Source organism: Lactiplantibacillus brownii (genome assembly GCF_031085375.1).
Lineage (GTDB): Bacteria > Bacillota > Bacilli > Lactobacillales > Lactobacillaceae > Lactiplantibacillus > Lactiplantibacillus brownii.
Genome location: NZ_JAVCWF010000003.1, coordinates 1 through 51,509, shown reverse-complemented (window position 1 = coordinate 51,509; position 51,509 = coordinate 1). Strand labels below are relative to the sequence as shown.

Annotated in this window: 52 protein-coding genes and 10 pseudogenes; 24 read left to right on the top strand and 38 right to left on the bottom strand. The window is 39.9% G+C overall.

The features are described 5' to 3' along the window. Positions 1-613: 613 nt before the first annotated feature. Positions 614-856 carry a hypothetical protein gene (locus RA086_RS14645; protein ID WP_003590746.1) on the bottom strand — a complete coding sequence of 81 codons (243 nt, stop codon included), beginning with the start codon at positions 854-856 and terminating at the stop codon, positions 614-616. Positions 857-859: 3 nt separating this feature from the next. Beyond that, positions 860-1,669 (bottom strand): ParA family protein, encoded by an 810-nt coding sequence (locus RA086_RS14640; RefSeq protein ID WP_308704545.1) that lies wholly within the window; start codon positions 1,667-1,669, stop codon positions 860-862. Positions 1,670-1,992: 323 nt separating this feature from the next. On the opposite strand from RA086_RS14640, the gene RA086_RS14635 reads away from it, so the two are divergent. Beyond that, positions 1,993-2,955 (top strand): hypothetical protein, encoded by a 963-nt coding sequence (locus tag RA086_RS14635; RefSeq protein ID WP_082617786.1) that lies wholly within the window; start codon positions 1,993-1,995, stop codon positions 2,953-2,955. A 299-nt stretch (positions 2,956-3,254) separates the two neighbouring features. On the opposite strand, the pseudogene RA086_RS14630 reads toward RA086_RS14635, so the two are convergent. Together RA086_RS14630 and RA086_RS14625 are read right to left on the bottom strand one after the other, a co-directional pair. Further along, positions 3,255-3,374: pseudogene (locus RA086_RS14630) on the bottom strand (type II toxin-antitoxin system YafQ family toxin); the annotation flags it as partial. Positions 3,375-3,844: 470 nt separating this feature from the next. Then, positions 3,845-4,177, bottom strand: coding sequence for a hypothetical protein (locus RA086_RS14625; RefSeq protein ID WP_308704544.1), 333 nt, complete (start codon positions 4,175-4,177; stop codon positions 3,845-3,847). 709 nt (positions 4,178-4,886) lie between these two features. On the opposite strand from RA086_RS14625, the gene RA086_RS14620 reads away from it, so the two are divergent. Beyond that, positions 4,887-5,675, top strand: coding sequence for a ParA family protein (locus RA086_RS14620; protein WP_063490540.1), 789 nt, complete (start codon positions 4,887-4,889; stop codon positions 5,673-5,675). After that, on the top strand, positions 5,668-5,901 hold the full coding sequence (locus tag RA086_RS14615) for a hypothetical protein (RefSeq protein WP_259692313.1): 234 nt from the start codon (positions 5,668-5,670) through the stop codon (positions 5,899-5,901). Before RA086_RS14620 ends, RA086_RS14615 begins: the two co-directional genes overlap by 8 nt. A gap of 375 nt (positions 5,902-6,276) precedes the next feature. Here RA086_RS14615 and RA086_RS14610 read toward each other — a convergent pair whose 3' ends face one another. The 6 genes and pseudogenes from RA086_RS14610 to RA086_RS14585 all read right to left on the bottom strand — a co-directional run bounded on the left by RA086_RS14610 (position 6,277) and on the right by RA086_RS14585 (position 10,377). After that, positions 6,277-7,077 carry a hypothetical protein gene (locus RA086_RS14610; RefSeq protein WP_259692315.1) on the bottom strand — a complete coding sequence of 267 codons (801 nt, stop codon included), beginning with the start codon at positions 7,075-7,077 and terminating at the stop codon, positions 6,277-6,279. A 4-nt stretch (positions 7,078-7,081) separates the two neighbouring features. Continuing rightward, the gene (locus RA086_RS14605) at positions 7,082-7,378 is read right to left on the bottom strand and encodes a hypothetical protein (protein ID WP_308704543.1); all 297 of its coding nucleotides are present in this window, start codon (positions 7,376-7,378) and stop codon (positions 7,082-7,084) included. A gap of 615 nt (positions 7,379-7,993) precedes the next feature. Then, entirely contained in the window at positions 7,994-8,680 is a 687-nt protein-coding gene (locus tag RA086_RS14600; RefSeq protein ID WP_259692317.1) for an IS6 family transposase, read from the bottom strand. Positions 8,681-8,749: 69 nt separating this feature from the next. Next, positions 8,750-8,963: pseudogene (locus RA086_RS14595) on the bottom strand (DNA adenine methylase); the annotation flags it as partial. A gap of 148 nt (positions 8,964-9,111) precedes the next feature. Continuing rightward, on the bottom strand, positions 9,112-9,693 hold the full coding sequence (locus RA086_RS14590) for a recombinase family protein (RefSeq protein WP_003685528.1): 582 nt from the start codon (positions 9,691-9,693) through the stop codon (positions 9,112-9,114). A gap of 111 nt (positions 9,694-9,804) precedes the next feature. Continuing rightward, positions 9,805-10,377, bottom strand: coding sequence for a hypothetical protein (locus RA086_RS14585; RefSeq protein ID WP_265256369.1), 573 nt, complete (start codon positions 10,375-10,377; stop codon positions 9,805-9,807). A 182-nt stretch (positions 10,378-10,559) separates the two neighbouring features. On the opposite strand from RA086_RS14585, the gene RA086_RS14580 reads away from it, so the two are divergent. Then, positions 10,560-10,637 (top strand): putative holin-like toxin, encoded by a 78-nt coding sequence (locus tag RA086_RS14580; RefSeq protein ID WP_076661461.1) that lies wholly within the window; start codon positions 10,560-10,562, stop codon positions 10,635-10,637. Between the two features lie 303 nt (positions 10,638-10,940). Here the strand turns inward: RA086_RS14580 and RA086_RS14575 are convergent, their stop codons facing one another. Then, the gene (locus RA086_RS14575; protein ID WP_308704541.1) at positions 10,941-11,276 is read right to left on the bottom strand and encodes a hypothetical protein; all 336 of its coding nucleotides are present in this window, start codon (positions 11,274-11,276) and stop codon (positions 10,941-10,943) included. 134 nt (positions 11,277-11,410) lie between these two features. Between RA086_RS14575 and RA086_RS14570 the strand changes: the two genes are divergently transcribed. The 4 genes from RA086_RS14570 (at position 11,411) to RA086_RS14555 (ending at position 14,031) form a co-directional block, all read left to right on the top strand. Continuing rightward, entirely contained in the window at positions 11,411-12,127 is a 717-nt protein-coding gene (locus tag RA086_RS14570) for a S41 family peptidase (RefSeq protein ID WP_308704540.1), read from the top strand. Next, on the top strand, positions 12,102-12,374 hold the full coding sequence (locus RA086_RS14565; RefSeq protein ID WP_308704539.1) for a S41 family peptidase: 273 nt from the start codon (positions 12,102-12,104) through the stop codon (positions 12,372-12,374). The genes RA086_RS14570 and RA086_RS14565 overlap by 26 nt, the downstream gene beginning before the upstream one ends. Before the next feature lie 181 nt (positions 12,375-12,555). Further along, positions 12,556-12,645 carry a putative holin-like toxin gene (locus RA086_RS14560; RefSeq protein ID WP_072672334.1) on the top strand — a complete coding sequence of 30 codons (90 nt, stop codon included), beginning with the start codon at positions 12,556-12,558 and terminating at the stop codon, positions 12,643-12,645. Positions 12,646-12,789: 144 nt separating this feature from the next. Next, positions 12,790-14,031 (top strand): ISL3 family transposase, encoded by a 1,242-nt coding sequence (locus RA086_RS14555; RefSeq protein ID WP_063697918.1) that lies wholly within the window; start codon positions 12,790-12,792, stop codon positions 14,029-14,031. 145 nt (positions 14,032-14,176) lie between these two features. On the opposite strand, the gene fabI is transcribed toward RA086_RS14555, so the two are convergent. From fabI to fabZ (RA086_RS14490), 13 genes are all read right to left on the bottom strand, one after another. Next, positions 14,177-14,935 carry an enoyl-ACP reductase FabI gene (gene fabI / locus RA086_RS14550; RefSeq protein WP_056973839.1) on the bottom strand — a complete coding sequence of 253 codons (759 nt, stop codon included), beginning with the start codon at positions 14,933-14,935 and terminating at the stop codon, positions 14,177-14,179. A gap of 28 nt (positions 14,936-14,963) precedes the next feature. Continuing rightward, a complete protein-coding gene (accA, locus tag RA086_RS14545; protein WP_125584106.1) occupies positions 14,964-15,734 on the bottom strand; it encodes a carboxyltransferase subunit alpha in 771 nt (256 codons plus the stop codon). Beyond that, positions 15,727-16,569, bottom strand: coding sequence for an acetyl-CoA carboxylase carboxyltransferase subunit beta (locus RA086_RS14540; protein WP_056973843.1), 843 nt, complete (start codon positions 16,567-16,569; stop codon positions 15,727-15,729). The genes accA and RA086_RS14540 overlap by 8 nt, the downstream gene beginning before the upstream one ends. After that, entirely contained in the window at positions 16,550-17,929 is a 1,380-nt protein-coding gene (locus RA086_RS14535; protein WP_125584107.1) for an acetyl-CoA carboxylase biotin carboxylase subunit, read from the bottom strand. Before RA086_RS14535 ends, RA086_RS14540 begins: the two co-directional genes overlap by 20 nt. 72 nt (positions 17,930-18,001) lie before the next feature. Further along, positions 18,002-18,418, bottom strand: a complete 417-nt coding sequence (locus RA086_RS14530; protein ID WP_056973850.1) for a 3-hydroxyacyl-ACP dehydratase FabZ family protein — start codon at positions 18,416-18,418, stop codon at positions 18,002-18,004. A 6-nt stretch (positions 18,419-18,424) separates the two neighbouring features. Continuing rightward, on the bottom strand, positions 18,425-18,901 hold the full coding sequence (gene accB, locus RA086_RS14525; protein WP_056973865.1) for an acetyl-CoA carboxylase biotin carboxyl carrier protein: 477 nt from the start codon (positions 18,899-18,901) through the stop codon (positions 18,425-18,427). Between the two features lie 4 nt (positions 18,902-18,905). After that, the gene (gene fabF, locus RA086_RS14520; RefSeq protein WP_057877457.1) at positions 18,906-20,135 is read right to left on the bottom strand and encodes a beta-ketoacyl-ACP synthase II; all 1,230 of its coding nucleotides are present in this window, start codon (positions 20,133-20,135) and stop codon (positions 18,906-18,908) included. 20 nt (positions 20,136-20,155) lie between these two features. Next, complete coding sequence (fabG, locus tag RA086_RS14515) at positions 20,156-20,887, bottom strand: 3-oxoacyl-[acyl-carrier-protein] reductase (RefSeq protein WP_056973854.1); 732 nt, start codon at positions 20,885-20,887, stop codon at positions 20,156-20,158. Further along, positions 20,887-21,801, bottom strand: coding sequence for an ACP S-malonyltransferase (locus RA086_RS14510; protein ID WP_056986344.1), 915 nt, complete (start codon positions 21,799-21,801; stop codon positions 20,887-20,889). Before RA086_RS14510 ends, fabG begins: the two co-directional genes overlap by 1 nt. Positions 21,802-21,810: 9 nt before the next feature. Then, positions 21,811-22,050 (bottom strand): acyl carrier protein, encoded by a 240-nt coding sequence (acpP, locus tag RA086_RS14505; protein ID WP_308704547.1) that lies wholly within the window; start codon positions 22,048-22,050, stop codon positions 21,811-21,813. 67 nt (positions 22,051-22,117) lie between these two features. Further along, positions 22,118-23,101, bottom strand: a complete 984-nt coding sequence (locus RA086_RS14500; RefSeq protein WP_056973858.1) for a beta-ketoacyl-ACP synthase III — start codon at positions 23,099-23,101, stop codon at positions 22,118-22,120. Further along, positions 23,098-23,565 (bottom strand): MarR family winged helix-turn-helix transcriptional regulator, encoded by a 468-nt coding sequence (locus RA086_RS14495; protein ID WP_308704538.1) that lies wholly within the window; start codon positions 23,563-23,565, stop codon positions 23,098-23,100. The genes RA086_RS14500 and RA086_RS14495 overlap by 4 nt, the downstream gene beginning before the upstream one ends. A 28-nt stretch (positions 23,566-23,593) precedes the next feature. Further along, positions 23,594-24,040, bottom strand: a complete 447-nt coding sequence (gene fabZ, locus RA086_RS14490) for a 3-hydroxyacyl-ACP dehydratase FabZ (protein ID WP_056973862.1) — start codon at positions 24,038-24,040, stop codon at positions 23,594-23,596. Positions 24,041-24,368: 328 nt separating this feature from the next. Here fabZ (RA086_RS14490) and RA086_RS14485 point away from each other — a divergent pair. The 7 genes and pseudogenes from RA086_RS14485 to RA086_RS14455 all read left to right on the top strand — a co-directional run. Beyond that, a pseudogene (locus RA086_RS14485) lies at positions 24,369-25,484 on the top strand (IS4 family transposase); the annotation flags it as partial. A gap of 447 nt (positions 25,485-25,931) precedes the next feature. After that, positions 25,932-26,861 (top strand): IS30-like element ISLpl1 family transposase, encoded by a 930-nt coding sequence (locus RA086_RS14480; RefSeq protein WP_003561810.1) that lies wholly within the window; start codon positions 25,932-25,934, stop codon positions 26,859-26,861. A gap of 364 nt (positions 26,862-27,225) precedes the next feature. Beyond that, positions 27,226-27,669: a 3-hydroxyacyl-ACP dehydratase FabZ gene (fabZ, locus tag RA086_RS14475; protein WP_003640408.1), complete on the top strand. Its 444-nt coding sequence runs from the start codon at positions 27,226-27,228 to the stop codon at positions 27,667-27,669. Positions 27,670-27,743: 74 nt separating this feature from the next. Further along, positions 27,744-28,730, top strand: coding sequence for a beta-ketoacyl-ACP synthase III (locus tag RA086_RS14470; protein ID WP_054398127.1), 987 nt, complete (start codon positions 27,744-27,746; stop codon positions 28,728-28,730). Positions 28,731-28,786: 56 nt separating this feature from the next. Continuing rightward, on the top strand, positions 28,787-29,035 hold the full coding sequence (gene acpP / locus RA086_RS14465; protein WP_011101500.1) for an acyl carrier protein: 249 nt from the start codon (positions 28,787-28,789) through the stop codon (positions 29,033-29,035). A gap of 3 nt (positions 29,036-29,038) precedes the next feature. Continuing rightward, a complete protein-coding gene (locus tag RA086_RS14460; protein ID WP_308704537.1) occupies positions 29,039-30,214 on the top strand; it encodes an SDR family oxidoreductase in 1,176 nt (391 codons plus the stop codon). Beyond that, positions 30,214-30,765 carry a 4'-phosphopantetheinyl transferase family protein gene (locus RA086_RS14455; protein ID WP_003645116.1) on the top strand — a complete coding sequence of 184 codons (552 nt, stop codon included), beginning with the start codon at positions 30,214-30,216 and terminating at the stop codon, positions 30,763-30,765. The genes RA086_RS14460 and RA086_RS14455 overlap by 1 nt, the downstream gene beginning before the upstream one ends. A gap of 194 nt (positions 30,766-30,959) precedes the next feature. Here the strand turns inward: RA086_RS14455 and RA086_RS14450 are convergent. Continuing rightward, positions 30,960-31,684, bottom strand: a pseudogene (locus RA086_RS14450) (DUF554 domain-containing protein). Between the two features lie 126 nt (positions 31,685-31,810). On the opposite strand from RA086_RS14450, the gene RA086_RS14445 reads away from it, so the two are divergent. The 3 genes and pseudogenes from RA086_RS14445 (at position 31,811) to RA086_RS14435 (ending at position 34,477) form a co-directional block, all read left to right on the top strand. Beyond that, positions 31,811-32,698 (top strand): LysR family transcriptional regulator, encoded by an 888-nt coding sequence (locus tag RA086_RS14445; RefSeq protein WP_308704536.1) that lies wholly within the window; start codon positions 31,811-31,813, stop codon positions 32,696-32,698. A gap of 206 nt (positions 32,699-32,904) precedes the next feature. After that, on the top strand, positions 32,905-33,405 hold the full coding sequence (locus RA086_RS14440; RefSeq protein ID WP_003645113.1) for an acyl-CoA thioesterase: 501 nt from the start codon (positions 32,905-32,907) through the stop codon (positions 33,403-33,405). Between the two features lie 142 nt (positions 33,406-33,547). Continuing rightward, positions 33,548-34,477, top strand: a pseudogene (locus RA086_RS14435) (IS30-like element ISLpl1 family transposase). 14 nt (positions 34,478-34,491) lie between these two features. Here RA086_RS14435 and RA086_RS14430 read toward each other — a convergent pair. Next, a pseudogene (locus RA086_RS14430) lies at positions 34,492-35,575 on the bottom strand (IS256 family transposase); the annotation flags it as partial. A gap of 475 nt (positions 35,576-36,050) precedes the next feature. Between RA086_RS14430 and RA086_RS14425 the strand changes: the two are divergent. The 3 genes from RA086_RS14425 to RA086_RS14415 all read left to right on the top strand — a co-directional run bounded on the left by RA086_RS14425 (position 36,051) and on the right by RA086_RS14415 (position 38,661). Beyond that, the gene (locus tag RA086_RS14425; RefSeq protein WP_010010280.1) at positions 36,051-36,899 is read left to right on the top strand and encodes a DegV family protein; all 849 of its coding nucleotides are present in this window, start codon (positions 36,051-36,053) and stop codon (positions 36,897-36,899) included. A 27-nt stretch (positions 36,900-36,926) separates the two neighbouring features. After that, entirely contained in the window at positions 36,927-37,418 is a 492-nt protein-coding gene (locus tag RA086_RS14420) for a DUF1836 domain-containing protein (protein ID WP_010010281.1), read from the top strand. Between the two features lie 70 nt (positions 37,419-37,488). Next, a complete protein-coding gene (locus RA086_RS14415) occupies positions 37,489-38,661 on the top strand; it encodes an SAM-dependent methyltransferase (RefSeq protein ID WP_010010282.1) in 1,173 nt (390 codons plus the stop codon). Positions 38,662-38,888: 227 nt separating this feature from the next. Here the strand turns inward: RA086_RS14415 and RA086_RS14410 are convergent, their stop codons facing one another. Next, a complete protein-coding gene (locus RA086_RS14410; RefSeq protein ID WP_007124647.1) occupies positions 38,889-39,893 on the bottom strand; it encodes a biotin--[acetyl-CoA-carboxylase] ligase in 1,005 nt (334 codons plus the stop codon). Between the two features lie 36 nt (positions 39,894-39,929). Then, positions 39,930-40,445 carry a biotin transporter BioY gene (locus RA086_RS14405; RefSeq protein ID WP_181074504.1) on the bottom strand — a complete coding sequence of 172 codons (516 nt, stop codon included), beginning with the start codon at positions 40,443-40,445 and terminating at the stop codon, positions 39,930-39,932. A gap of 156 nt (positions 40,446-40,601) precedes the next feature. Between RA086_RS14405 and RA086_RS14400 the strand changes: the two genes are divergently transcribed. Next, complete coding sequence (locus RA086_RS14400) at positions 40,602-41,159, top strand: YiiX/YebB-like N1pC/P60 family cysteine hydrolase (RefSeq protein WP_225363477.1); 558 nt, start codon at positions 40,602-40,604, stop codon at positions 41,157-41,159. 185 nt (positions 41,160-41,344) lie between these two features. Here the strand turns inward: RA086_RS14400 and RA086_RS14395 are convergent. Next, positions 41,345-42,962, bottom strand: a pseudogene (locus RA086_RS14395) (DNA topoisomerase). Next, the gene (gene mobQ / locus RA086_RS14390; RefSeq protein ID WP_308704535.1) at positions 42,937-45,000 is read right to left on the bottom strand and encodes a MobQ family relaxase; all 2,064 of its coding nucleotides are present in this window, start codon (positions 44,998-45,000) and stop codon (positions 42,937-42,939) included. The pseudogene RA086_RS14395 and the gene mobQ overlap by 26 nt, the downstream one beginning before the upstream one ends. 271 nt (positions 45,001-45,271) lie before the next feature. Between mobQ and RA086_RS14385 the strand changes: the two genes are divergently transcribed. Further along, positions 45,272-45,529 carry a hypothetical protein gene (locus RA086_RS14385; RefSeq protein ID WP_407659103.1) on the top strand — a complete coding sequence of 86 codons (258 nt, stop codon included), beginning with the start codon at positions 45,272-45,274 and terminating at the stop codon, positions 45,527-45,529. On the opposite strand, the pseudogene RA086_RS14380 reads toward RA086_RS14385, so the two are convergent. The 4 genes and pseudogenes from RA086_RS14380 to RA086_RS14365 form a co-directional block, all read right to left on the bottom strand. Continuing rightward, positions 45,519-45,893: pseudogene (locus RA086_RS14380) on the bottom strand (zeta toxin family protein); the annotation flags it as partial. The gene RA086_RS14385 and the pseudogene RA086_RS14380 sit on opposite strands and share 11 nt — an antisense overlap. Positions 45,894-45,903: 10 nt before the next feature. Beyond that, a pseudogene (locus RA086_RS14375) lies at positions 45,904-46,204 on the bottom strand (IS982 family transposase); the annotation flags it as partial. A 419-nt stretch (positions 46,205-46,623) separates the two neighbouring features. Next, positions 46,624-47,400 (bottom strand): ABC transporter permease, encoded by a 777-nt coding sequence (locus tag RA086_RS14370; protein WP_308704534.1) that lies wholly within the window; start codon positions 47,398-47,400, stop codon positions 46,624-46,626. A gap of 1 nt (position 47,401) precedes the next feature. Then, positions 47,402-48,289 (bottom strand): ABC transporter ATP-binding protein, encoded by an 888-nt coding sequence (locus RA086_RS14365; RefSeq protein ID WP_003557398.1) that lies wholly within the window; start codon positions 48,287-48,289, stop codon positions 47,402-47,404. Positions 48,290-48,417: 128 nt separating this feature from the next. Between RA086_RS14365 and RA086_RS14360 the strand changes: the two genes are divergently transcribed. Then, positions 48,418-49,299 (top strand): IS982-like element ISLpl4 family transposase, encoded by an 882-nt coding sequence (locus RA086_RS14360; RefSeq protein ID WP_308704533.1) that lies wholly within the window; start codon positions 48,418-48,420, stop codon positions 49,297-49,299. Positions 49,300-49,307: 8 nt separating this feature from the next. On the opposite strand, the pseudogene RA086_RS14355 reads toward RA086_RS14360, so the two are convergent. From RA086_RS14355 to RA086_RS14340, 4 genes and pseudogenes are all read right to left on the bottom strand, one after another. After that, a pseudogene (locus tag RA086_RS14355) lies at positions 49,308-49,625 on the bottom strand (zeta toxin family protein); the annotation flags it as partial. Further along, the gene (locus RA086_RS14350; RefSeq protein ID WP_010620892.1) at positions 49,622-49,807 is read right to left on the bottom strand and encodes a hypothetical protein; all 186 of its coding nucleotides are present in this window, start codon (positions 49,805-49,807) and stop codon (positions 49,622-49,624) included. The pseudogene RA086_RS14355 and the gene RA086_RS14350, both read right to left, overlap by 4 nt. Before the next feature lie 46 nt (positions 49,808-49,853). Next, entirely contained in the window at positions 49,854-50,135 is a 282-nt protein-coding gene (locus tag RA086_RS14345) for a type II toxin-antitoxin system RelB/DinJ family antitoxin (RefSeq protein WP_010014831.1), read from the bottom strand. Between the two features lie 228 nt (positions 50,136-50,363). Next, on the bottom strand, positions 50,364-51,509 hold a 1,146-nt coding region (locus tag RA086_RS14340), incomplete at its 5' end, for a replication initiator protein A (protein ID WP_308704532.1).

Below are 51,509 nucleotides of genomic sequence, written 5' to 3'. Positions count from 1 at the left end.
AATAAAAACTCCCTTTCTTGACTGACACACGCTGTCTCAAAAGAGAGTTGCTAAAACATTTGATTTGCTTTAAAATACAAATCTGATATGCTTTAACTGAATTACAAAGCCTCACGGATAAATGAATGCTTTGTAATTTACCAGCATGTGTCTGTTTGTGAGTTTCCCAGTCGGCAACTTTTTTATTTCTAACAACAAAAAATGGACTAAATAGCTTCAGTTAGCTACTTAGTCCATTGACTTTAATTTGTTTTTAACTATCCTTAACTTGTCCTTTGGGACTGGTTTGCGGTATAATTGACCTACAAATTAAGAACAATGTTCAGTCGATTTAGACCGGCAAGTTAAAATCGACTGAATCTAAGTAGCTGCCTGTTAGCTACTTGCTAAACCAAAGGTCCCTGATTCCTCGTGAATTGGGGACTTTTTGGTTTAGCTTGATCTTCTATTCGGTTGTTAAATTAGTCTTAGTCTAGCATAGTGCTTACCTACCGGCAACTTTATTCTGTCTTGTATACTTTACCAGCCCCCATCGGTCCGTTGATCAGATACAAGGTCTTCGTATCAATTATTGCTATCAACTATTTGTGATTTCATCATTTTCCCCACTCAATTATTCTTGAAAGTCTCTATAAGCATTTTCTATTATGGTATCTAATAAGGTTGATCTCGATTTTGCGTTCAACTGATTAACCATTTCATCTAAACGATCAATATTCTTTTGTTGAATTGAGAAGCTTGTCTTTACTTTTCGTTCCCAATTCAATTTTTCGTTAAGTGCATCTTTTTGCTGAATGTCTCTAGCCACTTGGTAATCGTTGTTGGTACTTGAAAACTTTTCAAATTTGTTTGCCATAAGTTAATCATTCCCCTGTTTTTGGATTTCTGAAAACACGTCACTTAATAGTTTGAGAAATGGCTCTTGTTCATGCAACTTGTCATTCTGGGTTGCATATTCTAGTATGCCCTCCTTTGCAAGCATACTAGCGTTAACTAATTCCTTTTCTGGGATAACCCCAATGACATTATCTATATGTTTGAGTGCTGATAAAAATTCGTGAGAAGAATTAGTATTGTGTTTGATTCGATTGCCTAAAAAGAATACTTTGGCAGTAATATATGATTTACCACTAACTGGATCAACAACTTCATCTTGTAAAGTTCCCACACTTTGCAATACTTTTGTATGACTTTCATACCCAAATCGACTTGGTTCCATTGGAGAAATGATTTTATCGGCTACAGCTACACCATTTTTGCTTAACAGGTTCCAAGCTGGTGGCAAGTCGATAATTATGTAGTCATATTTTTGATTCAGTTCTTGCGCATTTTTAACAAACCACATAAATAATAGCAATTCTCTATTTGGTTTTGAGGCTAAACGATCTGCTACTTCTTCCAGGTTGCTAGTTGATGGAATTATCGCGATATTATCCTGAACTTGTGTCTCAATTAACCCGGAGCTTGGTTTTTCTAGGACATCTGCAATGGTGGGCTTTCCACTGAAATTAAAATGTTCATTTTCAAAAGTGCCCGTCAAACTCTTCTGTGCGTCCAAATCGATCATCAAAACTTTTTGATCTTGTGTTTGTAAAAATTTGGCGAACTGAAATGCCATTGTGGTTTTACCAACGCCACCTTTGATAGCCATAAAACTGATTACTTGCATAACACACTTTCCTCCTAACATATAAAGATAAAGGTAATACTTAACAAATACCTTGTTCTCCTACATAATACGACTTTAAGAACACAAAATCAAGATAAAAGTAGTACTAATGGAATACATAAAACGCATAAAGGTATTTATTTGGTGGTATAAATAGGCTTCAACAATTAGTCATACCTATTATCTGTTAACATTAAATTTCTTTCGATACCTTATAAAGATTGTCCGTTTAATTCCTGTATTACGGGCGTGCTCTTGTTGCTAGTTTTACAATGTGATACATTAATTATTGTGTTTAGTTATCACAATTGGAGGAACTTGGAATGAAAAAAGGGCATTATGCATTGGGCATAGTTACAATTGTTTTGGGAGGACTGGGTCTTTTAGGGTCATTAATTCCTATAGTCAATAATATTTCTTTTGTGTTTGGAATAATTGCTTTAATTCTAGGGATAATCACACTAATTATTTCAAAGAAAGCTAAGGGTAAAATTACATTAGGACTGATAGGAACAATTTTGTCTGTTGTGACAATAATCTTGGTTCTTGTGTCACAGTCCTTCTACTCAAAAAGTATTGAAAATGCTACGAAGGATGCAAGTGAAACATCGTCAATTTCTTCAAATGGAGTAAAAAAAGCTGACACAACTTCGTCCAAGAAAGACAGTAAGAAAGAAAGTTCACTTGAATTATTGAATAAGCTAGCCGCAAATGGAAAATCAACCGGAGATTTAATGGTAACAGGAACTATCACTGTTGGTAAAAGTTCCGAGGTTGTACCGGGAATTTATGATTTAGAAATTCTGGGTGGGAGCGGTAATATTACAGGTGAAAGAAAAAGCGTTGACAGCTTATTTATTAATTATCTTGGTGCTGTTAGTGGCAGTGATAATGGCTATCCAAGTAAGATTCGTATAATTTTATTTGATGGCGATACTCTTAAATTGGATAGTATATCGAAAATTAAGCTTACAGCAGTATCAAAGAATACCACTGCAGGAGATCAATTAGGCCAGGGCGAATGGGTAGTTGGCCGTGATATTAAAGCTGGAACCTATAAGTTATCAACCAATGGTGTATTGGATGAGGAATATGACAATCTTGGATGGAAAATTTCTCAATATGATGACACAACTGGTGATAGCCGAGATGTTCAATTAAATCCAAGCTCGAAGGATGTTGTTATGGAATTAAAAGATGGTCAGGTGTTATCAACAAGTTATGATAATACGTCTGATACTGTTAATGCTGACAGTGTTAAATTAATTTTTACCACCCAGAAATAGTGTGTTAAATCGACGGTTTTTAGATACACATCAATCTCTATTATTTGAATGAAAAAAATAGCCGGATTTAAAATTGAAGTGCAACACCTAAATGACTAGACCAAAAAGGCCATGAAGACCTATTCTTATAGTTACCACAACAAATAAGAAAAGAGATGTCTTCATGACCTTTAACCAGAATACCATGATTAGTCATTACCAACAAAATCGCCCCTAAAAAACATTGTTAAAATAGCCCCCAATATCTATAATGTAGATGTTGGGGGCTATTTGTTTTTATATGGTATAAATGACTTCTTTTATTCGTCATTTTTTCGATACCTTTTGGAACGATTTTGACCAGGAAATAAACGATCATGCGATCCTACTCGAATTCCAATTAAGACTAGTTCATCTGTATCAATCGTAAGATCAAGGAGCTCAAACGTGCTTGTTATGGCTTCTCCAATCAGGCCAATATGTTCACACGCGTCTACCAGCTGATTGCCTAGATTATCTACCACAATAACGTCACGATGGTAGGCTTATTTGTTATGCCTTCAAGTACGATATTCAGACAACACACCAGATTAAACGCCGCAACTAATAAAACAACAAAAAAGATCTCCCACACGAGGAGATCTCCAAAGGATAGAAACTATCCTTCAACACCATTTGACAAACTTCCGAATAAAGTAAAAAGGTCTATCCTCAATTGGGTAGGCCTTTTTATTGTGCAATTTTAAGCTAGTTAACATAAGGCGGCTTATCCCAAGTAACCCACATTCACCGCGGCACTTCCACATTCCGTTATTTTTTGATTGTGAACTTGTCCAAAAAAGAAGTGGTATAGGTCGCAGATTGGCTTTAATTGGGGAAAGAAAGTTTGTGAAAATTACTGGTATTACTCCTAGACCATTCCCTTAAATTCAACTGTCTCATTCTTTGTATTAACCAAAAACTTACCGACACTCCCCTGATACTTCACGGATACTTTAAAGGAATACTTGTAATTTACCCGAGTATATCGAATACTACTAATTCTTCCCTGATACCCTTGACTACGCAAAACTCTCTTCACTTGGTTCCTTTGTCGATCAGTAATTCTTGCAGAACTCCGATAGATTGTCTTCTTAACGATCACATCTGGATTCAATGGAACAATGTAATCCTTACATTCCAACAATTCCACCAACTTTCTTTTTTTCTTTGGAATTTGTCTTGACGGGTTACGGTTTTCCATTCAGTTTAGAGGGAGTGACGTTTTGAGCGCAGAATTGTTCCCTGGAAACAGTTATTTGGAATAACTGAACCAGAGTACAATTCTACTACTAAAAGTTTCCCCTTAGTTCGTCGGTCGTTAACGCCCGTCGCTTGTCTGTACAATTGCGGTATTGCTACCACCACTCATTATAAACCTACGTTTTCGGTTTAACCTACTAAAAAACGCCCTAGTAGGCGTTGGCAATACGTATTTATGTTTGTTCGATCACCAACTAATCAGTGGCACCAAGCCGAAGCTTCGTTTTACCACCCGCGCCGTTAATGGTCGCGCTCACCATTCACCACCCAGCCGTACAGATGACCTTGTTGTGGTATAGCCAGACTTATTGAAGTCGCCCTGGCAAACGTGTCCCCTTAGATTTAGACCCCAGCTTGTCCCCTAGGGCTTTAAAAATTGCACCGGCCATGATATAATAGTCAGTAACTTATATGACTTTTATGGCGCTCACCGATTACCGTCGGTGGGTGTTTTTTTATATGCAGTTTTTTATTGTTGCTTTAGTTGATAATGACTAGGACTGTCAACACCAATGATTATAGCCCTTTCATAGAATGGCTGTCAACTCTAAACAAAATTATAAATAATAAATTATTTATTTTAAATTACATATTATTTATTTTAAATTATCTTATTATTGTGTTATCATTGCGTCATTGGAGGATATACTATGAGAGCTAAAACATTGCTACATTTTAACTTTAAAGGTGGCGTAGGCAAGACTACGCTAAGCGTCATGAACACATATTTATTGGGTGCCAACAAAAACAAAGTTTTGCTTATTGACCTCGACCCGCAGGCAAACGCTACCGAAATTATGAAATCCACATTTAGCAAAGAAATTGAACCGGCTGTGTCTCTTTACAACGGACTACTAAATTTAGATCTAAGCAAATCAGTAGTTACTCTAACCGATAATATCTCAATAATTCCAGCTGATTGGGAACTAAGTTTATGGCCTGGTAAAGCCGAAAAAATTAAGTCTCATGACCGCATGCTTATATTAAGCGAGCTGATCAAGAGCTTTAAAGAACAATTTGACTACATTATTATTGATGTTCCACCAACACTCTCCATTTTTACCAATAATGCAATCTTAGCTAGTGACTATATATCGTTAGTATTGCAAACTCAAAAGCAAGCTTACACATCTGTCCTTAAAACTGCGCAGTATATGTTTCAACTAAAAAGTGATTATCAAGCATCTTTTAACGTTGCTGGTGTAATTCTTTATCTTGTTAAAAAAGATGCCAAAGTTGATAAAGAAATAACACAAGCTGCCATAGATTCATTTGGAGATGCTGTATTTTCCAACAGAATTTGGCAGCAAGAGCGAGTTAAGCTATTTTCAAACGAAGGCATTAAAAATGAAGACCACTGGGATAAACGAGCAATTGGAATGTACGATATGGTGCTAAAAGAACAACTAAAACGGATTGGAGAAATGGAAAATGGCTAATGATTTTTTAGACAAATTAGCAAAACAAGCTAACCAACAACTAGGCGACAATGAAAGCCCATTTAAACAAAAAAAAGAAGTCACTAGGCCCGTACAAGTACGTGAAGGTACGTATAAAATGATTAAAGATATAGCCTATCATAAGGAAGCTAAGATAGTTGATGTCATTGACTCTATGCTTAAATACGCTATCAATTCAGGCGAGTTTGGAGAAAATAATAAATAATTTAAAATAAAAAATAAATTATTTATTTTAAATTACAAAATCTTGAGGTGCTTTGCTGAATAAAAAACGAGCAACTATTATATTTGATGAAGATATCTCAGATCAAATACAGACTTTGGAAACCGGCGATGCTAACAAAGTAAAAAATAAATAATATCGCGCTCTCAGACAACACGTTCAACTTTTAGACGTATACTTGTCCGTTTAAATGAAGCAGAATGCACACAAAAAAGCCACCCACCTCGTAATGAGATGAGTGGCCTTTTGGGTTGTGCCAATTTTGAAGGATTAACTTAATCCTAAGGTAGATTGTAAAATAAAAGGGACTAACTCACTTATCTATCATTGAGCTAATCCCTTTTTGTATACTACAAATTATTCTTTTGGTTTCTCTTCTTGCTTCTTCTTTTTGCATAGATCTCCAACAGCATTAACTGAGTATGAATCACCCATACTTTGAGTGGTGTACCTCATGTTAAAAATACATTCATCTGGCCCAACAAATTCACTAAAATTACTCATTATTTTGTCCATAGCACGAACAAAATCACCAGTATTATCTATCCAATTAATATTCTGAGCTTGAACATACACCATATTTTCATATTCATAATCATCTGTCTTAGGCCCAACAAATATAAAACCACCAGAATCAGTATCATAATTAGACTCATCATTGGTAGTATTTTCTACTGGTGCAGGTATTGGTGTGGCTACTTTTTTTGTACTAACCAGTTTTCTATTTATATCTAAAATTTGATCATCCACATGTTTCCCCGCGGTCACAAATTTTTGATCTGCTTCATCACTAGATTTAAATATATACCAACCATTATCTGCTTGAATTTCAATGGATGCTTTCTTGTAAACAACATTTTTTATTGAATCCATAAACGTGTGTAAGTTTACATTAAAGTTATTAGCTGTAAAATCTTCAACTTTTGCAACACTAAATATCCGGTAATTGGTAACAACAATAATATCATCAGACATAAAAGAGGAAGCGTGATTATAAAAAAATATATAAATAACCTCAGTGGAATATGAATCATCAACCTCATCTACTTTAGAGTCATATGGATACTGTTCTTGAAGTTTCTCCAGAAAATATTTAGCATTCTGCAAAAATGATTCTTCAACATTCATCAATGCACTATTTGAAACTGCAATTTGCATATTCTCATTCTCCTTCATTGCTGAATTCATACAATTTCCTGAGTATTCTGGCTTGCTTTGTTCCCGGGACTTGTTCAACTAGACAATATTGTATGCCCCGCTTATATGGTTTTATGTAATTGATTGTCTTAAAACTTGAAGCCCCAAACATTTCAGTTCCTGAATCATGCCTATCCTGCTCATCATAATCTGCTAACGTGGGACAACCAGTAAACCTAACTCTAGTGGTTCCTGTCTGCACGTTTCTAACCAAGTAGTAAACACCGCTATTAATTGCTCTTTCAAGTTCAAACAACATCATAATAACCTCCAAACTCAGCTATATCCTAAGTTCAGTTTACCATAACCGAACATATGTCTGTACCTGTTTTATGTATTTTTCTTGTATTTATTGTTGACTTTTGCACTGAGCTGATCTGGGATTGAGTGAGGTGAAGGTAGAATTGAACAGAGTCTTCCCATGAAAAGTTTGGATAGAAAAAACTCTGTAAGGCTTCATCTGGGCATATCGTTCAGCTCGGTTAGCTCTCACCTCTCTTAGTCATGCTAGGTTCAGCATCATGTGAATAGCTTTCTAACAGAGCACCGCCTCACCTATCTCAGCACTCTCAGGGTTTCCCCATCTCCACACGTTCCCATATCTTTCAGTTATCCTTCACATTGTCCAACCCGCCTATTAATAGAAAATATTAGCGCCATTGCTAACAGGGTCTACTTAGTACAGGCTAGTCTGCTAGAGCTCCCTAAGTCGTCTTCTGCGTGCTTGCAACAGTAGCAAGTTTAGCTTTGAACTCAATAATTATGGTTGTTGAGTTCCCCGGGCATCTATTTTTCGACTCCTTCACCCGGTGAGGGGGTTCTGGTGCAAAGTTGAAATTAAGCGTAGATCAAAGTGACTGTGTTTAGTGGTTGTAGCCTATGCCGCTAACAATTGGTCGACTTCTTGATACGCTGAAAAGCCGAAGAGGCCTAGCTTCTTTCGGCTTTCTTTGTGTATCGCATGCATGGTTTCAATGCCGTATAATGTCCTAGCTGCTGTCCGAGTGATCTGATAACTTGCGGAACGAACTTGTTGCCGCTTAATAAAACGGTGATCTTGCTCAATCAGATTATTGCGATATTTGGAGCACTGATGCACACCTTTGTGCAGATAACCTTCCCTAGTAAGCTTTTTAATTGCCTTTAGGGTCGCTCCGTACTGATCAGTCACTAATCGATGTGGAAGACCATAGGTCTTTAAAAGGCGTTTGAGAAAATGATAGGCCGAGTTAAAGTCACGCTTCTTGCGCAGTTGAAAATCAAGCGTAAGACCTTGATCATCAATGGCACGGTAGAGGTAATTCCATTGACCTTTGATCTTGATATAGGTCTCATCCATACGCCAACTTTTGGAAGTGCGCCGATGGCGCTTACGCCATAGAGCCCGCATAATCGGTGAGTAATGTTGTACCCAACGCATGAGGGTTGTGTGATGCACGAAAATACCACGGTCGCGCATCATTTCAACTAGATCTCGATAACTGATGTTGTAACGCAAGTAGTAGCCTACGGCAAAAGTAATCACTGATTGATTGAATTGTCGTCCTTTAAAATGATCAGTCATCTGAAAACCTCCAGTTTCAATTCATGATACAGGATGCACTCTCCCTGAGTAAACTTTGCACCAGAACCCTACTAGATAGGTATTGATTAATTCATCATTAAAGTCGTTAATTATGGGGTGTGGACATTGTATATCTAAAAAAAACAGCGCCCCCTCCCACGAATGGTTCGTAATAATTTTTAATTTTTGACGGCAAATAACGTTTTATCTCTGGTAATAATTGTCGCTTTCCCCCAGCCCATTTGACAAAGGGCTTAACTAAAGGATTCTTGTGTATTGTCATTATATAAGTTCTCCTTTAGATTCTAATTTTTAATTTAAATACTAATTAAAGATGCGACCAACTTCCAGTAGCATCATTTTTAAGCATTTGTTATTTTACGCCTGTTTCAGGGCTTCTAATCTATTCTGATTATCTCATGTAAACCGGTTCAATGCACATCGAATTTCTTTCGGTATCTGATAAAGGTTGTCCGTTTAATCCCGGTATTACGGGCAACATCTACATCACTCATGCCCGTCTGGTAAAGTTTAAAAGCATGTAGTAAACGGGGATCATCTTCGGCATATTGAGGTTTCCGACCATGATATTTACCCTGCTGTTTAGCGAGGGCAATCCCTTGTTGCTGCCGTTCAATGATCCGCTTACGTTCGCTTTCAGCTTGATATTTATACAGTTCAATAATGAGATTCGTCATGAGCTGGCGTAAATTAGGATCCGCAATCCCTGTCATGGACGGCAAGTTTAACACATCTAGGGTGGCCCCCTTATTTTGAATGGTGTTCATGATCTTAGTTAAGTCCTGGTTGTTTCGACCTAAGCGATCTAATTCAGTGACCAGGACAATATCACCCTCGCGAACATAGGCGAGCATTTTTTGCAGTTCTGGTCGATTGGTGTTGGCCCCACTCAATTTATCTGTGAATAGCTTATCAACGCCCTTTAAAACCGCTAGCTGCCGATCTAAATGTTGCTCCTTGGAACTCACACGCGCATAACCGATTTTAGCCATTTCCAATTCTCCTTTTGGACAGTTCTAATGAACACTTGTAATTCCTAGTATAGCACAGAAATAAAAAAGACCACTAGGGTATACTCTATTGGCCGTTGGAAAATAAACAGATTAAAATTTCAAACCTAATGCATCCTCTAGAGACTCAAGCTCTGTTTCATTGACTGGATTTAGTTGTGGAGAAATATGATCTGGTTTAAATTCATATAAATATTTTTCGTCGTCTTTGGAAATGCTTTTTATTTTAGGGATAATTTGAACTACTTTTTTTAAGCCTTGGTCGTCACCACTTAAATTGTTTAACTCAGGAATGGAAATTATTACTGGGCTATCTGCTAATGACACTTGATCTATTTTAAAACCCACCATACAAGGAGCACACGGTACTTTTACAGAAAGATGTTTGGTTGAGAAATCCAGTAAAGACCATGTTTTAATTTTACAAAAAAATGTAACCACATGGAAGTCTCCGTTTTGATTGTTGTAAATATATTCCCCATGTTGGTTAGTTATTTTGTTAATAAATTTCATGCTACCAACAACAGGGAAGGCATATTGATCCTTCTTTAGATCGTATAACAGATCACAAGATAGACAACTCCATAGTTGACATACATCGTACTTTTGAATACTTGTTTTATTAAATGCTGATTCTAACTTTTGATTTATTTCCGTGTAGTCCATATTTTTCTTCCTTTTTTTGTTTTTGCAGAAAGTCAAAGCTCCTGTATAATTAAAGCTTGTAGAGAAGTTAAGGCGGTGGCTATTTCCGATCGGAGGTGGTGCTTATGGTGTTGAACCTTTAAAGCCCATAAATCCTAACGAAAGGAGTAGCCTAAGTGTCCGTTGCGGACGCTTTACAATTAATGCTGGCTTTCGGTACGTTTATCGTAGCCTTAATTGCATTAATTGTTGAGCTGATCAAAAGTCAGCAAAAAAAATAACCGCCTTAGCTTGGCAGAGCTAGCGGTTATTTAATCGTATTAAGTTATGCCACCGTCTTTAACGGCTCTACATGGGAAGTCCTGTTCCAGCGGGGCTTCCTTTTTCTATCTATATTATAGCATGACTATAACTGGCTTTCGACTATTTTTAATCAGCTTCTTTAGCAGTTTTAATGTGACTGATCAACACTAATTTTCTTAATTGAACGGCCACCACGGAAATCGTTTAGTAATCCGTCGTTCTGCATGAGTATCGTAACCCACATAATGATTCCCAGTTTGTTCACGCATCATTAGGGGCATCTACGCACGAGAGACCAGACGAATATTTGAAATATAGGATCCTTTATGAGCAACAAGTGTCCAATGCTGTTTAGAACTATATTGTCCGGTATAAAACTTTAGCCAACTACCACTACCAAAAGGATCATCAGCTACAAACGCATCAACTCGCTGCGGGGTTTTAACAGCAGCAACATGTTTATTTTTTCCATCACTATCAATGATAGTTGTCTTTTCTCTCTTCTCTGGGACCTGATTAGGGAGTACCGCATAACCATATTGAACGAAAGAACACTGATTCCATCTGGCAATGGCACTGCCAGAAAACCACGTCTGATTTTTTTTGGTGAGCTTCATTGGAGTAGCGATTACGTAAGATAGCGACCTTTCTTGAAGCTAACTCATTTACAAATATCCCATGATGGTTAGGCATATCTCCTAATGTGTTAAAATTATGTTGTGAGTATCTTAAGGATTAAGGAGTGAGTTATTTGAAAAAGCATAAAAAATTAATTATCTCGCTAATAGTAACTATGCTAGTGATTATTTCTGGAGGAATATACATAGGATATCAGTATGGACCTAACTTTGACTTCTACTTAGTCCCACCAACCCCTAAAAGAGACGCCATGCTGGCTTTTAATAAAATATCGTCCACAGGGATCTATACAGAAAATCAAACGCAGAAAAATAGGATGATAGAGATTCGCAATGACATTTCAAATAAGCATACCTACAAAGAAATTTATCCACTGTTAAAACAAGCCTTGGCAATTAAGGGTGGTAAGCACTCTTCTTTGATAACTCCATCAGAAGTAAAAAAAGAAGTTTCACAATACAAAGCACCAACTAGCAGCGTTAAAAATAACATCTTATACGTCCACTTACCAGAATTCAATGGATCATCATCACAAGGGAAAAGATACGCAAACACAATTTATTATAAGCTGACTAGTAAAACATATAAGGGTATTATCATTGATCTTAGGAATAACCCAGGTGGTGACATTGGCCCAATGTTAGCTGGAATTTCGCCAGTTATCCCTAATGGAAAATTATTTGAAGTAGTTAACGCGGCAAAAAAGACTACGAGTGTAACCTTCCAAGGGAGTGTTACTAACAACATGGGAACTAAGATAGACCTCGGTAAGGTAAAAAAAAATCACAGGAATTCCTGTTGCGGTGATACTCAATCGATGGACTGCTAGTTCAGGCGAGTTAACGGCTTTAGCACTTGAAACCAATCCCAACGTTAAAACTTTTGGTGGTAATTCTGCTGGGTATACTAGTATCAACGATACGTACACTATGTATAATGGTGCCCAAGTAAACATAACTGCTGAAAAAATCAAGAAAAACAATGGGCAAGTACTCTTCAATAATAAAATTAAACCTGAAGTGCAAACTAACAGGCCAATTGTTCAAGCAAACAATTGGCTATTAACTCAAAACTAGTTTTTGGTTAGAGTCGGTTGATCGCTAGCTTCCGCTGTATAATGGATTAAGCAAGCAAGTTTTTTCTACGTAAAGTCAAGTATATTAGGACTCTAAAGTTTTAGGGGCGGTGGCTGTCTTTTCCCTTGCGAGGTGAGTCCCATGGGAACATGGAATAATCTTCAGGAAGGTTTCACAGTCAATGAGCGTCTTCCAGACACTCTCGTTGATGTTGCTGTTTGCAATGTTTATTTTAGCGTTGCTAACATACATCGACAAAAGGAACAAATAAAAAAGGGGTCTACACTTTCTGGTATTGGTGAATAACTAATACCGGTTTTTTGTCTGTTTTGAAAATCAGAAAAATAAAAAAGGACATCTGTCCTCTTTGTGCTACGATTTAATCGCCAAAACAAATCGAAAAGAGGAAATTCAGATGTCCCTAACTAATTCTATCTTATGCTTATTCGAAATAACAGACCCAAACTTAATTGTCACTGGTATTTCTAAAGAACGGTGTTCCACAAACCAACGTATTCATGTCGTCCATGCAACTTTGTCTTATCAACTTTTAAAGTGCCCACATTGTGGCCATAAAAGCTTAATTAAAAACGGAACTCACATGAGTCACCTGCGTTTAGGAACCTTATCCGGTGGTCGTTACGAAATGCATTTAAAACGTCAAAGATACCAATGTAAAGATTGTTCAAAAACCTGTGGTGCTAAAACTAAGTTGGTTAATCGTAACGAAACTTTCACACATAATATCAAACATCAAGTGATCGTTTTGGCACGCGATATGTTGACGAGTAAAGAAATTGCTAAACTTTGTGGAATTTCGCCAAGCAGTGTTCAACGAATCCTAAATGCCAATATTCACTTAGCCTATCGTGTTAAACATCTCCCAGAGAATCTTTGCTTTGATGAATTTCGTTCCTGTAATCACTGGATGTCCTTTAATTGTTGCGATGCCGTTAGTCATCGCCGAATTGTTACTTTAAAAGATCGGCTAAGTAAAGATATCATTGACTACTTTGAAGCTCGTTTTTCGGTTCAAGAACGTGCCCAAGTTCAATCAGTGACGATTGACATGAATGCTGAATATGGCAGCTTCATTCATCGCTTATTTCCCAATGCGGCCACGATTATCGATCGTTTCCATATTATTCAACTGGCTGGGCGTGCCTTAGATAATGAACGCACGCAAACCATTCGTACTATCCAAGATAAGCATTCACGAATTTATCATATTTTAAAATCTCAATGGCGTTTATTTCATCTTGATGAAATAAAAGTTAATGATTCTAAGGCTGTTTATTTACGCGGAATTAACGAGTATATGACGCAACAAAACGCCATTGATTTAGCTCTAGACGCTTTTCCCAGATTTAGATCTGTGTATCAAACCTATCAAGGTATCTTAAGTGCCATACACCAAAAGGATGCTAATGCGTTCCAATCCTTACTTACTAACTACCAACCCACTAGTAATCAAATGGACATAACGATCAACACGTTTATCAAAAATGGTTCAGCCCTTCTAAACAGTTGTCGTTATCCATTTTCCAACGGTCCAATTGAAGGACTTAATCGTAAAATCAAGGCATTAAAGCGTAACTGTTTTGGTTTTCGAAATATTGACAACTTCTTTATCCGGATTAGTTTAATTCATGAGTAAACAAAAAGCACATTCACCGAAGTGAATGTGCCGTTCAAAATCTCCACCAATACGATTTGACAGAGACCCATCTAATATTCAAAACCAGAATATTAGATGGGCTGGCTTATATTCTGGGATCTAACCGCTGATTTGATCACTCTCTTTAAATAAGATGCACACCCTTATCAACGTAAACCACGTCGCCGGTCATTCCAGTTGCCAGATCACTCATCAAAAAGGCAGCCACATTTCCGATTTCGGTTGTTGTAACGCTCTTTTGATCAACGGTTCTCGACTCCGATTCCTTTAACAATTCACCATGATGCTTAATGCCGGTAACTGCTAATGTCTTAACCGCACCCGCAGAAATTGCGTTTACTCGAATCCCATTCACCCCTAAATCTGAAGCTAAATAGCGAACGTTGGCTTCCAAGGCCGCTTTGGCAACACCCATCATATTGTAATTTGGAATGGCCCGAGTTGAACCAAAATAAGTCAAAGTTACAATACTTGAAGGGTCATTTAGGATTGGTTGTGCATAACGACTCACTGCAATCAATGAGTAGGCACTAATGTTTTGAGCCAAATCGTATCCTTCACGAGTAGTATGTACCAGCCCAGACGTCAATGTCTCACGGTCAGCATAAGCGATTGCATGAATCACACCATCAATTTTGCCATACTTATTACCAATCTCTTCGAATGCATTTTTAATGTTGTCATCATCAGCAACGTCACATTCTACTAATTCTGAATCTTCAGGAACAAATCGTTGTAAGCTCTTCTTAATTCGATCATTTTGATAAGTTAAAATAACCTTAGCGCCTTGATCAATAATTGCCTGGGTACATCCCCAAGCAATACTGCGTTTATTTGCGACCCCCATGATCACAATTGTTTTTCCATCTAAAAAGCCACTCATTTAATTCGGCCTCCAAATAATTTTTCTTTTAAAAATTCCGGTAACGTTGCTCACGTTGGCGTAATAACTCGTCAATCGGTAAATTAGCCAGTTCATTAAACTGATTTGCCAGAAAGTCACGTAGTGGGCCTAAATTCTCACCAGAGTGGTATTCATGAATAATCTGATCAATAATACCATTTTCTTGTAACCATTCTGATGTTAAATTTAAGGCTTCAGCTGCTTGCTGGACCTTTGATGAATCCTTCCACATGATGCTGGCATAGCCTTCAGGTGACAAAACGGAATAAATACTATCTTCAAACATAAATACTTTGTCGCCACAGGCAAGCGCAATCGCGCCACCACTACCACCCTCACCAACAATGATACTAATGTACGGTACCTTTAGTTGCATGCCCACTTGTAAGCACTTGGCAATTGCAGAACCAATACCGTGATATTCAGCATCCACATCCGGCCAAGCGCCAGGCGTATTCACCAGCGCCAAAATCGGTCGATGGAATTTTTCCGCCTGTTGCATTAATCGAAGCGCTTTACGATAGCCTTCCGGTTCAGGGCTACCGAAATGACGCTTGATATTTTCTTCCGTATCAGCACCCTTACGAATCCCAACCACCGTAATCGGTACATCCTTTAACAATCCAATGCCACCGATTACTGCTTGATCATCGCCATCAGACCGATCTCCATGGAGTTCAAAAAAATCAGTTGTCAAACCACGAATGAGTTCATCCGTTGAAATTTTATGACTGTCACGGGCTGCCTGAACACGTTGATAAGCTGTTTTTTTAGCCATGACTAGCCTCCCTCTGATGCAGTCGCAAAAATTGAGAGATTGTCTGCTTTAAATTGGTCCGCGGAACAATCGCATCGATAAAGCCGTGATCCAAAACAGTTTCAGCCCTTTGAAAATTCTTGGGTGGCTGCTTCATAATTGTTTGTTCAATGACTCGGCGACCAGCAAATCCAACCAAAGCATGAGATTCGGCTAAAATAATGTCGCCCTGCATTGCAAAACTGGCAGTAACGCCACCAGTCGTTGGATCACAAAGAACCACCAGATAAAACAGTCCGGCTTTGCTGTGAGCCTCAACAGCCTGGGACACCTTTGCCATTTGCATCAGTGACTTGATCCCTTCCTGCATCCTCGCACCACCAGAAGCCGTAAACATGACAACCGGCAACTTTTCAGTGGTTGCTTTTTCGAACAATCGAACAATTTTTTCACCAGTGGCACTGCCAAGACTACCCATGATAAAGAATGGGTCCATAATTCCGGCCGCCACTTTTTGATGATCCAGTGACCCGATTCCAGTCAAGACACTTTCCTTAATTCCGGTTACCTTTTTTGCTTTTGCAATTTTACCCCGATACTTCTTATCGTCATATTGGTCGGGAACCGTTACGTCTGCATCCATTTCGTCAAAGGTATCAAACGTAATCTTAGCCCGCCTGCGAGCCGTAATTCGAAAACCAAATCCACAATTAGGGCAGGTTCGCTGCTTGCCCATTCTCATCGAAAAAAACGTTGTATGGCAAATTGGGCATTCTTTCATTAAGTTATCGGGGATTTTATCCATTCGCTTTTTTAATTCATCACGACTGGGCATTTTAAACCGACTTTGCAGCATTTAATCCCCTCCTACCAGCAAGAACATCATTTTCAATAAAACTAGTTGAGTAGGTTCCCTGTTTAAATCGATCAGATGTAACTAACTCATATAAAAAGGCTTGATTGGTTATGACACCCGTAATTTCAAGCTCACTTAACACCCGTTTCATCTTCGCAATGACCGCATTCCGGTCATTTAAATGAACGATTAATTTAGCGATCATTGAATCATAAAAAGGTGAAATAAAACTGCCGTTGGTCACACCAGCATCAATTCGGACACTCAATGACCCATCAGGGAAAAATAAATGGGTAATTTTCCCGGGTTGAGGAGCAAAGTTGTTTTCGGGGTCTTCGGCATTTAATCGACACTCCAAAGCATGTCCCTTAACAGTCGCATCTGCTTGAACAAAGGGTAATACTTCATTAGCAGCAACGGCTAACTGACCCTTTACCAGCTCAATGCCGGTAACTTCTTCGGTAATCGTATGTTCAACCTGAAGACGAGTATTCATTTCCATAAAGTAAAAATGGTGATCGTGATCCATCAAAAATTCGTAGGTCCCAGTATTTGTATAACCAAGTTTAAGCGTTGCCTTGGCAACAATTTCACCTAATTCCTGACGTTCTTCAGGAGAAATCAAAATACATGGACTTTCTTCAATTACCTTTTGATGATTTCGTTGCAGAGAACAGTCACGTTCCGGTAAATAGACAACGTGGCCAAAATTATCCGCAATCACCTGCATTTCAACATGTTTGGCATCTCGGATTAGTTTTTCAACATACATACTATCATCACCAAATGATGCCTTGGCCTCACGTTGGCACTGCTCGAATGAATCACGAAGCTCTTCTGGCCGATCAACCTCACGGATACCTTTACCACCACCACCGGCAGCGGATTTCAATAAAACTGGGAAACCAATTTTTTCAGCAATCCGTTCAGCTTGATCAACTGAAGTGACATCACCCTCGCTACCAGGGATCACCGGAACGCCCGCGGACTTCATTGCCTCTCTGGCGTTAGCCTTGTCACCCATCAGTGAAATCAATTGATGGCTAGGACCAATGAATTGAATATGACAAGACTCACACATTTCCGCAAACTCAGCATTCTCAGAGAGAAAACCGTACCCGGGATGAATGGCTTCACAACCAGTTAAAGTTGCGGCACTCATAATTTGGGCCATATTTAAATAAGAATCACTCGGCTGGGCACCGCCAATACAGATCGCCTCATCAGCTAAATGAACAAACAAGCTCTCCTTATCAGCACTGGAATAAACAGCAACTGCTTCAATATTCATGTCATGAAGTGCTCTGATAATTTGCACAGCAATTTCGCCACGATTTGCCACTAATACTTTTTTAAACATATGCTCACCTTCTTGTACTTAAAAACGTTTTGGAACGCCATTTGGATTCATTCCCGAAATGAGCCAGGTTTCTCATTCCACCGCAAATATCAGGTCGGCCTCACAAATCACTTGACCGTCTCGAATAATCGATCCGTGACCTAATCCAATGTTCATTTTGAGCTTTTTCATTTCCACTTCAAAGATTAACCGGTCGCCTGGTCGAAAATCATCTTGAAAAGTGGCGTTTTTTATGCCGCCAAAAAACACATTTTTCCCTTGATATTTTGGTAATGACAGAATGGCAGCAACCCCAGTCTGAGCCATTGCCTCAATCATAATTGGCCGTGGGACAACTAACCGGTTAACCGGCTGGTTGGCAAAGAACCATTCATTAATGGAAATCAGTTTCACCGATCTTGCCTTAACACCTGCTTGAACATCCAAAAAGCGGTCAATCATTTCAAAAGGATAGCGTTGGGGAATCACATCATTTACGTTGGGTGTCATTATTATCTATCCCTTCTTAACTTGAAACAGTGGTTGATCATACTCAACCATACTGCCATCCTCAACCAAGATATTTGAAATTGTTCCTGAAACATCACTCTTAACTTCATTGATCATCTTCATTGCTTCAATAACGCAGACAACGTCCCCTTTTTCAACTTTATCGCCCTGCTTTTTAAAGGCAGGCTTATCGGGACTTGGCGCGAAATAGATAACACCTACCAGCGGTGCTTTAATTTCGGCGACATCAGCTGCCGAATTAACAGCTGGCGTTGTTGATTCATTCTGTGATTGTTTTGACGTCGGTTTAGGTGCGCTAACAGTGTCATTAGGTGTTGTTAATGTTGGCTCACCTACAACAACTTGGTCACCAGCCTCACGTTTACTCAATGCCAATTTAAAATCATCCTGCGTTAACTCAAAGTTTTTGAGTGATGATTTATCAAACTTATCTAATAACCGTTCAATTTCCTTCTCGTCCATAACTTTAATCACATCCCTTAAATGCAATTACAGCGTTGTGTCCTCCAAATCCAAATGAGTTACTGATTGCATAGTTAACAGTTGTTTTCTTATTGGTGTCATCAACTAAATCAACATCACATTCTTCATCTTGGTTAACAACACCCACATTTACCGGCATTTGGTTTCTTTGAATTGCGCCGATTGTTGCAACAGCCTCAATCGCACCGGCTGCGCCCAATGCGTGGCCAGTCATCCCTTTGGTACTGCTTACCTTAACATGATCATTCTTTGAGAAGACCACATTGATTGCCTTGGATTCAGCGCTGTCATTGGCATGAGTACTTGTTCCGTGCGCGTTAATATAGTCAACATCAGTGGCATCAATTTCAGCCTCGTCAATGGCCATTTGCATTGCCCGTTTAGCGCCGGTTCCCTCTGGATCAGGCGCTGTCATATGGTAAGCATCACTAGTCGTTCCATAACCAACAATCTCAGCAAGGATCTTAGCGCCACGTGCTTTGGCATGGTCATAACTTTCCAAGACCAGGGTTCCAGAACCTTCACCCATTACAAAACCATTTCGGTCTTTATCAAACGGAATTGACGCTTTCATTGGATCTTCGGTCTTCGATAATGCCGTAATTGCAGCAAATCCTGAAATACCAATTTCATTTACTGAAGCTTCAGTTCCGCCTGCAATCATTGCCTCAGCTTTTCCTTCTTTAATATATTCAAAGGCATTGCCAATTGCATTAGTCCCTGACGAACAGGCAGTCACAATAGCTTGACTGGTGTTACGGGCCTTGAAGGCAATTGAAATATCACCGGCAGCCATATTAACAATGGAATTAGGCACAAAGAGAGGTGATACCCGCTTAGGTCCTTTGTCGTGCATCTTGATGACTTGCTCTTGAATGGTCGTCAAACCACCAATTCCTGAACCATAAATGACGCCTAGTTCCTCTGGTTTGATATTGTCTTCATTCAAGCCAGCCATTTCCATCGCTTCGTGAGCACTATATAGCGCGTAATTGACAAACAGATCATTTCGCTTTGCGGTTTTTCGGTCCAAGCGCTTCATTGCGTCAAAGTCCTTGACTTCACCGGCAACAGAAATTCCAGTTGCTTCTGCATCAAATTTGGTAATCTTATTAATGCCAACCTTCGAATTTAATAAGTTGGTCAGAAAACTATCAACATCATTTCCGAGTGGGGTAACGGCACCCATTCCAGTAACAACGACTCTGTTCATGAATTTATCTCCTTTAGCAATTAAATTGTTAATCCACCATCAATTGTGATGACTTGACCTGTTAAATAATCATTATGCACCAAGAACGAAACTGCGTCGGCAATTTCTTCCGGTCGGCCAAATCGTTTCAACGGAATTTGATCAGTGAATTCTTTTTGACGACGTTCGCTCATTTTTCCAGTCATATCGGTTTCAATCATTCCCGGAGCAACAGCATTACAACGAATATTACGTAAAGCCCCTTCACGAGCGGCTGTTTTTGTCAAACCGACTAGTCCAGCTTTACTAGCGGAATAATTAGCCTGCCCAATATTACCATGCAAGCCTGAAATACTGGAAATGTTGACAATGACACCAGAACGACTCTTTTGCATTGACTTCATTGCAAACTTGGTCATGTTAAACGCGCCAATTAAATTTGTGTCAATAACTGCTTTAAAATCCGACAGCTTAGTGCGGCTCAATAATTTGTCGCGGTTAATGCCCGCATTGTTTACTAAAACATCAATTTGACCATATTTTTCCAGCAAACTGTCAATCATTGCTTGGGCATCATCTTCGTTGGCCACGTCGCCAACCAAATTATCAAAAGTAACTCCCTGATCACTTAATTGCTGCTTCACATCATCATCTAAAGCATGGTGCGTATTTAAAACAACTGTCATACCATCTTTTGAAAGCCTTTTGGCAATCGCTAATCCGATCCCCTTTGCGGCACCGGTTACTAATGCAATTTGTTTTGCTTCACTCATTATTTCACCAACTTTACATTTGATCTGACATCATTCAATGTCTTAACACTATCAATATGTAGTGTGTCAACAGTTGATAACGATTTTGCAAACTTCATCAACGTATCACCCGGACCGATTTCAATCATCGTATCACTGCCCAAATTGACTAAGGCTTTGAGGCAATCAATGAAATGGGTCGGATTAACCAACTGATCAACCAGCGTCTGTTTCATATTGGCAACATCAAATTGGGTCATTGTTGTATTACTAATAACAGGAAACTTAAACTCATGAAAGTCAACAGTTTGAATTCGATCAGCTAATAAATCACTTGCTTCTTGCATAAACGGAGTATGAGAAGCAACCGTCATTTTTAACGGAACAACCCGCTTAATCCCATGTTCATGAAGATAAGTGGTTGCTGCGTCCAAACCGGCCTGTGTACCCCCGATAACAATCTGCGAATCGGTATTAAAATTAGCTGGGTAAATATCACCTGCTTGAGCACCAACCCGGCAGGCTTCACGGACTAAATCAGCGTTTGCCTTAAGAACAGCTGCCATTTTACCCGGATGATCTTTTCCTGCTTTATCCATATAGCGAGAACGATCACGAACCAGCTTTAGCGCATCAGCAAACTGAACACCACGAGCAGCTATAATTGCACTATATTCGCCAAGGCTCAATCCAGCAGCGCCCACTGGTGATCCGAATTCTTTTTCAAGAATCCGAAAAATACCGGTACTCATTGCGACAATGGCGACCTGGACATTATTGGGATCATCCATAACCTCTGATTTACTCAAATCCATATTAAGTGCAGCAGAAGCTTCCTCAATGGTTTGACGATAAATTACCTCTTGTTGGTAAAGGTCCTGCCCCATCTCGGGAAATTGTTTTCCCTGACCGCTAAATAAATAACTTAATCTCAAAGTATCAACCTACTTAGTTTGTTGTTTAAAAACGTAATCTACCAAATCACCAACAGTTTCCATACCTTTGTCAGTTTCAATTTCGATATCATATTCGTCTTCGATCTTATCGATCACTTCAAAAACGTCCAGACTATCAAGTGCTAAGTCTTCGGTAAAGTTCGTTGTCATCGTAATTTTGTCTGCATCAACATCCAATTGGTCCACGATAATATCCTTTACCTTGTTAAATACTTCTTCTTTAGTCATCATTAATTTCCTCCAATATAGTTGTTTGTTTTTAATTTGATTAATTAATTTTCTATGAGCAATATCGTTAATAAGTCAGTAACATGGTTCCAACTGTTAAGCCACCACCGAAGCCACTTAACGCAATTGTATCGCCACGTTTGATAATGTTGTGTTTTACTAGCTGATCCAACAAGATCGGTTCGCTGGCAGCTGCGGTATTCCCAAATTCACCGATGTTAACCGGAAATTTGGTCATTGGCAGCTCGAGTTCATCCGCAATCCGCTCGACAATTCGAACGTTCGCTTGATGAAGGACATAGTGGTCAACATCTGTCGGTGCTAATTTAGCCACCGATAATGCATGGTTAACCGAATCGGGAACATTCTTAACCGCGAATTGATAAACACGCCGACCATTCATCTTAAAGAACGGCTTGAATGGTTGATGATCTGATGAAAATGGTGATGGCTGACCAGTCTTACCAGCCGTTAAATAGCCACCAAGACTGCCAAGGGTTGTCATACTATCTGCAAGATATGACCCATCAGCAGTTGTCTCGTTCGTAACCAAAACCCCACCGGCACCATCACCAAACAAAACGGCAGTGGATCGATCAGACCAATCCAAAAGCTTACTTAACGTTTCACCACCAATTAAAATGGCATTCTTTTTATGATCTGCCATCAGCATTTGCCGAATTAGCTTCAATCCATAAACAAACCCTGAGCAGGCTGCATCAATATCAAACGCCATCGCCTTAGTAGCACCAATGTTTCCTTGCACAGTTGCACTGGTAGAAGGTGTTAAATAATCAGGTGACATGGTTGCAACAACGATCAAATCAATATCGTCAGGCTGCAGTTCGCTTTGAGCAAGTAATTGCTGAGCAACGCTGGTACAAAGTGAGCTTGTAGTTTCAGTAACGGCAATATGCCGACGCTTAATTCCCGTTCGCTTAACGATCCACTCATCAGAGGTGTCCATCATCGTTGAAAGTTCATGATTATCAACAACTCGCTCAGGCACTTGACTCGCCGTAGCTACTATTTTAAAATCTTCAAATTTCATTTTGATGAAACCTCGTCAATAAATTTCTCAACGTTAACCAATGCCTGCCGCATCTTTCGAATATCGGATCCGTCAAATCCCTTTAAGCAACTTTCAACCAACTGGCGATGGAACGCATAGTGGGCACGATAAAGCAATCTGCCCTTACTCGTCAGCCCAAGGTTGATAATCCGACGGTCCTGTTGGTTAATCATTCGAATGATGTAGCCTTTTTTCTCAAGGTTATTAAGATTGGCAGTTAACGTCCCTTTACTTAACTTCAAAACACGTGATACTTCTGAAGTTATTTTCCGATCATGAAGGCCAATTGTATGAATAAGATGCAATTCTTTTGCAGTGATGTCCTTAAATCGACTCTTTCGAATTTCACTCTCTTCAATTCGCATTATCTGATCATAAATATCTATCAAAGCCTCACTTATGAAATTGTAATCATCTTTAATTTCATCACTCGTCGAATTCATTCATTAAATCTCCTCATTCACTCTCGGTCTAAATCTTTTTATCTGGATTTGGAACAATGAACGTTAAGTCGGCGGAACAAGCCACTTTGTCTTCAACTTTGGCAGCGCATTTAACTTTACCCATGTTGTCACGCTGTTTTTCCATTTCAACATGTAGCTTCAAAACATCACCCGGACGAACAACTTTTCTGAATTTGGCATTATCAATGGCACCAAGGTAAGCTGTCTTGCCACGATATTTTTCCGTCTTGAGAATTAAAATCGAAGCTGCTTGAGCAAGCGACTCGATAATTAATACGCCGGGCATAACTGGATTTCCAGGAAAATGGCCTTGGAAAAATTCCTCGTTAATTGTGACGTTTTTGGTACAAACGATCGATTCACCCGGATTTAATTCATCGACTTTATCCATAAACAAAATTGGATATCGATTGGGAATTAGATCCATAATTTTAGCTGCATCTAATACACTCATTGCTTTCTTCCTTTCGGTTGCAAAACTGATCAAGTATCACGCCAGATTAATTCGACTTTCGAACTAAATTGTCAAAAAAATTTGGTTGATTTCACTTCATCCATGTCCAAATTTTGAACATCTCACATCATAACCTAAAATAGTTTGAAATTCAAACTATTTTGGTTAATGGCGTAATAACCGATAAAACTAAGAACTGAAACTTGAAAGCTAATAATCACGCCAAAGGCGTGTGGTTATTGGCTTTTTTGGCAAAAAAATAAACGCAAGCTCTCCTGCGTTGTATACTTTAGTCGACCAAAACCAAGATACAAAGGAGACTTACGTCATGAATATTATAAGACAAAAAAATACAGAAAACGAGCTTCACAATATTGTTCATCAATTTACTTCCCTCATTGGTCTATCTAAACTCACCAAGTTGGTGAATTATCGCCGGCATTCAGAAATCAGCTTGATGAAGGTCATTGAATGGCTGCTCACGACAAAGTTCCTGGGACGCTCGCTTTATCGAGCCCATGAAACACCTAACTTTACCAGTCGCACCGTCAGAAATAATTTGAACGATGGCCGGATCAATTGGCAACGCTTGATTTGTCAAGTTGGGAGTCATTTAATCAAGCATTTACGACCGTTTATTGACCGCCGGCGGCGGTTAGCATTGATCATTGACGATACACTCTTTTCCCGTGAGTACGCCACCCAAACCGAATTACTAGCGCGAGTCTTTGACCATGACAAACAGTTATATATTAAGGGATACCGGGCTTTAACTTTGGGTTGGAGTGACGCCAATACATTCTTACCGATCAACTTTGCATTAATGTCTTCCAAGAAGCCACAAAACGTCCTTGGAAAATCAGCTAAAACAACCGATCAACGAACAATTGCTGGCCGGAGACGTCGCCAAGCACAGCAAAAAATGAACCTCGTTTCATTGCAACTTGTCAAGCAAGCCCTCGCAAATGGCGTTCTAGCTGACTATGTGTTATTTGATAGCTGGTATAGCTCACCAAAAATGTTCTATGAATTAACCAAGTTGGGATTAAACGGCGTGGGCATGCTTAAACGGTCCAGCAAAATTTACTATCAATATCGCGGACGGCAATATTCAGTTAAAGCATTATACAAGCGACTGCAGGCCTCAAAATATCAACCCAAGCAAGCTTATCAATACAGCTGCTTTGTCGAAGCGCACGTCGGGAACCAAAAATTCAAGCTTCGCTTGGTATTTGTGGCTAATCGGGCCCGTCAAGATGACTACCTAGTACTGGCAACGACTCAGTTAGGCCTTCAGCCACAAGAGATCATTCAACTATACGCCCGAAGATGGCAAATTGAGAATTACTTTAAAGTTGCCAAGCAATACTTGCGGCTCGACAAATCACAAGTTCAAAATTATGACGGGCTTTGTGGCCATTTAGCAAGGATCACCCCCACATACGTGGGGAATACACTAAACGATCCCCGTCATAACAGCATTTATAAATTAGTGAATGCCAGTTTTACATGAGTTTGATTCCTAATTCAAGAGTTATTTGAGCACCAGATAATACATAATATGAGCTGCTTTTAATTTAAAAGTGGTCTTCATAAATAATGGTGCCTACATGCTAATAAAAAATAGCCGCTTTAGCTCCGCAAGCTAGCGGTTGTTTAATATCGTCATATAGCTCGACATAGGAATCCTTGTTCATATGGGCACTCACAGTATAGCATAACAACTGGTTAACGTTGCACGCCTTGATCCACCTGCTTGCTCTTATGTTTTTAAGTTTTGTTGTGCTTATTAGGTAGATTGTAAAATTAATCCGAACGCTGTTCGGACAAAAAAGATCAGCTTCCTTTAAAATGGTGTTTACCACAAACCCATCTTTTAGGAGCTGATCTTTTGTCTAGTATAACCTATTCCGAACGAATTAAAATCGAAACCTTTTGTGAACTAGGGCTGTCCAATATCCAAATGGGCGTTCGGCTGAACCGATCACCGTCAACAATTTCTTATGAATTATCTCGATGTCAACCTTATCAGGCTGAATTAGCACAAACAGATGCCGAATACAAGCGATCACGATGTGGTCGGAAAACTAAGCTGAGCGATGAGTTAAAGCAAAAAATTCTCAACCATTTACGTCTAAGCTGGTCACCAGGAATGATTGCTCACGAATTTAAACTAGCTACTAAATCTATTTATAATTGGCTAAATCAGGGGAGAATTGGTTTCTCCTTGAATGATCTACCTGAACATGGCGTACGCCAACGGCGTAACGTTGACCAACGATCCAAATATAATCAATCTTTGGGGCGATCAATTGAACAGCGTCCCATGATGATTAATCAACGTAATCGCATCGGCGATTTTGAACTAGATACAGTCGTTGGTCCTCGTGGGCATAGTAAGGCAGTTTTATTAACTTTAATCGATCGCAAATCACGGTTCCTTTGGGCATACCGGTTAAAAGATCGGACGACAGCGACTGTTAATGAAGCACTAACTAAGTTCCTAACCACTTTTAATGGTCCGGTGCACAGCTTTACTGTGGACCGTGGCACTGAGTTTAGTGGGCTAGTATCACTTGAATCACAATATGGTATTAAGACCTATTACTGCCATGCTTATACGCCAGCTGAACGTGGTAGTAATGAACGCTTTAATCGGAATTTACGTTATTTTTATCCTAAAGGGACTCGTTTTGAGCACATTAGTGCTCAAGATTTAACGACGACGTTACTCCAAATTAACCAGCGACCGCTTAAAATACTCGACTGGCAAACACCGTATCAGGTTATGCTGACAAATTTGTCCAAAAATTCGGATTAAATTTGCAATCTACCAAGAATGCTAGTTCTTAGATGCAATTTTTTTTTGCGTGCATTTAAGCTAGTGACAGTTGAACAGATTGTATCACTGCTTGCTGAAGTCAAAACTTGTTAGCAATTTGATTATAAACTTTATAGTCAAATTGCTAAACTGTGCCAGTTCGTTGACGGATTATGACCGCAAAAAATGGATCGTCAAGAAATTTTCGCAAAAAAATAAAGCTCGATTAGAGCCCAGCTTACCGGGATTTGACTACTAAAAAATGTAACATGCCGTAAATTAATCTGCTGAAATCAATTGACAAGATTCGGCCGGACGATTAACCTAACGCCATTCCCAAACGTCGTGAAAGGAGCGACTAACTATGAGTGTGTTAGAAGCAAGTGAAATTATGCAATTAATCCCCAACCGGTACCCAATTTTATTCATGGACCGGGTGGATGAATTAAATCCGGGTGAATCGATCGTGGTGACGAAAAATGTCACGATCAATGAGTCATTTTTCCAAGGGCACTTTCCCGGTAACCCGGTCATGCCGGGCGTGTTGATTATTGAAGCTTTGGCGCAAGCCGCGTCGATTCTGATTTTGAAATCTGAAAAGTTTGCTGGTAAGACGGCTTATCTTGGCGCCATTAAGGATGCCAAGTTCCGCAAAATTGTCCGTCCCGGTGATGTCTTGAAGTTGCATGTCCAAATGGTCAAACAACGGTCCAACATGGGAACGGTGAGTTGTCAGGCGATGGTCGGTGACAAGGCAGCCTGCACAACTGATTTAACCTTTATCGTTGGTGCAACTGATTCAAAATAGAAAGGTGGTAATAGCAATTCGGCGATTGTCGTTTGGGAAAGTTTTTTAAAAGCATTGCCGAATTGTAACCAACCATGACAACTAATTTTTCGATTTTAGCGAGTGCTAAGGCACTGCCGACGACCAAAGTCACGAATCAAGAACTAACGCAACTGATGGCGACTTCTGATGATTGGATCAAGCAGCGAACGGGAATTCGTTCTCGCCACGTCGCGACCGATGAGACAACGACGAGTTTAGCTGTTTCAGTTGCCCAGCAGTTGTTGCAGCAAAGTCGGCTAGCGGCGACGGCGATTGATTTGATCATCGTGGCAACCATGTCACCGGATTATTTGACACCGGCGACGGCTCCTCAAGTACAGGCAGCGATTGGGGCTGAAAAAGCAATTGCCTTTGACATCAATGTTGCATGTGCGGGCTTTGTTTATGGGATGCAGTTGGTTCACCAATACTTACAACCGGGTCAGACCGCTTTGTTAATCGGTAGCGAGACCTTGAGTCGGTTAGTGGACTGGCATGATCGTAGCACTGCCGTTTTATTTGGTGATGGTGCGGGTGGTCTATTGATTACTGCTAAGCCTAATACGGCCACTGGGCACTGGCTGGGCGGTCATTACGCGACGTTTGGCGCTGACGGGCATTATTTAACGGCGGGACAGCAGCCTCAGGTGAATCCGTGGTCAACACGGACTGATGGTGCAGGTTCTAACCGCTGGGCCTTTCAGATGAATGGTCGGCGGGTTTATGACTTTGCCACTAAACAAGTGCCCCACTCAATTGAGCAGGCGTTGATGCAGGCACGGCTCGAGTCGAGTGATATTAAAGCATTTGTGCTTCATCAGGCCAACGCACGTATTGTTAAGAGCGTTGGTCAAAAATTAAACTTAGCTACGGAACAATTACCGATGAACATTGCACAGTATGGCAATACTGCGGCAGCCAGTGAACCGATTCTATTTGCTGAAATGGTTGCCCAAAAGCAAGTTCAACGTGGTGACAAGCTGGTGTTTACCGGTTTTGGCGGCGGGTTATCCGTCGGTAGTGCCGTAATTGAGTATTAATTGATAACTGAAATCAAGCATTTAAAATTAATTTAAAAATTCTGGAGGAATCAACAATGACTAAAACTGAAATTTTTGACCAAATTAAAAAGATGATCGTGGAACAATTAGACGTGGATGCTGACAAGATTACGATGACAACGAACTTTACCGAAGACTTAGCACTTGATAGTCTGGACGTTTTTGAAGTGATCGATAAGATCGAAGACGAATATGATATCGAAATCGAAACGGATGACGCGTTAGCCACGGTTGGTGATCTAGTTGATTATGTGGCGACTCATCAGGAAACTAGCGAGGACTAAGTTATGAAAACGGCAATCTTATTCAGTGGTCAAGGACAACAGTTTGCCGATATGGGGGCCGATCTTTATCAAACGTTACCAGCGTATCAAGCCACGATTGACGAAGCTAATCAAGTGTTGGACTGGGATCTGCGGGTAACTGCTGATTGGATCGATGATGCTCAACGGATGCCGGTTGCAATTACAGCGATGAATATGGGGTTATATCGTGCTTTAACAGCGTTGCTTAATGAGTGTCCGACCGTGTTAGCAGGATTGAGCCTTGGTGAGTATGCCGCATTGATTGCAGCTGGCGTCCTGCCATTTGCTGATGGCTTGAAGTTAGTTGCCGATCGGGCTAGATATATGCAACGAGCGGGATTACAGCATCCCGGGGAGATGGTCGCGGCGTTGAGGGTAACGCCGGCACTGGTTGCAGCCGCTTGTCAAAGTGCCCAAGCAGTGGGGGTTGCGTATCCCGCTAATTACAATCTAGCTGATCAAATTGTTATTGGTGGCGATGCATCTGGTATTCAAGCTGCGCGAACCTATTTAAAAACACACGGCGTTAAACGGGTGGTCCCATTAGACGTTGCGGTGGCTTCACACACGCCGTTAATTGCCTGTGATGTTGCTGATGATGACAATGTTGATCGGGCATTTGCAAGCATTAAACAACGGTATGGTGTCATCGATGGGATTATCCATGCGATTGCTTATGCGGATAAAGCAACGTTAGAAGGTGATTTTGTGAATACCACGAAAGCTGGATATGATTTGGCACAAAATATTAGTGCGTATTCGCTGATTGCAGTTGCCCGAGCAGCTCGGCCAATGCTGAAACCAGGAGCCAGTCTCGTAACGTTGACGTATTTTGGATCAGAGCGAGCCGTACCAAATTACAATATGATGGGGGTTGCTAAGGCCGCGTTGGAAGCAAATGTGCGTTACTTGGCACGTGACCTTGGACCACAACAAGTCCGCGTGAATGCAATTTCAGCCGGAGCAGTCAAAACGTTGGCGGTAACGGGTATTCATGAGCATCAGCAATTATTAAAATTATCTCGCAGTATGACAGTTGATGGAGAACCGGTAAAAACGCGTGAGATCGGCAACGTGGCTGCCTTTTTATTAAGCGATCTCTCGACTGGAATGACCGGGGACGTGGTACACGTGGATAAAGGGGTCCACTTAAGTTAATGCCAATCACTCAAGTTGTCTTTAAACGGCAGTGGCTTCAGATGCCGGTCGATGTTTCTAAAAAAATGCGACGGGTCACTCAGCGAACCGTGAGTCGCCAATTAATTCAGCAAGTGTTATCGGTACCATTAGCTTATCATCGATTGGGACAGCCCTATTTTCCAAGTCATCCTCGATTAGGTGTTAGTGTTAGTCACACGCACCAGTTAGTGATGGTGGCGGTCGGTCCGGGACCTCTGGGGATTGATGTTGAACAGGTCCGTCCATATGATGTGACTGCCATTCGGCGAGCCTTTACATCGGCGGAATGGCAGCTATTACAGGCTTTATCGGTGCAAGATCGTTATCGGTTAGGGTGGCAACTTTGGACGGCTAAAGAAGCGGTATTAAAGTTAGTGGGCTGTGGCTTGACCCATGCGCCCCGCCGTGTCGAGGTTCTTGATTTACAACGTGGACTAGCGTGCTATCAAACACAGTTATACCAGTTGACGCCGTTAGAATTGCCTGCGACCCACGAGGGATTTTTGGCTCGTCCCTTGTCGGTTGGCTGATTGGAGTGCGTGGTTGGTATTAACTTTAGTGCGCTCTTTTTTAAGTTTAGTGAACAATGGCCACTGGATTTTATTATCAGCCGACTGGTTGACCTGCTATTGCAAGCCTTCTACGTGCTGACTAAAAGCAGTTCTGAGCAAGCTATAATTGTGGGCTCAGAACTGCTTTTTAATTTATCCTTCAATTAATTTATCTATAATAATGGCAATACAAAATTCATCCATAACCATGAAATCGGCATGATAACGACCATCATCGGAATCATATCGGCGGTCGGAAACATCTTGACGGCAATAATGCGAAAGCCGCTGGCAACCATTAAAATACCACCGACCGCTTTGAAATCTAGAATCATGTCAGGAGTGGTCAAGGGAAAGACTAGGTGAGCGACTAAGAATAAAGCTGTCAGGATGATTAGTTGGGGAACAGCAATTAAGGAAACAACTAACCCTAAGTTAGCACCGAAAATTACCGCAGCAAAGAAGTCCAGAATCGATTTGGAAATCAAAATTGTGGCGTCGCCGTTCATCCCTTCAGTTAAAGTCCCGTAAATACCAGTTCCACTGGCACAAAATAATACGATTACCGTGACCATTGTCTGTTCAAAAGCCTGTTTCTCAAAAGTTGCTGGTGCTTTGACAAACCGTGAAATGAAACGTTGCATCGCGGCAGCGCCGTGATTGATTGCAGTTCCCAAATGGCAAAGCAATCCAATACCTGTTCCGATAATAACGGCAAAGATGACCGCCGCTAGATTTTTTAGTGGTGCAATCGCGTAAATCCCATACACATGGAACAGATCCCAAAGGACATATTCAGCCCATCTTTTAAACGTTGTGACATTCGTTTGCCGGTCAATGCGCCCACAATACCCCCGAAAAAGATCGCACACACGTTAGTAATAATTCCAATTGGCACGCAAGCCCTCCTCAATATTTAATTGATAAAAACAACAGCTATTAGTTTAGAGCTTGTTTCGGATAAGAACAATTCTGAATATGTGGTAAACTATTCTAAATAGGAATAGTTAGAAGAGGGTTAATTATGGAAACACGGAAATTGGCAGTGTTTGTTGACCTTGCCACGACCCAGAACTATAGTCGCAGTGCTGAACGCATGTTTTTGTCACAGTCGACCATTTCAAAGTACATTATGGCTTTAGAGCGCGATTGGCAGGTCCAATTATTTGAACGTGCGCATCGGCAAGTCACGTTAACACGGGTTGGGCAACAATTATTGCCACGGGCCCAAGCAATTCTGCGCGAAGAGCGTCAGCTACAACAAGTTCTGGCCGCTAATACCGCTCATAATGCGCAGTCGCTGGTTGTTCAGGGACTACCATCTTTAGCACAATACCAAGCTTTTCATATTATCACGGCATTTATGAAGCGGTATCCGGAAGTGAAATTACAATTTAGTGAGGCGAGTGTCGATCGGTTAGCGCATGCACTGGATCATACGAATGTCGACATTGTATTTACACGGATTTTCGGGGATCAACCCAATAATTATGACGTTTTATTGAATGAGACCGATCAGTTTGTGGTCCTTGTTCCGAAAGACGATCCGTTGGCGCAACAAGCTGAGATTAGTCTGCCGATGCTGGCACATGAATCAATTTTATTATTGAAAGATACCATCGGTGAAGATAACCCGTTGTTTTCGGTATTTCAAAAAATGCATACGCCACAGATGGTTTATGATGGTCAACGAATTGATCTCATTTTAGAAATGCTGAATCAGGGTGATGGTGTCTCGGTTGTCATGGCGCGGTCATTTGATCTCACTGGTTTTGACAACATTAAAGCAGTTCCACTGACGCCTACTATTCGCAGTCAGATGGCTTTCATGAAGCGTCCAGATAATCACGCTGCCGTGGTTGCTAAATTTTGGGCGTTTGCGACGAAGTATAGCCAATCACTTTCAGATTAATTGTGGCGGTTGATCACATTCTAACGATGTGTCTTGAATCGGAATCAAAGCCGACGATGACATAAGGATAAAAGCAGTCGGTTTCGGTGGTCGTAGCAGGAAGGACGTGTCCGAACAACAATCGAGCTGGCTAGTCTGTTTTAATCACATTGTAGGTCGTTTGCAGTGATATAAATAAAAATAATTAAAGATGACGGGGTGCAGACATGGAACCAATTCATATTTCACAGACTTTATCAATTAGCAATCACCGTGTGTTTTCAGCTGACTTGAATGAGCACGACACGGTTTTCGGCGGAAAAATCTTGGCGACTATCGATGATAATTCATCGATTGCCGCATCGCGAGTGGCTCGAATTGAGACGGTGACCGTGTCAGTCGATCAGGTCAATTTTTTATTGCCGTTTCGGTTACAAGACTCAATGTGTGCGGAATCTTACGTTTCGGGCGTTGGTCACCGCTCAATCGAGGTATTTACTAAAATTATTGGTGAACACTTGAAGACCGGCGAACGGTTTTTGGGATTGACCTGCTTTTCAACGTTCGTGGTGACGGACCGTAATATTGAATTACCACTGTTAGTCGCTGATAAACCAGAATACACGTTTGTTGCTCAGGGCTATCAAGAGCGGCAGGCCGCCCGGTTAGCCAAACTAAAGCGCCAGCAAGACTTTAATGCGCACATTAGCGTTGAATTGCCGTGGTGAATCGATTTAAATTGACAATTTTGGTGAGACTTGTTAAATTGTAGGTAGATTGTAAAATTAATCCGAACGCTGTTCGGACAAAAAAGATCAGCTTCCTTTAAAATGGTGTTTACCACAAACCCATCTTTTAGGAGCTGATCTTTTGTCTAGTATAACCTATTCCGAACGAATTAAAATCGAAACCTTTTGTGAACTAGGGCTGTCCAATATCCAAATGGGCGTTCGGCTGAACCGATCACCGTCAACAATTTCTTATGAATTATCTCGATGTCAACCTTATCAGGCTGAATTAGCACAAACAGATGCCGAATACAAGCGATCACGATGTGGTCGGAAAACTAAGCTGAGCGATGAGTTAAAGCAAAAAATTCTCAACCATTTACGTCTAAGCTGGTCACCAGGAATGATTGCTCACGAATTTAAACTAGCTACTAAATCTATTTATAATTGGCTAAATCAGGGGAGAATTGGTTTCTCCTTGAATGATCTACCTGAACATGGCGTACGCCAACGGCGTAACGTTGACCAACGATCCAAATATAATCAATCTTTGGGGCGATCAATTGAACAGCGTCCCATGATGATTAATCAACGTAATCGCATCGGCGATTTTGAACTAGATACAGTCGTTGGTCCTCGTGGGCATAGTAAGGCAGTTTTATTAACTTTAATCGATCGCAAATCACGGTTCCTTTGGGCATACCGGTTAAAAGATCGGACGACAGCGACTGTTAATGAAGCACTAACTAAGTTCCTAACCACTTTTAATGGTCCGGTGCACAGCTTTACTGTGGACCGTGGCACTGAGTTTAGTGGGCTAGTATCACTTGAATCACAATATGGTATTAAGACCTATTACTGCCATGCTTATACGCCAGCTGAACGTGGTAGTAATGAACGCTTTAATCGGAATTTACGTTATTTTTATCCTAAAGGGACTCGTTTTGAGCACATTAGTGCTCAAGATTTAACGACGACGTTACTCTAAATTAACCAGCGACCGCTTAAAATACTCGACTGGCAAACACCGTATCGGGTTATGCTGACAAATTTGTCCAAAAATTCGGATTAAATTTGCAATCTACCATAAACATTAAACTGAGAAACCAGGAAGCGATCCAGTGAATCTTCCGTTGGAAATTGTTCTTTGTGGTGGGTGGTGCGCTTGAGATGCTTATTAAAGTTCTCAATCAGGTTAGTGGAGTATAGTGATTGCCGGATAGCTGGTGGAAAGTCCATGAAAGTGAGTAAATTCGGCATTTTAAGCAGATCTTTGATTAATTTGGGATAGGTCTGATGCCAGTTGTTGGCGAACTCATTCAGTTTCAGTTCGGCTGCTTCACGGTTGGCGGCCCGATGAACTTGTTTAAAGTCACTGATCACGGCCTTGCGGTCTTTTACGCGAACTTTGTTCATCAGATTCCGCCCAACATGAACCAGGCAACGTTGTCGTTTGGCTTTAGGAAAATGCCGATTCAAGCCTTCATCCAAACCAACTAACCCCCACAAACAACAGCACATCTTTAACGCCCTGCTTGATCAAGGTTCCCAGCAGTTCAGTCCAGATTCCAGTCGATTCCGTTGGCGCCACTTGGTAGTTCAGCACTTCTTTCGTACCATCTGGACGAATGCCAATCGCAATATGAACGGCTTCTTTTTGAACGGTATCCCGCTTTAACGGCAAGTAAGTGGCATCTAAGAAGATGGCCGCATATTGTGATTGCTGGAAAGCTTGAACCTGTTCATTGACGGCTTTAGTCATGTTGGAAACCGTGGCTTTGGAGTAGTGAGCACCGTACATTTTCTCAATGAGTTCGGCAATTTCAGCAGTGGTAATTCCCTTGGTATACAACTGAATGACCGTTGTTTCTAAATTATCACTGTGCCGACCGTAGGCTGGCAAGGTATGATTTTCAAACCGGCCATTGCGATCTCGAGGAATGGTTAAGTTAAGTTGGCCGTACTTCGTATCAAACGAGCGCTCATAACTGCCGTTGCGGTTATTACCAGTGTTAATCCCAGCGTATGAGTAGCGTTCGTAACCCAAAAACTCTGCCAATTCGGTTTGAAGCAGCTGGTTAATCGCAATTTCGAGGTGGTGACGAAAAACTTCGTCCAAATCTTGCTTTTGGGCTAGTGCAGCGATAATTTCTGTGGTAAGTTCATTCATGGGGAATGCCTCCTGTGATGTTTTCTGTGGTTACTAAATATCATAAGGGAAGGCATTCCCTATTTCTATACAATTCAGAAATCTTTTATGCATTTACACAAGATATTTTACGCTCTCGTTTGTACTTTTCACACACTTAAACACACCAAGTTATTGTTCCCATGACAATAGCTTGGCGTGTTTTATTGTTTAAAAATGGCAAATAGAAAGTTTAATTTGATCAGTCTTGAAAACTTGAGCTGCTTTGATTTTTCCAGTACTAAGGTGTCCTCTGTAGGCGCAATTTTGTTAGTTGCTCTTTCCCATTTGTTTATGTGGATGGTTTGAATTTACAGGTCTACGCGACTCACACCGTAGAAAGTTATAATCAGAAGCCAACTTCAAAAATCTATCATGGAATAATAGTAGTATTGACAGCCTCATAATATAGTGTAGAATACTATTTATAAGGTTATCAAGACTATATGGAGGGAAAATGAAAAAAATTGGACTATTAGTCGATTCCGCATCAGATATTCCCGCGGAAATAAAAAATCAAGTAAATGTTGAAGTTGTTCCCTTAGTTGTGACAGCAAACAACCACGAGTATCTGGATCGTGTGACTATTCAACCTCAGGAAGTGTATCAACTAATTGAAGATGGTTATATTCCTAAAACAGCTAGTCCAACTCTTGGACTGGTATCACAATATATCAAAAAATTGCAGCAACGAGGTTATAAAAAAATCATTGCTATTACAATCTCCAGCGGCTTATCAGTTACAAATAAGGTTTTTAAAATAGCTTCTGAAAATGTCAATAACGCAATCATAACAGTTATTGATTCAAAAAGTATTGGTATTGGTAGTGGATTGATTGCAGCATACGCAGAAGACTTAATTAATGCTAATTATGATTACCAAGAAATCACTAAGCGAGTTCAACAGTCCGTGCTAAAAAGTAAAGTCTATTTTTATATTGCAACATTAAAATATCTTAGAATTGGCGGTAGGATTGGCAAAGTGGCTGGGATGGTGGGATCAGTTTTAAATATTAAACCAGTCATATCGTGCGACTCAGATGGCATATATTACCCAGTAGCAAAAGCTCGTTCTGAAAAGAAAGCAATTTCAAGGTTATTAAAGCTGGCTATCGAAGATGCTTCAACAAACGAAAGTTTTAGGCTTGCAGTCGTTCAGGGCAATGACAAAGCGATTTCAAGTCATGTACTAACCGAACTTAGAAATAGCTTTCCAAAACATACCATTTATACTGGTGATGTTTCCCCAGCATTATGTGTACACACAGGCCCAGGGCTAATTGGAATTGCAGTTCAGATTGATTAATATTTCTGTGCAAGGAGGATGACTAAGTTGCCTTTCGCTAAAAATAATTTCCCGAGATTACCGTTATGGAGCGAATTACCAAGCTTCAATTTACATTTGGATCAATTATTAGACATCACCAATTCTTTTGTTGAACCCATGATTGAGGAAAAAATTACCAAGACAATGATGCATAATTATTTTAAAGCAGGGATTATTGAGGCTCCAATCAAGAAGAGATATGCACGAAAACATTTGGCAGGAGCAATTGTGGTCGGTGTATTTAAAAATGTATTCTCACTATCAGAAATAGAGCAAGGATTGCGACTAATTCTTGCGGATACTTCACCTGCAGAAGGCTATGATAACTTTGTAAAAATATTTAATAACCAGAGTTCTCAAGAAACAATAAAAATGCCCCCTGTAGCCAATATTAGTTTAGAACCCACATCTACTATGCTTATACAGTATAGTGCGACTCAATCGGTTTTGTTTTGGTTTTTAGCAAGACGTCTTATTCAGAAAAATCAGGATCTATAGGAAAATTATTACGTATTTTTGTATATGATATTTTAGTTATATAATTTATTTTTTTAATGGAGGGATATTTGTGCTAGACAAAGTGGTTTACAAGGAATTATTCAGTAAAGCATTCGACATAACGATTGAAGTAACTTATTGGAATGGGAAAAAAGAAAAATATGGCGCTGGAGTTCCTGAAATTAAGGTACAATTTAAACACGAAATTCCAATTAAATCGCTAACCAGTCAGCCTACCTTGGTTCTAGGTGAGGCTTATATGAATGGTGACATAGAGATTGATGGAAGTATACAAACATTAATCGCATCGGCTTACCGGAAAAAAGACAGTTTTTTAACTCATAATTCATTCTTAAAACACTTACCCAAAATATCGCATTCTGAAAAAAATAGTGAAAAAGATATTCAAAAACATTATGACATAGGTAACGATTTTTATAAGCTATGGTTAGATGACACAATGACCTATTCTTGTGCTTATTTTGAGAAAGAATCCGACACTTTGAAACAAGCACAATTGAACAAGGTCCGGTATATCTTACGTAAGCTAGCCACTAATCCTGGTCGTAAACTATTGGATATTGGTAGTGGATGGGGAACTTTATTATTCATGGCTGCTGAAGAGTTTGGACTAGATGCAACAGGTATTACCTTGAGCCAAGAACAATATAACTATACACAATCACAAATAAAGGAACGACACTTAGAAAATCAGGTCCACGTAATATTGGAAGACTATCGTGAAGTATCTGGTCAATACGATTACGTAACATCTGTGGGCATGTTTGAACATGTTGGTAAAGAAAACTTAGGACTATATTTTAAAAAGGTTCAAGAATTTTTGGCCCCAGGAGGACAAGCATTGATTCACGGCATTACTGGACAACATGAAGGTGCTGGTGTGGATCCATTTATTAATCAATACATCTTTCCAGGAGGATACATTCCCAATGTTGCTGAAAATATTAAGCACATTATGGATGCCCAATTGCAATTTTCAGATATTGAACCCTTACGACGCCATTACCAAAAAACATTGGAAATCTGGTACCAAAACTATCAGAAGGTTCGGAATCAAGTCATCGAAAAATATGGTGAACGTTTTGATCGAATGTGGAGTCTATACTTACAAGCTTGTGCCGCTTCCTTCGAATCAGGCAATATAGATGTTATTCAGTACTTATTAGTGAATGCACCTAGTGGTACAGGATTGCCGATGAAACGCAATTACATTTATAATTAACTATTACTAGGAAAATTATTCAAATAATGTTCAAAAAAGGGCACCTGTTTAAAAAATGAGTTGTAGTAAACTCCATTTTTTAAATCAGGTGCCCTTCCCTAGTATTAACTTATTTAGAGTAGGAAAAACACTTTCGATAGTAGCTACAGTTTAAAGCGGCAATATCAAAATCATTGTGGTAGTGCTCATAACGTCCCGTATTATCAACACATAATCCATAAATTAAGCTATCCAATATGATCTCCTTTATACTTAAAACCAGTTTTGATTACTTCACCGCTTGTAAAGGTTTGAAATGTTCCATCTATCCTTTTAATGGTTATACCACCATTATCTTCAATCTTCTGAGCAACTCCCTGAATAACTTCTGACCCAGTATTTAAAGAAACCACTTTTCCTAAAACAATCGATTTTTTCCGGTACTCCGCCAATAGTTGGGGGTTCGTATAGTCTAAAAATCCGTTTATAATTGCTTGGATTATTTCGGCAATTAATTGATTGCGGTTAACTGAATTGTCATTATCGATAGCTTGGGCTTTGATTGCCAACTCTTTTGGAAACTTGACAGTTGTTAAATTTATTCCCACACCAACAATGAAAGCTGAGGCCGCCCCCAGTTCAAGATCAAAAATGGACTCCGTAATAATTCCGCCCACCTTATGATAATTTAGATAGATGTCATTTACCCATTTAAACTGAAATTCTTTATTTGGATAAAACTTTTCAAGCACATGGGTGATGCTCACGGCAATCCCAGTTGTTAGTAGTCCGGGTTGAATAACAGTTTGTTGTTGGTTAGGCAGAATAATACTGAGATAAAGGCCTGTAGTCGGTGGTGAATAAAAAGAGCGACCTCGTCTTCCATAACCGTTAGTCTGCTTATCGGCAACAAAAACGGTTGGCCTGGTAATACAGTGCTTACTAGAAAATTGCTTTGCTAAATCTTGGGTTGATGTAACTTCTTTAAAGACATGCAGATTATCTGTTAATTGCTTATGGCTGTAAATATTAATTAAGTCGGCTTCTAAATACGGTGCTGTATGAAGCATGTACCCACGTTTCTTACGACTAACAATTGGATAATCTCGTTTGTTTTTTAAATTATTAATAGCCTTCCAGATGGTTTCACGACTGACTTGAAACTTTTTAGCTAGATAGTCACCAGATACCCACGTATCTAAATTAGTCAAAAGTTCTAACACCACTTTTTCTTGGGTTGATTTATTTTTCATCAAACCACCTCCTAATTAAATAGCGATAAACAATAACTAAAATAAGCTTAAATGCATTGCTTTTCTAATACGGCGAACAATAATAACTGCTAAAGCACTTTTAATAAGATCTCCTGGTATAAATGCTAAGTTTGAAATAAGAGCGGCAATCAGCGTAATGTGAGACTGGTAAGAGAGCCATATAGCACCCACCAAATCAATAAAAATCACTCCGGCTAATAATAAAATGAGCAGTTCAAATATCCAAGACTTATTGTAAATCTGAAAACGATTAATTAATAGACCAATTAGTAATGGCGTAAATAACCAAGCTATAAGATAGCCGCCAGTTGGTCCAATAAAGACAGCCATACCACCATTACCACCAGAAAGTATGGGCATACCGATGAAGGCTAATAATAAAAATAGACATACTGAGATGGTCCCATACCTAGGTCCCAACAACTCACCACTCATCATCACTCCCATGTTTTGTAAAACGATAGGTACTGGAATAAATCCCAACGGAATACCAGGGAAGAGGCCTAATATAATTAAGATTGCTACCATCATTGCAGATAACGTTAATAATCTTGTGGTGTTACTACGTTTCAATATGATCACTCCAAGTATGGATTTTTCAAAAACAGTGTTATTATAGCTATTAGTAACCCATTAGTAAAATAAAGGGTTACTAAAATTCGAATAATGGAAGGGAGACTGCTAATTTTGATTAGTTTGAAAACAGGCGATCTGTTACTTGTTAAAAAAGCACAAAATAAACTGTCAGAGATGATCATTAGAGGCACAAAACAAACGTTTTTAGATCGGCCACTAGCTTATTACCATATCGGGATAGTAGAAAAAGAAGGCACTGACTTTTTTGTTCTCCATGCAACCAAAGACCATGGTTGCATTCGTCAACCGTTAGATCAATTTATTTCCGAAGAAGGATTGATTGACGTTTATCGGAAGAGTAGCCCTTTAATAAATCCCCTCAAAATACTAAAACGAGCCAAGTCCATGTTAGAAGCACCATACAATCCGAGCTTCAGATTAGATCAGCCAGGATATTACTGTTCGGACTACGTGGTTAATGCATTTAAAGATGAAAATATATTTCATCTATCCCCAATGGTATTTGGCCCTAACGGCTCTGTTTTGCCTGAATGGCAACAGTATTATGAAAATTTAGACTTGCCGGTACCTAATGGTCAGTTAGGGAGTAGTCCGAACTCACTAATTAGCCAAGGCCATCTCAAATTTATAGGAGCTATCAACAGCTGACTTTTAATACAGACAATTATTTGGCCATTTAGGTGAACGATTACGTGAGTTTAAAACACGATCTTGCTGGATATCCCATATCCCTGATATTAAAAAGACTACAATCTAGATAGCTGGTTAATACGGCTATCTGGATGTAAATAGTTTGCCTTATAATCTTGGAAAAACTATGTTTTATTTTTATCTCAGTGCTCAATAATCGAGTCTACAAGGTAAATAGGAGAGCGTAAAATATCAACGACATCATAACCGGTTCCCATGATTCCGATATACTTCAATCGTGATGTTTTGCTGCTCCATTTCTTGGGTAGGGTAAAGTCCTCGCCTTGCTTGGGTTTCACAATGTAAAACTTTTGTTTATTTATGACAGTTACTTGTGGTGTTTCTAAGAACACCTCGGCAACTTTTTGCGCTTGCTGTTGGTGATTGATTTGTTGCTTAATGGCTGCATTGCCGGTTAATTGTGTGGGAACATCAGCGATTAACTTGGCCACAAAGTTCTTAATTTGGCTCAAAAAGTTATCCGGGGTGCGTTCTTCGGTACTGATTTGCTGTAACGCTTGCTCCCATTTAGCCGTCATTTCTGGACTAGTTAGCAAGGGTTCGAGTTCGACCGCTTTACATAATGTTATCCCGGCTTCACTGACGTGCAGCTTATTTTTTTCAGTGACGAGATAGCCGCGTTTTTTTAATATTTCCAGTACATTTGCCCGGGTCGCACTTGTTCCAATGCCTTGCACGTCTTTGAGAATCGCCTGGGCTGCTTCATCATCAAGCGTTTTACCGGCCGTCTTCATGGCCGTAATCAGGGTACCTTCGGTAAATGGTACCGGCGGGGTCGTTTCTTTTTGCGGCGTTTGCAGATTTGCTTGGACTTGATCGCCTTGGTGAACGAGCGGTAAAGTTGCTGCTTCTTGCTGTTCGGCTTTGTGATCATCAAATAAAGCTTGCCAACCTTGCTTAGTTGGGACCTTACCGGTTGCTTTAAAATTGGCGTCACCAACTTGGGTAATAATGGTGGTTTCCTCGTACTCGTACGGATCAGCAAACATGGCTAATGTGGTTCTTAAAACCAAGTCATAGACTTGTTGCTGTAATTTAGGCAAGCTGGCTAGTTTCTCTTTCGTTGGCACGACTTTAGTCATAATAATGGCATAGTGTTCTTCAACTTTTTTCCCATCAACATAGCGTTTGTTCGGAGTGGTATTGGTTAAAGCGACTGGCTTAGAGACCAAACCCAGATACTTCGTCAGATTAGCCACTAAATAATCAAATTCTTCATCAGTGATATAAGCACAATCGGTGCGGGGATAACTGAGCAGTTTGTCTTCGTATAAGCTTTGAATAGCCGCTAAGGTTTGGCTGGCGCTGGCGTGATAACGTTTATTCATGGCACTTTGGAGACTGGATAGCGAGAATAGTTGGGGACTAGCACGCTTCTTGCCTTGCTTTTGGAAGTTCTTGATTAAACCGGCCTGTGAGCTTTTCTGAACGTGTTTAGCTTGCATGAATGTTATTAGCCCTGCTTCGTCTTTAAATCGCTGATAGGGGTCTAATTTTGCGACGAATTTTTGCTGATTAGCAAGAATTTCAGCATTTAGTTCAAAATAGGGTTTCGGCTTAAAGGTTTTGTTTACCTGGTCTCTTTGATAGACCATACACAAGGCTGGCAGCTATACGTAACTAATCGAGCACGCTCTACGTACCAAATTTTTCTCAATATAAAATACATTATGGGCTACCATTCATACCAATTAACCAGTCGCTAATTTTGTGATTACAAGTGCATGCCCCCATCTTCATGCCGGTTCCGGGTTTGATGTTGCCGCTGCTTTTTCGTCATTTCCCACTCAGTCTCCTTTAAACCTTGCGCCTGTTTTTGCCGTTGGTAATCTTCATCACGAGCATATAGAACAGTCATGATCGCGTCACTAAAGGCCGTCTTTAAGTAATAGTCTGGACTAACTGGCTTGTAGTTCAGTGGTTGATAATGTCCGATATTTGCTTTTCTATACTGGTCGTCCTTGGCTTGTTGCTCTTTTAACTGCATTTGGATTTTCTCGATCTGACTGTTCTTAATCGTCGGATCAGCTTTGCATTCGCCAAAAAAGAGTTGTTTAGTACCATCATGCTTTAAAACCCGTTGTAAGTGATGATTTTCTAACTGATCTAAGCTCAGCTGTCCCGATAAATAAGCTAGTCCTTGTTGATGTTCTGGGAGGCTGAAAACCTGTGGTGGGTTTGCTTGCCACTGTTCAATCGTTTCGGCCTGACATGGCTTTAAAACAGGATCATAGTACATCACGGCTGTATAGGCTTGTTCCTGTTTAATCAATGGCAATCCATCTAAATCGCCTTTGGGAAAGGCCCTTTTCAATACTTCATGGTATTGCGTTTTAATGACTTGCTTAACGGCCATGATTGCCCGTAGATCTTTGACTGCGCGAGTAATCTTTTGCTGTTCGGTTGGCGAATATTTCTCTAGTAACCCTTGATCGACGTGTTCTAGACTTTCTAAGTTATCGTCATGAATCATCAGCGTATATTTCAGTTCGATTTTGACTTCCTTTTCTTGTTGCATTAATAACTTCCAGCCAACGTATGGCCGTTTGGTAAAGGTCAATAATTGTTGGGTCAACAAATCATCACGAATGTTCATTAAACGTTCGTTTAATTCACTACCCTTGAAAACTGTTTGTTCGCTATCGGTTTCCTTAATTAATTCTCGTCTTTCAGCTTGCGTGGTCTGTTCAAAATTAAGCTCTGGATAAAGTTTTTTAGTCGTGCGATCAACCACTTTATTTAAGAGTTCATCTGCTTTTTTGAGTGAGCTTTCTTGTTGGTTAATTGTCAATAATTGTTTAGTCACATCTTCACCAACCGCATGTTTAATTAAGGTGCTGTTTTTCCAATTAAATAGCATGCGCCGCTTATCATCTAAGTTCTCCAAACTGATATAAGTTTTCAGTTCATGGCTTAACTCTTTAACTACCCGTTTTTCATTAAACGAGAAGTGTTTACTTAGGCTATCTAAATGACCTCTATTGATTACTTTTTCTTGGTTATTTTTATAACTGGCTTTGGCCTTGCGATAGTCCTTAACTTGTTGGTTAAATTCTTTTCTTTCATGCCGCTTACTATTGATTCCCTCATGTTGCATTGGGGTATCAGATATTCCCTCCTCGATAAATGATTTTTCGCTGATCCGATCGGGAATATTTTTTTGCTCTAAAACTTGATTTACACTAACCGCCCAATTGTGCCGCCATTGATTGATTTTTTCTTTTTTATCCCAATCAACTAACCACACCTTTCTTGATCTTGGGAAACGACTATTTCCTGTATAAGTCTTGTTCCCATTTTCGTCTAATATGTTTTCTCGTTTACTTTTCAATCCCCACGTTCCGTCTGGGTTAAATGGACGGTTAGTTAACATCACATGAGCGTGCGGATTATCTGGGTGATCTCTATGAATTGCCACATCAGCAACCATACCTTCATCAACAAAATTTTCTTGTACATATTTTGTCAATAATTCTTTCTGTTCATCTTCACTTAATTCAACTGGTAGAGCCACGTTAAACTCTTTAGCGTACCGTGAGTTTGATTTACGGTCTTTTCTTTCAACTTCGTTCCATAATTTCTTTCTATCACTCGCCCATTCTGGCGCATTCTTTGGTGTTAAAATAAAGCTTTCTGGCATAACCGACCGAGCATAAAAATAACTTCGGCCTTCTTTTTGATCGAATAATTTTTCGCCACTTCGATAACTTGCTCCAGCAATTGCACTTCTTCCTTTTCCAGCACTAATATTACTAAAACTCATATGAAAAATTGCCATGTCGGTCACCACCTTTCTTTGGGTTTATGGGTTTGATTTTGTTGTCGCCAACGGCGACTTCTAATACAAGTGTTTAGCACAATAACACAACCAACTTTAGTTGTTGTGTGTAAGTGCGCATTGACCTCGTTTCACTCGGTCTGCTGATTCTCCTGAATTTACTTTTAGTGTATGCCTTCCGCTTCGCTATTTCAACTTTTATCCTTTGACTTAACGTTTCCTATATGATATAGTTTCGGTGATTATTTCTAATATGATTGGAGGGATCGTTATGTCTCAAAAGCAAGCGCGTTTAAAACAAAAAATTGAGCAAGAAGATTTTAAATTACGGCAATCTAAATACTACGAAAATCGGCAAGCCCGCAAAGCCCGTTCTCGCCGATTAATTCAAAAAGGGGCTTTGCTCGAAAAATACTTTCAAGCTGATAACCTATCGGTCGAAGAAACCGAAGAACTTTTAAAAACATTTGCTGATTATGTTAACGCCCATAAACCGGATAAATTAAAAAACGATCAACCTAATAACTAGGCCGATCGTTTTTATTTTCTGGATCATTTTTAGGCTTTACTTCTGGGTTTTGATCTGCAAAATTTTGTAACTGCTTTTGCACCTTTTCTGGATAAGTAATATTTTGGTTTATCCAAGGAAAATGCCTCAAATCGTTCTTAAAAACTTGTCCCTTCTCTCTTGCATAAACAGAGGTAAACTTTTCGCTATTATCATAGATCATGACCTTATCAGATTTAAAGGCCACTAATGGCAAATTATGTTTGGATTGCTGATAACGTTTCTTGATCGTTGCTACTGGAACACCGTGGCCACCTTTTTGTACCCGTTCGTTGACCCTTTGGATAGCTAAATTTTCATCTCGCAAAGCAACATATAATAAAGTACGCGTGGTGCTAGTTCGTCACAAAATTAAAAAATCCTAAATTATAGACTAAAATTGCCAGTTCAATTTTTAGTTGAAAGCCAAAGGCACTCCGCGTTAAGTTAGTTTCAATTTCAAAATCACTAACTAAGGTAGAAAAACGCGATTCAATTGTGCGACGTAACGCCTTGAGCGCGCGCTTATTATGTTCCTTGGCCCCCCTTCATATTTGAACGGTATGGTGTCCATAACGTGTAGCCTAATTGCTTAAATTCAGCGCCAAGTCGCTTGCCTACATAACCGACATCGGCCAAAACAATTGGACAAGGACAAACTATAGGCAAAGATTGGTGAGAATAGTGGGAAAACAAATAACCACAGACCAAGGTTCACAGGATTCAGAATTTTCAAATTAATCATTTCGCCAATAAATGTCGCATAATAAACAGTCGCGAAAAGCCTAAAGTAACGTTTTGGCGCGTAAGCTAAAATGGATGAAATTTGCCATCCTGGAAAAATCATGATCCAGAAGTTATTGTCAAAAAATGTAAAGATCATTCCGATCAGCGTCTCAGTTATCATACCGGCTATTTGGTATTTTGGGGAGGCAGAAGTGATCACGAAAGCAATCAGAAAAAGAAAGGTCATTCCAACCCAGAACCAATCGCTTGACGTTTTGGGAGGAAATTTGTCTGAAATGTCCTCTATCAAAAAGATTAGCCAAATATACGAGTACCAATAGGTTTTTAAATTAGACCGCAGTCCCTTGATCATTTTTTAGTTCTCCACTCTTTTGAACCAATTTGATCAGTACAAAAATCAGTACTAATATGATAACGGTCCAAATGACTATTCCCATAATATCATGAATTGGTAGGGATTGGTTATTGATCGCAAGATTGATCATTTTGCTGGTGAGGTAAGTCGGTGTGGCTTTACCGATGGTCTGAACCCAATTCGGCATCATCTGAAGTGGCCACCACAAGCCGCTAATGATGGCCAACGGAAAGACGGTTAAGTTTGCAATAATGCTTGTCAGTTGAGGCGTTTTGGCAAATGAGGAAAGAACGCCAACCCCCATGATTGGCAGCGTACCAAAAACAGCAATGACGATGACACTAACAGATTCACCTAACGAGAGAGTGATATTCCACGTTGATTTTGCGACAAGCTGCATTAAAATAATGGACAGCACATTGACAAGTGACATGATAATACCAATTGAAATATAGTAGTATTTGGTTCCTTTAGGTGTGAGTGATAATGCCGAGAGCAGTTTGTGCTGACGGTCGTTCTGCATAATTTGTCCCAGCCCAAACATGGCGTTAATCAAGACACTGTACACGATCATACTGCCAAGGTATTGCTTGGCAAAGACCAATTCCTGAGCAGTGGTTCCCGAAATCAAAACCTTTGTGAATATGATATAGAAGCCAATTGGCATTAAGATGGTGAAAAATAAATAGCTGAAGTTTCGTAAAAAAACGCGTTTTGCATTAAAGCTGATTTGATATCCCAATGTTTTCATCTTAATGATCCCCCTTATTTGTCATTTCCAAAAAGATTGACTCCAATGATTCACGCGTAATCGTGATGTCATGCAGCTGATCGATAAAAGGCAATAGTGCCTTTAACGTTAAATCGGTATCGTTACTGATTAAGGTCATATTGGCGTCGGTTTGAGTGGCGGATTCAACAGCTGGTAAATGTGTGAACAATGATCGTTCCAGCTGTGTGTTGAAATTGAATTGACCATTATCATGGTGGCTTTGAAGTGTCTGCCAAGTACCAACGTAACGGAATTGCCCGTCTTGTAAAATGGCGATTCTGTCAGCCACTTTTTGAATTTCCTCAAGATAGTGGCTGGTAATGACAATAGTGACGTTTTGCTGACGCAACTTTTCAATATAGCGCCAAAAATTTTGCCGAGTTTCTGCATCCATACCCACGGTTGGTTCATCTAAAAATAAGAGTTGCGGATTTGACACAATGGCACTGGCAAAGCTGACTTTTCGACGTTGTCCACCGGATAGTTTATTCATGAGTTGATTTTGAATATCTGAAAGACCAAGTTCCTTTATGACTGTTTCGGGATTCTTGGGATGGGTTGCTTGTGCCGCAAATAACTTAATGAACTCGTTTACTTTGACATTGTTAATTTGTAAATCATCTTGAAACATCGTGGCCACTTTTTCTTTAACGATGGTGCTTCCCGGTTGGCTGTCCAAAACGGTAATGGCATGATTGTGGGAGCTTAAGATGCCCTGGATGAGATTGAGCAGGGTGGTCTTTCCGGCACCGTTTGGACCGACCAACCCAAAGATTTCGCCTGATTGAATTTGCAAATTCAGATGATCAAGTACCCGCTTATTAGGGTATGCAAAGGATAAGTTTTTTAATTGAATAGCAGCTGTCATGTTGCCCGCCTCTTTCTTTTATCTATTTTTATACGCGTGGTGCTAGTTTGTAATAATACAAAAAAATTAACAAAAAAGTCCAACACAGTTAGACTCATAAGTGACTAAACTTAAAAGGAGTCCTAACGATGTTGAACCATCCTAAGTTTAAACAAATTCGTCACGAATTACAAGGTAACTATCATTATTTTTATCAGCTGTGCCAGTCGCTTTACCAGCGCTATTGCCCACGTTGTGTGACGCAACGGCGTAATGTGGCGCACGTTAAAATCGATGACTGTCGATTGTTGGCGCTACTGTGTTTACAAACAACGCTTGGTATTCAATCACAACGCCGTTTTTGGCGCTTGATGACCGCCTTTATGCCGCAAAAAATCACCATTAGTCGGTCACGGTTCAACCGTCGCGCACTACAATTATTACCCGTGGTCAATGCGATCCGTACTGGTTTGACGCGTGAAGCAGCCCAACCTGGACAGATCGCAATCATTGATAGTTTGCCGAATCCATTGTGTGAACCAGTACGTAAATTTAGAGCACGTATTTTTGCTGGGCAAGCTAATATTGGCTACAATGCCACTAAGCAAATGTCGTTCTATGGGTTTAAAACCCACATGCTAGTAACCACTGATGGCTACATTCTGAATTATGTGGTGACTGCCGCTTCGGTCCATGATACAAAAGTTGCCGTTAGCTTGATTGATGATTGTCCTTGTCCAATTGTTTTGGCCGATGTCGGTTATGTAGGCAAGCGACTTGGCGCTGAATTTAAGCAATTAGGCTACACGTTATGGACACCATACCGTTCAAATATGAAGGGGGGGGCCAAGGAACATAATAAGCGCGCGCTCAAGGCGTTACGTCGCACAATTGAATCGCGTTTTTCTACCTTAGTTAGTGATTTTGAAATTGAAACTAACTTAACGCGGAGTGCCTTTGGCTTTCAACTAAAAATTGAACTGGCAATTTTAGTCTATAATTTAGGATTTTTTAATTTTGTGACGAACTAGCACCACGCGTATAATAAAGTCACTTCAAAGCCATTTTTGTGAGCTTTGTCAATCAAATTGAGTTGAGCTTTGCCTCTACCTGCCAGTGTTGTTTCTACGTGAATACTTTGCTGGTGATCTAAAGCATAGTGTAGTTGTTTGATTTCTTCTTTCATGGCTTTTAAGTTGTCACTATCTTTATGCCAATCGCCACCCATTTGTCTTAAAAGTTCATCAGCGTTAATCCGTTTTGTTTTGTCAAACAAGATGGGAAATGTATCGTATAGCGTACTTTTTCCTGCTCCGTTAATACCAGCAACAATTATATATTGGGGTTTATCTATCAACGGACAAAGTCCTTTCGCTTAATAACCTCATCTTGCCTTTTATCTAAAAAGTAGGTATATAAAGCGTCATATACTTTGCGCTTTTCTGGATCTGGCTCATGTAATGACTTATCAAGTAAATCTTTTAAATCAGTTTCTTTGGCAATTTCAAAAAAGTCATTAATTGTGATTGTATCTTTCATGTTCATCACACTTCCAAGTTATTAATTTATTTAATCTGATAAGCCATTAGTCCTCATCTGGATCATTGAGCCAATCAGCGACTTCTTTAGCGTCTTTGAACTCTGTTACTGGTGTCTCTTTGGTAGCCTTTAAAAGGCTTAAATTAGCTCTTTCGGCTTCGCTCAGGGCTGGTTTAAACGGTAATGCTGCGTCAGCTACGATCCGCTTATAAAACATATTGATCGCGGTAGTTGGGTTTAGACCTAACTGGCTTAAAACGGCTTCGGTATTATCTGCCAATTCTTTGTCAATCTGGACTTGTACGCGTTTCTTTTCCTTAACTGCCATGATTTTCTCGCCCCCCCCTTTATTACTACTCACATTATACTAATCTTTGAGTACCATCTCAATTAGCCTGCTTCTTTAAAAGTTGTGAATTTAAGTTTGCTGTTCTTTCCGCAATGGCACTTATACAACGTTCCTAAAGTGCCCGTAAGCGCATTTTAAAACTCGTTTAATATAATTATGCTCTATCTGTTTAAAACAGCTTAAATGGCCTTATATAGCTTTTTAGTTTTAAGCACGCTCATCGTTAGGGTGTTTGGCCGCATATTCTCTAGCCGCTTGTTGGTTCCACCAAACATCAAATAGGTTTTGCATGGTGCCGTACAGGTAGTTCTCAACATTATTGATATGCTTCTCATCGCTTCTTAGGGCATTAAAATAGCGTCTTAATGTTTTGGTCATCATTTTTTTTAAATCAGGGTCATCTAATAGAATCCATACGCCTAAATCCTTATGTTCTTTTTCGACAGCATATTTGGCGTTTAAGATAATGCCAATAAAGCGCCGCATTTGTTGTGGGGTACGGCACCAAAAGCTAAGTAGTTGCACTGCTTCTGGTTCTAAGAAGACCGGTAAGCCACTATCTTCGTCAGTTAAGAACTCATCAGCATGTTTTACTAAATCCCGATTTTGGGCTTCAATTTCAGCTGGTGAAAAATTGGCTGTGGAAAAGTCCAACTTTTGAGTATCTATACCGTATCTATGAGTATCTATATTATTTTTATAGTCTTTATATAGATTAACTGCATTTTTTGCAGTTCCGCTTGTAGCAAGGGTTTGAGGTTTTTTTCCAACGGTCTCTTGCGGAACTGCATTTTTTGCAGTTCCGCTTGTAGCAAGGGTTTCAACGGTCTCTTGCGGAACTGCATTTTTTGCAGTTCCGCTTGTAGCAAGGGTTTCAACGGTCTCTTGTGGAACTGCATTTTTTGCAGTTCCGCTTGTAGCAAGGGTTTCAGGCTCTTTTTGCCCATATTCGCCCCTTAGATAAACATCAGTAGCTTTTACATCGAGCTTAGAAAGGTATAGACGATTCGGTTCATTCTTTTTAGTCTTTGGGTTGAATCCCATTTGTTTTTGTAAGAGTAGGCCGGCTGATTTAAGTTCAGCTTTTATTTTAATAACTTTATGTTCCGAACAGTTAAACAGATTAATTAATTCTTGATTGGTAAAAATAAAGTAGACGTGTCCTTCTTCATCAACCCAGTTGTTGCGCAAAGAATACTCGAGCCGGTCTTTCAGTACCATATAAGCCAATTTAGCATCACTGCTTAAATGCTTGTATTGCTCGCCATACATTAATACCTTAGGAAACTGGAAAAATAAGGCTCCATATACGTTATCGGCTTCATAGTAATTAAAATTTGTTGATTTTGTCAT

Coding starts and splice junctions, on each gene's coding strand:
- RA086_RS14645 (WP_003590746.1), bottom strand. CDS start 856: ATGGCAAACAAATTTGAAAAGTTTTCAAGTACCAACAACGATTACCAA.
- RA086_RS14640 (WP_308704545.1), bottom strand. CDS start 1,669: ATGCAAGTAATCAGTTTTATGGCTATCAAAGGTGGCGTTGGTAAAACC.
- RA086_RS14635 (WP_082617786.1), top strand. CDS start 1,993: ATGAAAAAAGGGCATTATGCATTGGGCATAGTTACAATTGTTTTGGGA.
- RA086_RS14625 (WP_308704544.1), bottom strand. CDS start 4,177: ATGGAAAACCGTAACCCGTCAAGACAAATTCCAAAGAAAAAAAGAAAG.
- RA086_RS14620 (WP_063490540.1), top strand. CDS start 4,887: ATGAGAGCTAAAACATTGCTACATTTTAACTTTAAAGGTGGCGTAGGC.
- RA086_RS14615 (WP_259692313.1), top strand. CDS start 5,668: ATGGCTAATGATTTTTTAGACAAATTAGCAAAACAAGCTAACCAACAA.
- RA086_RS14610 (WP_259692315.1), bottom strand. CDS start 7,077: ATGCAAATTGCAGTTTCAAATAGTGCATTGATGAATGTTGAAGAATCA.
- RA086_RS14605 (WP_308704543.1), bottom strand. CDS start 7,378: ATGATGTTGTTTGAACTTGAAAGAGCAATTAATAGCGGTGTTTACTAC.
- RA086_RS14600 (WP_259692317.1), bottom strand. CDS start 8,680: ATGACTGATCATTTTAAAGGACGACAATTCAATCAATCAGTGATTACT.
- RA086_RS14590 (WP_003685528.1), bottom strand. CDS start 9,693: ATGGCTAAAATCGGTTATGCGCGTGTGAGTTCCAAGGAGCAACATTTA.
- RA086_RS14585 (WP_265256369.1), bottom strand. CDS start 10,377: ATGGACTACACGGAAATAAATCAAAAGTTAGAATCAGCATTTAATAAA.
- RA086_RS14580 (WP_076661461.1), top strand. CDS start 10,560: ATGCTGGCTTTCGGTACGTTTATCGTAGCCTTAATTGCATTAATTGTT.
- RA086_RS14575 (WP_308704541.1), bottom strand. CDS start 11,276: ATGAAGCTCACCAAAAAAAATCAGACGTGGTTTTCTGGCAGTGCCATT.
- RA086_RS14560 (WP_072672334.1), top strand. CDS start 12,556: ATGAGCGTCTTCCAGACACTCTCGTTGATGTTGCTGTTTGCAATGTTT.
- RA086_RS14555 (WP_063697918.1), top strand. CDS start 12,790: ATGTCCCTAACTAATTCTATCTTATGCTTATTCGAAATAACAGACCCA.
- fabI (WP_056973839.1), bottom strand. CDS start 14,935: ATGAGTGGCTTTTTAGATGGAAAAACAATTGTGATCATGGGGGTCGCA.
- accA (WP_125584106.1), bottom strand. CDS start 15,734: ATGGCTAAAAAAACAGCTTATCAACGTGTTCAGGCAGCCCGTGACAGT.
- RA086_RS14540 (WP_056973843.1), bottom strand. CDS start 16,569: ATGCTGCAAAGTCGGTTTAAAATGCCCAGTCGTGATGAATTAAAAAAG.
- RA086_RS14535 (WP_125584107.1), bottom strand. CDS start 17,929: ATGTTTAAAAAAGTATTAGTGGCAAATCGTGGCGAAATTGCTGTGCAA.
- RA086_RS14530 (WP_056973850.1), bottom strand. CDS start 18,418: ATGACACCCAACGTAAATGATGTGATTCCCCAACGCTATCCTTTTGAA.
- accB (WP_056973865.1), bottom strand. CDS start 18,901: ATGGACGAGAAGGAAATTGAACGGTTATTAGATAAGTTTGATAAATCA.
- fabF (WP_057877457.1), bottom strand. CDS start 20,135: ATGAACAGAGTCGTTGTTACTGGAATGGGTGCCGTTACCCCACTCGGA.
- fabG (WP_056973854.1), bottom strand. CDS start 20,887: ATGAGTGAAGCAAAACAAATTGCATTAGTAACCGGTGCCGCAAAGGGG.
- acpP (WP_308704547.1), bottom strand. CDS start 22,050: ATGACTAAAGAAGAAGTATTTAACAAGGTAAAGGATATTATCGTGGAC.
- RA086_RS14500 (WP_056973858.1), bottom strand. CDS start 23,101: ATGAAATTTGAAGATTTTAAAATAGTAGCTACGGCGAGTCAAGTGCCT.
- RA086_RS14495 (WP_308704538.1), bottom strand. CDS start 23,565: ATGAATTCGACGAGTGATGAAATTAAAGATGATTACAATTTCATAAGT.
- fabZ (WP_056973862.1), bottom strand. CDS start 24,040: ATGAGTGTATTAGATGCAGCTAAAATTATGGATCTAATTCCCAATCGA.
- fabZ (WP_003640408.1), top strand. CDS start 27,226: ATGAGTGTGTTAGAAGCAAGTGAAATTATGCAATTAATCCCCAACCGG.
- RA086_RS14470 (WP_054398127.1), top strand. CDS start 27,744: ATGACAACTAATTTTTCGATTTTAGCGAGTGCTAAGGCACTGCCGACG.
- acpP (WP_011101500.1), top strand. CDS start 28,787: ATGACTAAAACTGAAATTTTTGACCAAATTAAAAAGATGATCGTGGAA.
- RA086_RS14460 (WP_308704537.1), top strand. CDS start 29,039: ATGAAAACGGCAATCTTATTCAGTGGTCAAGGACAACAGTTTGCCGAT.
- RA086_RS14455 (WP_003645116.1), top strand. CDS start 30,214: ATGCCAATCACTCAAGTTGTCTTTAAACGGCAGTGGCTTCAGATGCCG.
- RA086_RS14445 (WP_308704536.1), top strand. CDS start 31,811: ATGGAAACACGGAAATTGGCAGTGTTTGTTGACCTTGCCACGACCCAG.
- RA086_RS14440 (WP_003645113.1), top strand. CDS start 32,905: ATGGAACCAATTCATATTTCACAGACTTTATCAATTAGCAATCACCGT.
- RA086_RS14425 (WP_010010280.1), top strand. CDS start 36,051: ATGAAAAAAATTGGACTATTAGTCGATTCCGCATCAGATATTCCCGCG.
- RA086_RS14410 (WP_007124647.1), bottom strand. CDS start 39,893: ATGAAAAATAAATCAACCCAAGAAAAAGTGGTGTTAGAACTTTTGACT.
- RA086_RS14405 (WP_181074504.1), bottom strand. CDS start 40,445: ATGATGGTAGCAATCTTAATTATATTAGGCCTCTTCCCTGGTATTCCG.
- mobQ (WP_308704535.1), bottom strand. CDS start 45,000: ATGGCAATTTTTCATATGAGTTTTAGTAATATTAGTGCTGGAAAAGGA.
- RA086_RS14385 (WP_407659103.1), top strand. CDS start 45,272: ATGTCTCAAAAGCAAGCGCGTTTAAAACAAAAAATTGAGCAAGAAGAT.
- RA086_RS14370 (WP_308704534.1), bottom strand. CDS start 47,400: ATGAAAACATTGGGATATCAAATCAGCTTTAATGCAAAACGCGTTTTT.
- RA086_RS14365 (WP_003557398.1), bottom strand. CDS start 48,289: ATGACAGCTGCTATTCAATTAAAAAACTTATCCTTTGCATACCCTAAT.
- RA086_RS14360 (WP_308704533.1), top strand. CDS start 48,418: ATGTTGAACCATCCTAAGTTTAAACAAATTCGTCACGAATTACAAGGT.
- RA086_RS14350 (WP_010620892.1), bottom strand. CDS start 49,807: ATGAAAGATACAATCACAATTAATGACTTTTTTGAAATTGCCAAAGAA.
- RA086_RS14345 (WP_010014831.1), bottom strand. CDS start 50,135: ATGGCAGTTAAGGAAAAGAAACGCGTACAAGTCCAGATTGACAAAGAA.